Source organism: Nostoc sp. EspVER01, from assembly GCF_034530635.1.
In the GTDB taxonomy this organism is placed as follows: Bacteria; Cyanobacteriota; Cyanobacteriia; order Cyanobacteriales; family Nostocaceae; genus Nostoc.
In genome coordinates this window covers 1-57,671 of sequence record NZ_JAVRCS010000015.1, presented here as the reverse complement: position 1 = coordinate 57,671, position 57,671 = coordinate 1, and the positions used below count along the sequence as shown (strand labels likewise).

The window sequence follows — 57,671 nt, the reverse complement described above, 5'->3', positions numbered from 1 at the left end:
AAAACTGCTTATGTTCATCTTCTGTAAAATTTTCCCAACCAGGCTTACTCTTATCTTGTGGCAAAACATGTTCTATTGTGTCATTGAGATTTGACTTCCATATCTCATTCCAAATAACTTGATCAAGTTGAGTCCCATTTGTTTGTGCTAAATATTCTTCATACCTAAAAAAGAAATATCGTAATTCTTTTTGCCAGTCACTATAAAAGTCGTGCTTTTTCAATTCTTCAACAGCTGTCTCAATAGTGAAATCGCTACCTATTTCTGCTATGGAACACAGTAAATCGGCAACACTTGCACCAGAATCTCTTCTGATTTTCTTTGCTACACGTATATAATCACCAACTTTTGTACGTGAATCCTTTCTAAAAAGACCATAAATTTTAAAGGAAGTACGTTCCCATTGTTCCAGAAGTTTATTTCTATCTTCCTCCCTTAAATCTTTTCTTAGCATAATTGCCACTGCTAACAACCTTGCTTGTGTAATATCAGTAACAGCATTTCTTCTCTTATCAGCATATAATTTAGACAAACAAGATGTAATTTCCTTAAACCAAACTGTATTTTCAATAATCTTGTTTATTATTAGATCATTGCTTGATGCTTTTATACAATCAGATTTAAAAAACTCAATTGCATCTTCTGCACTAAGAGGTCTTCCTGCGTCACTTTCCGTTTTTAAAGTTGCTGCAAATCTTATTATTTCGTGTCCTGGAATATTTTGAAGCCCGATTTCTCTATATATTTCAGACCAATAACTGTGAAGCTCATTTAAATGTTGACTAAAAAGAGTATCATCTCCAGGAGTACTTGCGTATTCATACAGTAATCCCATTAGTAAACTTTTACATTTGTCCAGCCAGTCTACATCAAGACCACGACTGTTTAGAACTTCAAAAATTGTATACACTGCACCTTTATCTTCCAATGAGTGAAAAATGAAATAAAGATAATTCTTTACTAGAGCAAGTAGATTTACTGTACTTGTATAAGAATTTACAGTTTTTTCGCAATCTTTAATTGCTTGTAATAAATTGTTATCAGCGACAGTTTTTATATCAATATCTTCTGGCTTTTGACCATCCTTTAAATAATTTCTTAAAATAAAACGATTATCATGATTGTTTTGAAGAATAATAAGTCTTCCATCATCTTTAACTAATATTTTATCTAAATCATTTGCTTCACCATGCTGCTTGTCATCACTCAGTTTTAAACTAATAGCTTTTAACAAAATTACTAAAGTTGTTAAACGTTGTTGTCCATCGACAACATCATAAATATAGAAAGTATTGGAACCAACTTGCTGCCTATCTTTTGTTTTTAGGCAAACAACGGTTGCCATAAAATGGATTCTTTCTTCATACTTTTCCCTTGATTCTTTAAGCTTTTTTATATCTTCAAACAATTCATTTCTTTGCTTTGTTTGCCAGCTATAATGACGTTGGTATTCAGGAATTCTGAAAAGTTTGTTTGTTAATATTTCAATTAAAGGCTTGAATTCAGGTTGAATCATACTGTTTAGCTATCCATTAATCTGTAGTTTTACGATCTAGCACCATCATATCCAGCACTATTCCAAAACTATATGGTAATTATACTTAAGGTTTGGCATTAATATATACTTTTAAATATTAAATTCCTATTACAGCTTGATTTGACGGGATGATGAACAAAGACAATATTACGTTTCGGATAGATAGCGATCGCAAAGCTGCACTTGATGCGATCGCAATAGTTGGGCTGTCTGCTCAATCCACAAATTAAAATCTGCTTTATAAGTTGCGCTCATAGCCGTTCTCGATCTTACGGAAGCCAAAATATCCTTATTTTCCAATACGCTCAAGTTCTTCTCGCAACACTCGTCGTAATGTATCTTCTAACGGTTCACGGCGCTGCTGAATGTACTCACGCAAGGCATCGTTAATCAAAGTTTGGTAATTTCCTCCACCTGCTGCGTGAACTTGGTCACGAAACCATGCTAGTACTTCATCATCTAGGCGAATTGTAATTCGAGTTTTGCCTGTTGGTGTTGATTCAATAGCTCCCCGCTTGCCTTGGCTAAAATCATACTCAGCTTCCATCACTTATCCCTCTTCATACTGCTTTAGTTCATAGCGCGTAGCTTTGCGGGCAGAAATCAATCGAATCTCATCATTGCGCCATGTATACACAACTACTAAAACTCGACTGAAAGCATCTATCCCAATAGTGATAAATCTCTCTTCATCAAAACGTTCATCTGTGATGGTAATTGCTAAATCGTCAGAAAACACGGTTACTGCATCAGCAAAATCAACGCCATGTTTGCGAAGATTGGCTGCTGCCTTATCCCTATCCCACTGATACGCCATCTAAATCTATTGTATGCACATTCGTGCATATTAGCAGATGAAGAGTACTTAACTGGCTTACTTCTGTGTGTTTTTTCAAACCTCAAAAATCTTCATCATCAACAAAAAATTCGGCATCGTCTTCCAGTCGAGAATTACCCTGCCCAAAACCAGCAAGTCCCCACAGAGGTTGCAGCAGTGCCATGCCAATTAACCCGATAACGGCACTAAAAGCTAACACCAAACCCATTGGTATCTGAATCGATTGGAATGTTAAGAATTTTAACGATACGGGTGTGGCATTTTGGACTGAAATAATTGCGATCGCAATTACCCAAACCGCTACAACTAGAGATGTCAAAAAAGGCGCGAGAGTTTTCATACTTTGATCGAAGTGAGGAGAGACGCGATTGAGAAGTTAGGAGTTATTAATTTAGAACTCATAACTGTTTAAAAGGAGTTAGAGGTTAAGAATTGTTAATTTACAACTCTTAACTCCTAACTCCTAACTCCTAATTCTTGATTCTTATGCCTCTAGTTTAGCAATGGCACTCTCTAACTCTTGGGCGATTTGGGTGAGTTTTTCGGGAGTGTTGGTTTCGAGGTAGACGCGCACCAGTGGTTCTGTGCCGGAAGGACGCAGTAAAACCCAGCTACCTTCTTCTAAATACAGCTTAATGCCGTCTTTACGCCCCACTTCCTTGACTTTAATTCCTGCTACCTCTGTAGGTGGATTTTTAGTAAAGGAGTCGATGACGGCGGTTTTGTGCGCCTCTGTGAGGTGCAAGTCTAGGCGGTTGTTGTAAAGTGGGCCATCGGCTTCAGCGATCGCCTCTTTGACAAGTTGACTTAGGGGTTTGCCTTCATAAGCGATCGCTTCTGCCACCAGCATATCGGCTAACACCCCGTCTTTTTCGGGAATATGCCCAATAATACTCAAACCACCTGATTCTTCTCCACCAATTAATACAGCAGTTTCCCGCATTTTTTCACCGATGTATTTAAAACCAACTGCTGTTTCGTAAATTTGCAGCCCATTTTTAGCAGCGAAATTATCCAGCAGGTGGGTTGTAGCGACAGTGCGGACTATCGCGCCAGTTTTACCTTTGTTTTTGATTAAATGACGGGCTAAAAGTAGCAGTACAGTATTCGGAGTGAGGACGTTTCCTTGTTCATCAACGATACCAAAGCGATCGCTATCTCCATCTGTCGCCAAGCCCAAATCAGCTTGATCACGGACTACAGCTTCCACTAACTCAACTAATTGTTCTCCTTTGGGTTCTGGCATTCCACCGCCAAATAGAACATCCCTCCAATCGTGGAAACTTTCTAACTGAACACCACTATGCTGCAAAACTTCATCTAAATAGCCACGGGAGGTAGAATACAAAGCATCGTACTTTACCTTTAAATTAGCCCTTTTGATCTTTTCTATATCAAGTAGAGTGTAGATAAATTGCAGGTAATCAGGTTTCGGATCGAAAATTGAAATTGAACCTGATGGGTTACTTCCAGGTAACTCATCCGATGCACTTTCTATATTTGCCACAATAGTATCAGTAATCTCTGGAGTGGCAGGCCCAGCATAATCGGGTATATATTTAATTCCACAGTAAGGTGCTGGATTATGACTAGCAGTAAACATTAACGCCCCTGCGGAATTTAGGTGACGGGCGTTGTAGGCAATTACTGGTGTGGGGCAATCCCGATCAGTAATTTTCACAGTCCAACCTAAGTCTGCTAGGATTTGGGACGCTGTTTGGGCAAACTGGTCAGCTAAAAAACGAGTATCGTAGGCAATAAGTACTGGTCTATCTTTTGTGTAGGCTCTTTCTAAGTAAGTGGCGATTGCCCTTGTTACTTTCCGCACATTTGGAAAAGTAAAGTCATCGGCAATAATCCCTCGCCATCCATCGGTACCAAATTTTATCTTGCTGGAATTGCTACTAGCGCTCATTTTTGCCACTTGCTCCCGTACATTATCAGTACTATAAAAGCTTCCTGCAAAGCGTGTGTAGCAGCAACTATCCTCCGAAGTTCTTTTCTAAGTAAGCCTTAGTTTAAACTTCGCCCCACCGTATTTTCTCTCACTGTTTCTGAGCGATGTCAACCCCCGATCGACCTTTTGCCAGTTATCACCTTTGGTCTCTAGTTGCCCCAGCGACTGGGCAAGAACGCTGGCATTGCCAGATGAGACGGGGGTTTATCAAAGCACGGCAACACGAACCACAAGTCAAAGCGCTTTTAACGCAAGCCACCGCGCCCCAGCGGATTGGCATACTTGCTCAAAAAGGCGTTTATGAATTTCATCATCACAGGCATCTGTTGAAGCAAGCAGATGGTGTAGAAAGAGTTGCACAGCTATTAAAATTAGGCAACTCAAGCGTTCAAGTCCAGCAACGCGTGCTGCAAATTTTGCAAAAATATCACGATTCGCCCTTGCTTTTGGATAAAGATATTATCCAATTAACACCGGGTGATGAAGGCTTTCCCAAACCGATAGTAGTTGAGCAAGAAGATTATTGCTTTCGCTTATACGCGGCTATGGACTGCGTTTTTATTGAGTCTGATAGCACTTTACATATTTTGGATTTCAAAACTGGTAAGTCCGCTTTTGATAAACGACAGGCATTAGTTTACTTATTAGCTGCTCGTTATCTTTATCCAGGACGCGAAGCTGTTGCATCATTTTATAATTTAGAAATATGTAAAAAGTCAGATTTAATTAGTATTAATAGTAGTGAATTAGAATCATTAAAATTTGAATTAGCGAATATTGCTCATAAACATCAGCACGATTTGCAAAAATATCAGGAAGAAACTACTAATTTTAGTAAAATATTTCCTCCTAATCCTGGCTCTCACTGCCGCTTTTGCCCATTTAACTCCATCTGTGAGTTTGCCGATTTTAAGCAGCATCAATCATATCCACTACCCAGTTTAAGAGTTAATAGCTAATTAGTTTATTTATTTATCTTGGTTCAATTTTCAAAACAATCTACTAAATACTCGTATTTTTACTGACCTGATTTTCTTCTCCTATCAGACAACCTAGATGTCAGATACATCGATTTTTATCTTTGGTTGTAAGGAGTTAATACTAGTGCGATTAACCACAAATAAATCTGTATGTAGATTACTAGAAATTTCGACGTTCCTTTTACTTCTAATATTCCAGGGAATTTTACCTCAACCTGCTGATGCATTGCTGTTGTCTACAGACGCTTGTGCTGTTCAGCCTAAATGTGCCACTGCTATAGGCTTAGAATTGACTCCTACTGCCGAAGCTGCCGGAATGACAGCAATTAGCAAAGCTCAAAATGAGCAGGTTCCAAATAAAGCTAAGGAGAGATATTGTTCTTTCTATCCACTTAATTTAGTTTGTGGGCCACAAGGTCAATCTTCAGTTCTTTATAATTACAAATTTCACCAAACGGTACATTACAGGAGGTCTGGTTCTCCTGACAAATTTGTAACTCATCACTTTCGGAGTTGGCGACCTGCGCCAGGGGCAATTAGAAGTTTAGCTCAACCTCCAGGTATTGAATTTGGTGGTGGTTATCCTCCATCTGGTGATTATGTAACGTGGATTCGTTTAAATGATGGAGATGGTAATAATCAAACTCGTGGAGTCGTTTATGAATACTCAACTGGCGACACCATGACATGGGATGATTATGCAAATTATTCTAACAATAATATTGAGGGAGAATGGATTAGCGATGTGGTTCGTGCTGATATACCGCCAAATAATTCATCTCGTTATAATAGGAAAGATTGATTTCAATAAAAGCGTGATGTGGCTGTTCAATTAATAAATTTTATCAAATTAGAGGTTACTGGCATGAATAATCTTACTACACTTCTCCAAAAGATTAAAGAAAATCCAGTTATGTACATAGACAAGCCATCAATTACTTGTCTTCATTCATTCTTAATTGGGTATATAGATGGTCTAATCACACTCGGATTTACTACAATAAACTCTTGTGGAATGGAAGGGTTTCAAGAGTGGATACAAGAAAGAGCAAAAACTAATACGACTCAATCTTGGGCTGGGATAATTCTCTCTTACTCTGGAAGCGAACGAGCTGCTTTTAATAAGTTTTTTGAAGAATTTGAACAGTTCTTAAAGCAGAAAGATGATTCAAAAACTCAAAAGAGTGAAGATATTTCAAAGCTTAGTGAGAATATGAGTTTTCCTCGGTTTGATATTTACAAAGAGATTCCAAGTAATATAAAGAAAAGACCAGGAATGTTTTTAGGAGCTAATTCAATTACTAGACTTGATATGCTTCTGCGAGGATATAGTCTGGCTCGAAGAGAAGTTGGTGTACCCCCAACTGAGCCAGAAAGGGAATTTGCAGGTTTTCAATCATGGGTTGAAGAAAAATACGGAATTAACTCAGGTCAGTCATGGTCTAAGATAATTCTTTTCTATTCTGTAGATGAGCCTGAAGCACTACAGAAATTTTTTGAATTGTTTGAAGAATACTTAAATAGGAACAAGAGTTTAGAAGTAGACGAAAATAGTGGTTAAGCAGAGAGTATTAAGGTGCGTTAGCCTACGGCATAACACACCCTACTCCCTAGAATACCTCTAAGCTAAAACCTCTGTTTGTAGTAGCGCTTTACGTAATGCAGTTACAGCTTCTTCTGTTTCTATCAACCTATTGAGAGCAAGCGCAACATCATCTTCAACCTTCAGCAGTTTAGCTGCTTTTTTTACAGCTTTTTGTTCTTCAATTGAGTAATCATTATCGGCACGGGACATTTGAATTGCATGATACAACAATGACCTTGATTTCGACCAAGTAGAAACATCAACTGTAATCTTCCTCAGCAGGTTTTCTAAGTCAGCATTTTTGTATTCAAAAGTTTTGTATTTTTCTATTAATTCTTCAGGAGCACCAACTAGACGCTGATGATTTAGTAACCAATTAAGTTCGGCTTCTGAAACCTCTCCATCAGCTCCAGCAATAGCAAGCAGTGCATATCCGTAGTTAAGGTACGCTTCAGTAGGAGCTTCTGAAATACCTAAATTCTTTTTCATAAATTCTGAAGCAGGTATTGCTTCTTTAAGATTGCTCATGAATTACCTCTTTGATTGTTTTGAAAATTTACTATTTGGCAAATGCTATCTATAAAATTTAAGAATTATTATCAAGGAATTTAATTAGTGTTTACCAATTAAATTCCTTGATAAAATTGTTGATATTTTACTATTTTTATAGATGCCTTTAGATAGATATTCTCACCATCAAAATAAAAATGCAAGGACAGTTAAGACAGTTAAGACAGTTAAGAAAATTAGTTAAGTAATTTTCTTGCAAGCAGCTAAAAAAATAGCCGTGGCAAGCTTAAAATAGTGCAATTAAACGTAGATGTAGGTTGGGTGGAGCAGAGCGCAACCCAACCTACATTTTTTTGCAACATTTTAGCCTTGCCACGTCACTACTGGCTTTCTCAGCGCCTTTACAGAATGCCAATACCCTAATTCAAAAGTCCGGTAATTCTTTAATAATTGTGAACCGAATATGATTAATCGCCAAATCACCGATAGGAATATCTTCTTTGGTTAGCCGCGCACCTTGACTTGTTACGGTTTCAAAGGTAATGCCTTTACCAATTTCAATGTGATACCAGCATAAGCCCATAAAAAAGCGCGTTGGATAAGGGCCACCTTCACCGATATCATCAGGATTTGATTCCATTGGCAACCAGCCAAAATTCGGGACGTAAAATTCCAGCCAAACATGATTAAAGTCGGGTTGTAGCGGTACTCCTATGAAGTCACTATGGGGAGGACATTTGTACCTGCCTACCGTGCGGCAGGGGATGCCATTTAAACGGGATAAAGCAAGTAAAACGCCGACATATTCGCCACAGGAACCAACACCCCGTTCTAAAACCGTATCTGGGGTGTCAATGTAAGGTTTAATACCGTAGGATAACTCATCATAAACGTAGTTGCGGATGCTGTGCATTTTCCGCAGCACATTCGTTTCAGAACCAATCGCTTCTCTGGCGGCACGGCGAACAATGGTGGTATCCATTGCTAAATCGTCGTCATCTACTAAGTAACGTGTTTGTAATTCTGGGGAAAGTTCAGGAACGTCTTCTACATCTCTGGGTGTGATCCGATATTTTATTCCTCGAACTTCCAAAAGTGCTTTCCAGCCAAATATATGCCGTTCGCCTGGGGCAAGAGAATCAAATTTAAAGACTGCTACACGTTGCCCCTCTATCACTTCTTCGGTGAAGGGTATACCAATGGGTTCAACGTGTTTCACTTTTTGACGCTCAGTTTCCGATGGTAGGGCGATGCGCCATTCGACATCGGGTAAATAAACCTCGTCTAGGGGTGCAATTTCCTCAGCATAAGACATTTCAATCAGATAGCCATTAGAGAGGGCGTAACGCTTATCTGGCTGGTAATGATAATACAGAGGATGAATAAAAGTGCGATCGCGGAATGTTAGTTCATGACTAGGATCGGCATTCGGGTTATCCCGGATATAAGGCTCCTCGGAGGCGTAGGCGACGTAAATATTTTCTTTGCCTGTTTCGGCATTTTTATTGATTGCTATGCCTGTAGGACATTCAAATGGTGTTAGGACACTAAATTGCAGTTCTCCTGTGGCTCTGTCCATCGCGTAAACTGATTGTTCGGTGCGATCGCAAATCCATAGCATTTCCTGGGTTACAGCTAAATTCTCTATGCCAACTCCAGGCGCATAAAATCTGGTAATTTCTTTTCGCGTTTCGCGGTCAAAAACCAGAATGTAGCCCAGCCTTTGGCAACTAACATAAACTGTTGTTTCCCAAACAGCAACGCCATCAGCGGCATAAGGCAATGTTACAAAATGTTCCAGACCTAAAGCATTGAGCTTGCACAAATAAACACTATTTTCTCGGCTCACCCACAGGGTATCATCCCACGCCGCTAAACCAGTGACATCGGTAAATTCTTCAACTTGATGGGAATTGAGAATTTTGCTGTTGTCAGAGGTGGGATCGATCTCCAGTAGATGCCCTTTGATACTATCAATAGCAATCAGTCTATCTTTGATGAAAGTAATGCCACACAGGGCAGCAGCAGTAAGCGGTCGAATTGTTTTTTGCCCAAACATCTGGCTAACGGTCAAAGTGGGGAGTGCAAAACTCATAAAACCTTGTGGTAAGTGTAAAAAACCCTCACCTTTAGGTAGGGGAGGAAACATGACTCAAGCGGTTTTACCGCCGTCACACCAATTGCTGGATATGGAAAATCCTAGTCGAGCAATGGCTCCCGTGATTGGGGTAGATGAAGAGTGGTGAGTTAAAAGACTGCCCACAATGGGCGTTGCTCTTACCAAGTACATCTAGTGGTTCTCGATCGCCACGTTTACAGCGGGGTACTAATAATTATCGGTACAATGTGTTCCGATAAACTCTTTCGTGAGAAATAATACTATGTCAAAACGGGAGGAATTTACAAATGTTAAGAATTACATATACACTCATACAACTAGGCGATCGCCTTAATGTAACTTTAGGAGATGGAATTCCTGCCATCACTAAATTATGATCGAATTTTGTAACCATTTGCTGTGACCTACACGATGTCTGCTAATTCTCTGCCTGAAGGTGCCGCCGTTTGGCATAGTTTAGAAGTTGATAAAGCGCTAGACCTGCTTGATAGTAATGCAGACAGTGGCTTAACACCCCAAGAAATTCAACAGAGATTACAAAAATACGGCCCCAACGAACTTGAAGAAATTGCTGGCCGTAGTGCTTGGGAAATTCTGTTGGATCAGTTCAAGAACATTATGTTGTTGATGCTGATTGGTGTGGCTCTGATTTCTGGGTTTTTAGACCTGATGGCTTTGCAATCGGGCAGCTTGAAGCCCGGTGAAGTGCCATTTAAAGATACAATCGCGATTTTAGCAATTGTCATCCTCAATGGCATACTCGGCTACGTCCAAGAAAGCCGCGCCGAAAAAGCCTTGGCAGCCTTGAAAAAAATGACTTCTCCCTTAGTGCGCGTCATCCGCGACGCCAGACTGGTGGAGATAGCAGCCAAAGAACTAGTTCCAGGGGATGTCATGCTGCTAGAAGCGGGGATGCAGATAGCCGCAGATGGACGCTTGCTCGAACAGTCTAATTTACAAGTGCGTGAGTCGGCATTAACTGGTGAAGCCGAAGCGGTGAATAAACAGGCATCACTAAAATTACCGGAGGACACATCATTAGGCGATCGCCTCAATGTGGTGTATCAAGGGACTGAAGTAGTCCAAGGACGCGCCAAGGTTCTGGTGACAAACACCGGTATGACTACAGAACTAGGCAAAATCGCCACCATGTTGCAGGCGGTGGAAAGTGAACCTACGCCTTTACAACAACGGATGACTCAACTGGGTAATGTCCTAGTTACGGGTTCTTTGATTCTCGTGGCGATCGTTGTCGTCGGCGGTGTGATCCAGGCAAGAGGCTTTAGCAACATCCAAGAACTCTTGGAAGTTTCCTTAAGTATGGCGGTTGCTGTAGTGCCAGAAGGTTTACCTGCTGTAATTACCGTCACCTTGGCACTGGGAACCCAGCGAATGGTGCGCCAAAATGCCTTGATTCGCAAATTGCCAGCAGTGGAAACGTTGGGTTCTGTAACGACTATCTGTTCTGACAAAACCGGCACCCTGACTCAAAATAAAATGGTGGTGCAATCGGTTTTCACCAATAACAAAACTTTTCGCGTCATCGGCGAAGGTTATGCTCCCACAGGAGACTTTCAGTTAAATGGTCAAAAAATTTCCCTAGAGGAGTCTCCAGAAATTTCCGCCTTATCAGTAGCCTGTGCAGTTTGTAATGATTCAGTATTGCAAAAAGAACAAGGTGAATGGGCAATTTTAGGAGATCCCACAGAGGGAGCATTGTTAACACTGGCGGGAAAAGCCGGAATCGAAAAAGACCAGTGGAACAGTAAGTTACCTCGCGTTGCGGAGTTCCCTTTTTCTTCGGAACGGAAGCGGATGAGCGTGATTTCTCAGGTGGAGGGAGTCGCCACAGGTGAAGCATCTTCGAGAGGCGTTGACCCGGCGATCGCCGGTTTTCTCCAATCAGAACCTTACTTAATGTTTACCAAAGGTTCTCCAGAGTTAACCTTGGCACGTTGCACTCAGATTCATTTGGGCAATCACTCAGACCCATTGACCGACGCACAACGCCAGAAAGTTTTGGCAGAAAATGACCTGATGGCGAGTAAAGGTCTACGGGTGCTAGGTTTTGCCTACAAACCCCTCGCAGAAATTCCCCCGGAAAGTTCAGATGAAACATCTGAGCAAGATTTAGTCTGGCTGGGATTGGTGGGAATGCTAGATGCACCACGCCCAGAAGTAAGAGCAGCTGTGCAAGAATGCCGAGAAGCAGGTATTCGCCCAGTGATGATTACTGGCGACCACCAATTAACAGCACGAGCGATCGCTACAGATTTGGGAATTGCTCAAGAAGGCGACCGTGTTCTCACAGGTCAAGAATTGCAACGGATGACTGACCAAGAATTAGAGCAAAACGTTGACCTGGTGAGCATCTATGCCAGAGTTTCCCCAGAACACAAACTGCGAATTGTCCAAGCACTGCAACGCCGGGGTCGATTTGTGGCGATGACAGGCGATGGCGTCAACGATGCCCCAGCCCTCAAACAAGCGGACATCGGTATTGCGATGGGCATTACTGGCACTGATGTCAGTAAAGAAGCCAGCGACATGGTGTTACTTGATGACAACTTCGCCACCATTGTCAGCGCCACCAAGGAAGGTAGGGTTGTTTATACCAACATCCGCCGCTTTATTAAATACATCCTCGGCAGTAACATTGGTGAAGTTCTGACAATTGCCGCCGCACCCTTAATTGGTTTGGGAGGCGTTCCCCTGACTCCTTTACAAATTTTGTGGATGAACTTGGTTACAGACGGTTTACCAGCCTTAGCATTAGCTGTGGAACCTCCAGAACCGGATGTGATGCAACGTCCGCCTTTTAGTCCCCGCGAAAGTATCTTCGCTAGGGGATTGGGTTCTTATATGATTCGCATTGGGATAATCTTTGCCATTATCACCATTGCCTTAATGTGGTGGGCTTATCAACATACCCATGCTGCCGGGTATCAGGGAAATCCCGATACTTGGAAAACAATGGTATTTACTACCTTGTGTATCGCCCAAATGGGTCATGCGATCGCTATTCGCTCCAACAACAGACTGACCATCGAGATGAATCCCTTCTCGAATATCTTTGTACTAGCGGCTGTTGTCGTCACCACGATTTTGCAGCTGATGCTAGTTTACGTCCCACCCCTGCGAGATTTCTTTGGTACTCATTACCTGACTCTAGAGGAATTGGGAGTTTGTATTGGTTTCAGTGCCTTAATGTTCATCTGGATTGAAGGGGAGAAGATATTTTTGCGGATTATGGGCAAGAAGGCTGTTTGAAAAAGTGAGGAGTTGGGAGTTAGGAGTTAGGAGTTATGAGTTATGAGTTGAAGAACGTTTTGCATTCACAACTCAAAACTTAAAATTCCTCACTCCTCACTCATAATTTCTAACTCTTAACTCCTCACTCCTAACTTTTCGTTATGTACCTAAGAACTCTAAACCTCCGACAATTTCGCAATTATCAAGACCAAAAGGTTGAGTTTACTGCTGCCAAAACAATTTTGGTAGGTAATAATGCTCAGGGAAAGTCAAATTTGTTGGAGGCGGTGGAGTTGCTGGCGACATTGCGATCGCACCGCATGGCCCGCGATCGCGATTTAGTTCAAGAAGGGGAAGCCATAGCCCAAATTGATGCCACCCTTGAACGACAAACAGGTGTTAGTGACCTGACCTTAACCCTACGCCGCAATGGTCGCCGTAGTGTTGCTCTCAATGGCGAATCTATCCGCCGTCAAATGGATTTTCTCGGCGTTCTCAATGCAGTCCAATTTTCCAGCTTAGATTTAGAACTAGTACGCGGCGGCCCGGAAGGTCGCCGCAACTGGTTAGATACACTATTAATTCAACTGGAACCAGTTTATGCTCACATTTTGCAGCAGTATAACCATGTGTTACGCCAGCGCAATGCCTTTTTAAAAAAAACTCAAGACTCAGCACTGGATACAGAGCAATCAGAACTAGCGGTGTGGGACGCACAGTTAGCGACCACAGGAACTAGAGTAATTAGACGACGCGATCGCGCCATTCAAAGATTAGCTCCCATTGCTACCACCTGGCACGGCAGTATCAGCGGCAGTACAGAAGTTCTGCAAATCAAGTACATGCCGAATATTCCTTTAGAAGATAACCATCCAGAAGAAGTACAGCAAGCTTTTTTAGCAAAAATTCAGCAGCGAGCGGTTGCTGAAATGCACCAAGGCACGACTCTTGTCGGCCCGCATCGAGACGAAATAGAATTAACTATTAACCAGACACCCGCTCGCCAATATGGTTCTCAAGGTCAACAACGAACGCTGGTTCTAGCTTTAAAATTAGCCGAATTACAATTAATTGAAGAAGTCGTCAAAGAGCCACCATTACTATTACTTGATGATGTTCTTGCTGAACTAGATTTATCCCGCCAAAATCAATTGCTTGATGCCATTCAAGACCGCTTTCAAACCCTGATTACTACCACTCACTTGGGTTCCTTTGATTCCCAATGGTTGAAGTCATCCCAAATTATTTTGGTGAAAGCAGGAGAGTTAACAATTAAAAATTAAAAATTTATTTAAAGACATTTTCATCCGGGGATTTATAGCGTCCATCTGTATGCCTCTACTCTGATTTTTTGTGATGTTTTTCTAACCTTTTAAAAACGTTGAGAACCAAGAAAGTCAGCATAGCACTGATTAATCCTAACTGCCATAAACCACAGCCAGCAGCAATTCCCAATGCAGACGAAACCCAAATAGCTGCTGCTGAGGTGAGTCCGTGAATTTCAAGTTGCTGTGACTCTTGGGAAGATTGGCGCACAATTTCTCCAGCGCCGAGAAATCCTACACCAGCTGCAATCCCCTGAATCACTCGGCTAAGTGCATCAGGACTAGCTTGTAGTCCCTCTGTTTGCATGATTATCAAGGTAAATAAGGCTGAACCTAAACTCACCAGCATGTGAGTTCTTAAACCGGCTGGTTTGCGCCTAATTTGACGTTCTAAGCCGATGATTGCTCCAATCAGCAATGCAATACATAGCCGGAAGCTGATATTCAGCCAATCATTAGTTGCAAGGTAGTAAGTGTTTGACAATGTTTAGTCTGATATGGAGAATTCTATATACTAGGTTAAATCGTAATATTTTTATGAAAAAAGTACAAAACTATTCTAATGTTTTATTAATGGGTGTAGTGCAGTAGCCTATCTCAATATTTGGAATCTATCAATTCAGGAATGCTTTTGAAACGGAGAATTAATATTTTCCATTATTAGGATTATTTTTCAACAAGATAATATTATTCTGGTAAATAAATGGAGATTTGCATTGTTAAATTGTGGCAACGATCGCCATTTGGGCAAACTACATGAATTTTAAGTTTGCTAAATAGTTGTTTGACTATTTAAAATGAATGAGCTACAAAATTATACCTTAAATTGTTAGATTTAACCTATATACTCAACAATGAAATATGATCCGACCATGTATAAGTAGAGCAAATCAGCTATACAGCGTATTTCAAGTTACTGAAGTACACAACGATTCGTCTCAAAGCCAGCTATCAAGCCTGTTTTACTTCTGATTTTTGACTCCTGTTAGCGCAGCGGGGCGTAGCCCATTCGGAATTTTCCTCTATCCTGCTTCAAAACCCGTAACTTTATAATTCATCCAAAAGAAAACTGCTGTAAGTCCTGAGTACTTTTTATTCAGAAGTCAGTGGATTAACCTGATAACATACCAAAAAGAAATGGCTGTGGCTACAAATAGACAACTAACAAATTGAGTGAATAAACTCTACTGGCTAGATCAAATTAAACTACAAGACCGCGCCAAAGTAGGTGATAAAGCCTTTTACTTGAGCAAAATTATCCAGCGTGGCTATCCGGTGATGCCTGGTTTTGTAGTTTCGGCAGAAATTTTGCGGCAATTTCTCGAAAATCTCAATAGTTCAGAATCATTAGTAGCTGACTTACCCCATTCTTCGCTACACCTTGATGTCACTAATTGGCGTCAACTTCAGCAGGTGGCTAGCCGCTTGCGCCAAGAAATTCTGACTGCGACTGTAACTCAGGAGTGGGTGAGTACAATTTTTCAAGCCGCTAGAGAATGGCAAACTAGCTGTTTGATTCTTCGACCTTCTTTAACAGTATCAACTGCTACTCCAGGTATAAACAACAATATATCGGGTTTACTGGAATCGGTATTTTGCCAGTGCGAACCGGAAGCGATCGCTTTGGCTCTAAAACGTACCTGGAGTCAAATATTTCGGGCCCGGAGTCTATTATATTGGCAGCACTTAGGAATTAATCTGCAACAAATTAATCTCGCAGTTTTGGTGCAACCTGTTGAAAATGCGATCGCCAGTGGCTCGCTCACAACCAATGCCTCTGGGTGGGAAATTGAAGCTACTTTGGGATTAGGAATTGCGATCGCTCTTGGCGAAGTCCAGCCAGATGTTTACTACATTCAACCGGAAACTGGGGTTGTGCTTGAGCAACAACTGGGCAATAAAATGCTGGCTTATGGCGTTGATGATGCAGCGCCTAAAGTTTTTTCGCAACCCGTGCCGAACTCAGCGTTAACAACAGATCGCACCTGTCTGATTACCTATCTACTTCCAGAAGCGCAACAAAAACAGTACTCTTTACAAGAAGAATACTTACAACAAATAATTGCTCTGGGAACTCAACTGGTAAGTGAACTAGGTAAAACCTTTACCATTAAATGGACTATCGCCGAGCAAACTACATCTGGAAAGCTCTACATCACACAAGTTAGTCCTTCACAATCTGTAATTCCCCACTTACACTTCATTCGGGGACTAGGAGCAGCCGGGGGACGGGTTGCAGCCACTGCCCTGGTAATTATTAATCCGCAACAGAAACCCGAACAACTACCGAAGGGAGTCATTTTAGTAATACCAACCATTACACCTGATTGGTTGCCATTATTACAACAAGTTGGTGGTATTATCACAGAACAAGGGGGATTAACCAGTCACGCGGCAATTCTAGCTAGAGAATTAAGTATTACAGCAGTAGTAAATGCAACATCTGCCACAACTTTAATCCAAACTGGTGAACGATTGCTGCTTGATGGCGACAGAGGAGAAGTTTATCGCATCAAAGGAGACTCAAAGGAGGAGATGGAGAGAGGGAGAGAAGAAAATCTTCTTTCCTCCCATCACCCCAATCCGAAAGTGCCTCATCCTGCTGTTACGTCTCATCTACCTATGATTGCTACCCAACTGCTGGTTAACTTGAGTCAATTCACTTTAATAGAACAAGTGCAAAACCTGCCTGTGGATGGAGTGGGATTGTTGCGTTCCGAATTGATGGTACTAAATATATTGAACGGGCAACATCCCAATAGTTGGATTTTAAGCGGGCGTCAGGCAGAATTGTTAGAGCTATGGTCTGAGCAGATTATGCAATTTGCTCGTGCCTTTGCACCAAGACCAGTTTTTTATCGTTCTTTAGATTGGCGATCGCAAGATTTACCATCATTGCGTGATAGTTTAGAATCTTCCCCCCAATCGATGTTAGGTGAACGCGGCACTTTTAGCTATTTACGAAATCCCGCAGTATTTGAGTTGGAACTGAAAGCTTTGGCAAGCGTACAGCGAGCTGGTTACACCAATGTCAACCTACTGTTGCCTTTTGTGCGGACTGTAGAAGAATTTATTTTTTGCCGTCGCAAAGTTGAGCAAGCTTTTTTAACCGAAGTGGCACAGTTTCAATTGTGGATGATGGCAGAAGTACCAAGTGTCTTGTTTTTATTACCAGAATATGTGAAAGCAGGTGTAGCCGGAATTTCTATTGGTACAAATGACCTGACCCAATTATTGCTAGGAGTGGATCGAGAACAAGGGCAGCTAGCCAAAGTATTTAATGAACGTCATCCAGCCGTTATGAGTGCGATCGCTCAACTGATCCAAATGGCTAAAAGTGCCGATATACCTTGTTCAATCTGCGGTCAAGCACCAGCCCTCTATCCAGAAATTATTGATAAATTAGTGGAATGGGGTATTACTTCCATTTCTGTTGAACCGGAAGCAGTCGAACGAACATATCAAGCGATCGCTCGTGCTGAACAACGTCTGATTTTAGCAGCAGCACGACGAAAACTTCAGTAGTTAGAAGTAATAACTACCCCTTGCTTATGAGTTTATTTCACCTCAAGGAGGGTTGAGTTGCATCTTTCTTTTGATAGGCAATATTCATCAAGGGAATTACTAATTAAAAGCCCAAATTTAAAAGCCTAAATCGCCACGTTCATCAAATGTTCGGCGTGTTAGAGTTTGCGCGTTCTGAATTGACGCCGATTCTACTATCTCGTTGGCTAAGACCTAAAGTTACTCGTTTCATAATCCAGTACAAACCTGCAAGTACCACAAAGGTGATAGCAATAATCACCAAGGGCTGTTTTCCCAAAATTTCTTCTACCCCTTTAGTTAGTAAGGCATCGGGTTGAGTAATAAAATCCCAACTGTTGAAACGCAAAAATCGCCCCCAATAAACACCAACAGCACAAAGAAAATGTGTAATCGTCTCAACGCGCCAAATCCATTGGCTCTTGCCGATGCGATGTAAATAATGACCCCAATTAATTAACGATATTACATAAGCTTCAAATCCACCTAAAATTACTAGCAAATATACAGGAATAAGTACCAAAGTAATCATCCATACCGATTGAATGGTGCGGATATCATCTATTAAGTGAATTACATCGGTCAACAAATATGGTGCATTTGGTAAAAAAGCATAGAAAACTAAGAATCCTAGCCACCAAAGCCAAGTGCCGCCACGCCTCATGCGAAATAGCCAGACACTCAAAGCCAAAGGTATAAAAGCCAGAAATAAATTCCAAGTCATCCACTTCATATTAATTTGCAAGACCTGCACAACTCTGGCTATCAATTCTTCTTTCATAGGTGCTTACTTGGAAGATGTTTGATTGATATAGACTCACTTTGTAGTGTTAGTATTAACCTTAGTGATTGATCGAGTTTTTGTAGCCTCCAAGAAAATTAATTTACTCCAACATCAGACAATATTTTTGTGTCAATTAGAAGTAAATGCATACTGATATATGTCCAAAATTTAGAGTTTTTGTGTATTTTATGCTGGAGGATGAAATTTCTCAATCAATCGGCTTAAGTCACTAGTATAGCCATAAAATCATTAGGGTAAAAGATACCACCGAAAGGTAGTCTGAGCAACAAAAACGCTGCTAATAAGTGATGGTAGACTTTTTTAATTGCAATGTATGCCCCTGTGCTAACTATTATATTGATTTCATTTTGCCCTGCTATGCTTCCAGAAGCACCTAAAGTTTTTGTCAAGTCAGCCTTTGCTTAAGGGCGGGCGAGACGCCATTGGTGTCAAGCTAACGTGAAACCCACTTGGTGACAACGCTTTGCCCTCACCCCCAGCCCCTCTCCCTTGGCGAGAGTGGAGTTAGACATTCAATTCCCCTTCTCCCTTGGGAGAAGGGGGTTAAGGGATGAGGGCGGGAGGAATTTGCAAACCGCCTGTCTGATATAGTTTTCGGCTTAAGTTGACACCTATGGCAAGACGCCCACCCTACAAGAAGTAGTTGGATATTTTTTATTTAAAAGTCCCTAACTAACGTAGTAGCACTCGACTACGAGGACCGATCGCTTGTTTGCGTGAAGTTATTGCACAACTCTTAGCAGAATCCTGTGAACAAGCAGCTTGAGCAAGGGTTGCAGGGTTTATCTCCAGAGAATTACCGCTACTGAATTCCATATTAGGTGTAGTAGAGAGCGATGGAGAATTAGATTCAGATGTATAGGTTGTAGGTGTCGAGGAAGCGATCGCACTACTATCACCAACTACAGGTGTAGGAGCGATCGCACTACCATCACCAACTACAGGTGCAGGAGCGATCGCACTACCACCACCAACTACAGGTGCAGGAGCGATCGCACTACCACCACCAACTACAGGTGTAGGAGCGATCGCACTACCATCAATTACTGATGGAGGAATGGGTGTACTACCACCGCTAATTACTGGCGGGGGAGTCGGTGTACTACCACCGCTACTTACTGGTGGGGGAGTGGTTGTACTACCACTACCAGTAGTTGGTGGGGGAGTTATGAGAGTTGCAGTTGCAGGTACTTTGATTTGTATTCTTGCTAGGGGTGAGTTAGTCATTTCCAAAGATGTCACCTTTGGCGAACCTGGGAGATCGGATTTGAAATCAAAGACTGTGGGGGTGGCGCTACCATTGCGATCGCTATATCGCACTCCATATCCACTCACTTCAAAAGTGCCTTGATACTGGTTTCCAGTGTTTGGATCAGTGACAGTACCAGTGTATAAGGCTTTTGTGAGATTAAATTCATCCTGAACTACTCCTTGAAATGTGGTTCCTGCCAATTGTCCCTGGTATTTATAGGGTGTTAACTCACCGCCAGAGAGAATCGGCGAAGTGAGAACGCCATTAAAGGAGACAATCGGAATGCCTTTAAAGTCAACAAAATAATGCAGACTACCATCAGAGCGTGTTTGTACCTGCACATAGTCTGACTTGTATATAGGAACATAATTAGGATTGTTCTTAGTACCTAAGTTCCGCGAGTAAGTCCCCGTGTCATCTGTATCAATGCGAGTAGTGCTTTGATTGAAATTGGGATTATTTCTGGGGAGTTGGATAGTACCCGATAATGTACCAGTGCTTTGAATTGTGATTTGAGCAGAAGCACTTGTTCCACTTAAACCGATGAAGACTGCGGCTAAACTGCTGCTGCTAACAAGAACACAACCCAACTGAACTGATGAATTTAATTTCATGAAAAATTTGCTCCTTTAATCACATACAAAAAAAATACGCGTATGTTTACGCATGACTTTTCCTTGCTCCTAATGGATCGTGAAAGCATCTAATACTGAACTAGTCAGTATTTAAATAGCGTATTTTATTACGTTTACATCAGTACAAAATTAAAACCGGAAACTTGCTCTTAATGTCCCAACGATTAGTGCATCGTTAGCAGCATTGTGATCGGGATTGAAAATAACGAATAAGCCTGGAGTCAAGGCGATATTGTCGCTTAGTTGGGCGCGGTAAAAAACTTCGACGTGAATTGATGTGTCACTACGTCCACCTGCTGTCCCCCCATCAGAAAAGTTGGGAAAATTGAAGCCGTCGGGTAAAGTACTGGAAGTAATTTTGGGCGGTTGTCCAACGAGAACGCCCCCTAAATTCCCAGGACGCAACAAATTAGGAAAAGCCGCGAACACCATCCAGTTAGTAGTTTCTACACTTCCAGAAAGGTTAGATGGCTTGGAAGAAGTAAAGCCACCCCAACCGCCCAAATGCAAGTTAGGGTTAATTCGCCAAGCAACGGTAGCGCCAATAGCTTGGGTATCGAAAGCTGTAGGATCTGCAAAAGGTGAAATCAGTTGAGAATCACCAATACCACCTCCCAATAAGCCATCTGGGGAGTGGGAATAGAGATAATGTACGCCGACATCGACGTTATTTGTGGGTGCTAAACTTAACTGAGCGCCAGCAGTATATCTACCACCAAATAGTCCGCCCTGCTTGGTGTCGCCAGGAAAACTGGGTATTTCGGCACTATAAACGCCTTGTAAACTGATGCGATCGCTAATCTGCCAGTCAAAGCCTATACCACCACTGCCGTTACCAATACTTAAAATCGGGTTGCGCTGACCAAATAGAGAAATTGCACCATCGCTAGAACCTTCTAAAGGGCTAATACCGCGAAAGGTGTTAATCGGGTTGACTCCGGCCGTACCGACGACAATTCCTAAGTTATTCGAGGCGAGAAATCGATAAGATAAGTCACTAATAACTAGATTGTTGTTTGTATTTGACTCGAAACCCAACCGCCCCATATTGGTAGATAACAACGATGCATTAGAACCCAAATTACCCGCAGACAACCCTGTTAATAGCAAATCTCGTCCTGTAAATGACGTTGCTAAGGTTAGTTGGGCGCTACTTGTAAAAGTCACATTGGTTTTTCCCTGGCGTTCAGGTACTCCATCTCTCGGAAACAAATCCACGTCGGGGCTATTGGTTCCCTGCACGCTAAAAATCGCTTGACCAAATAATCTGGTTGTTGTGGAAAACCGATTTCCTTGTAATTCACTAGTCTGCTTTTCCACAGCTTCAACACGCTGCTGTAATTGCTGCAACTCTGCTTTGAACTCGCCCTGTAATCTTTGCAGCAAGATTAAATCTTCCTTATTAACATTATTAATTTTATTGTTAGTGTAGGCGTAGCCCGCACTTCGGCTGCGCTCTTCTCTACGAGAGGCTGCACTTCGACTACGCTCTGTTACCACGCCAACGGCTACGCTCAGGACAGGCTCAGTGACCACCGCAGGCATCGCATCGTTAATCTTCTCTAAGCAAGCATTTAAACCAGCCGCAAATTCATCACGGCTGATACTACGATTCCCCAGATAAGTCCCATCAGCGTATCCCTCAATGCAGCCATAGCGTTCTACTAAAGACTGCAAAGCACCAAAAGACCAGTCGGAGGGTTGCACGTCTTGGAGTTGCGATACTGAGGTGACTTGAGACATTGGGTTGTCTGAGTCTGGAGGATGAGGAGATTGGGAAAATTCTTCTGTACTTTCCTGGTTCTGTACAACTTCTGTTACAGGTTGAGTATCTTTTAATTCAGGTAAGTTAGGGGAATTGATGAATTGAATTTTTTCTCTACTTTTTCTAAGTATATTCTCGTACTTATTTTTTATCGCTGACGAGGTAGTTATATCTGGTTGCACGAATTCAGGTGGTGTAATTTCAGCAGGTGAGACAACTTGAGATAAATTATCCTGTGTTGACTGCTGCACCGGGTTTTCTGACAGAATTACGGACTGTTCTGGTAAATTTAGCGCAGATATTGGCGCTGTTGCCAGCACACTCGCTATCAGTAGACTCATATCACTCCTGGTATTTCATTTGACTTGCACCAATACTTCTTTTGACAGATAAAGTTGGTGTATATCAGGAAATTTTTTGAAAAAAAAGTGATAAAAGTTACTGTCTTTCTGAGATATCTCGCTGTATCAGTGAGAGAATGAAATGACAGAGGAGAAGTTGCAGTAAGTTTTCCCCTCTGCCCCTCTGCTCCTCGGTAACAGAGCGTAGCCGTACCACTTCGGGGAAGCAAGCTACGCGCAGCGTCTCGTAGAGAAGTGCTGCCCCTCTGCCCAATGCCCCAGATAGATTATTCTGGCTCGCTACAATACTTATTCATCTGATTCACTAATGTATCTGACTGTTTGCCAAGAGTTGTAGCTGTCGTCAGTGCTGAATCAATTTCGGCTCTAGCCTTCTGGATTTTTGCTCTCCCAGATTCCGAGGCTTGTGCTGTCTTGGTTGCACCAAGCGCTTTACCTGCTTTGGCGATCGCTTGACTAAGATTTTGAAAAATCTTCACAAAACCGCTTTGAAATTCTTTCAGCTTCGGATCTTTTAGCTTCAGCTCTCCAATGGATTTAGTCACAAAGTCTAAATCTTTAGATAACTGTATGCTAGTTATCACTTGTGTTCCTTTATTTTTATCAATTAGAGAAGTTCCAGCATTGACAACTCGAATCAGTCGCTGGCACTGGGAAACTTTATTGTCACTGCAACTAGTAACTAATAAAGCAATGCTTAGGCTAACAGGAGCAAGAACAGTATATTTACGTAAAACAGACATTAACACCCCAAAGGCAATTCAACCCACAATATAGTATCCAATATTACGGGTAAATGAGGGGATTGGGCAGAGGGGCAGGGGGAGCAGGGGAAGCAGGGGAAAAGGTTAAAGGTTAAAGGGAAAAGGAATAAATTTAATCTTTCCCCTTTTCCCCTTACCCTTTTCCCCTTTCCCTTGCCCAATGCCCAATGCCCAAATCACCAATCTATCGGCAAACCCAACTGGTCTAAAGTAGCACCATCTTGCAACAGTGGTTGAATATCGCTGTCTATTTGAATACGACCACCAGACAGTACTAAAGCGCGTTGAGTAACTCTGCCTAGCCAATGGAGATCGTGGGAGGCAATTAAGATCGCTTGCACAGGTAACTTTAATAATACTTGCGCCAAATGACGCCGCCATGCTGGATCGAGACCGTTAGTTGGCTCATCCAAAATTAGAATTGTTGGTTCTAGGGCTAAAATCGAGGCTAGGGCGGCTAGGCGTCTTTGTCCACCAGAAAGTTCGTGGGCGGAACGATTGGCGTAAGCTTCTAGACCAAAATCAGCTAATAACTGGTAGGCGCGATCGCTTGCTTCTGCTGGTGATATCCCATAGTTACGTGGCCCAAAGGTAATATCTTCCAAGATAGTCGGCATAAATAGTTGGTCGTTGGCATCTTGGAAGCTAAAGCCAATTTGACGACGTACTTGGGCTAAAGTTTGTGGTTCTACGGGAATACCATTAATCGTTATTTTCCCAGATTGCGGTTGTTTTAAGCCGATTAGGTTCTCCAACAAGGTACTTTTTCCCGAACCAGTTGCTCCCATCAATGCGACGCGATCGCCTTTGTTCAAGGTAAAAGATATTTCCTGTAATACTGGCTCCTGGTGGGAATATGCATACACCAGGTTCTCAACCTCGACTACAGCTGCATGGGGATTATCGGTTGATAATTGGGGATTAGAAGTCAATGATTTCAAAATTTACAAACTTAATATGTAAGGGAATGGAGACGCAATTAATCGCGTCTCTACTGGGGAGTGGGTTAAATTTTGTAAGAAGTTAGGGTTACGCTAGCAGCGATCGCCCAAGCTAGTAATAGGGCAAAACGTTCTTTTGGTCTGAGGGTAGAATCTATGGGTAATTGTCCGTTGTAACCACGAGCTACCATTGCCGCATAGACTCGCTCTGCTCGATCTAGACTACGGAGATATAAAGCTCCAATCATGGCAGCACTGGCATAGCGCAACCATCCCGTAGTTCCATTCAGACCGCGTAGTTGAGCGCTGCGCCGCATTCGCGTTACTTCTGAAAGCAAAATTTCCATATATTGCCCAGCTAACAACAAGTTTTCCTTTAAAGGTGCTGGTACTGGTAACGTTTTAAGGGCAATGCCGAAACTGTGGGGGGGTAAGGTTAACAAAAAACTATTCATCGTCACCAGACAAACTAGCGAACGAACTAGCAAAAAAGTGGCTCGTTCCCATCCCTGGGGCAATGCTAACAATGACAAAAAAATCAATTCTGTGCCGAGTAATCCTCCCAATTGGCGAATTGGTACGCGCAAGAAGCAAGCCCATAAAATTGCGATCGCGCCATATACACTTAGTCCATACCAGGCAGAATGCTTTAATAAAGCTGCCCCCACCACAATCACTAGAGACAGTTGCAAGCGTAGCGGTAAGGAAAGTTTAAGCATTCTTCGGTTTCACTACCTTGGCAATTCCAAAGGCAACAGCAAAGCAAACCGCAGCTCCCACCAGCCCAGCGATACTAGTGCCAATTGCCCCCAAGCCCTCAATTCCATAGTCAGCCAAGGGAGTCGGCACAATTATCCGTACTTTCTGGGCTAAGTCGATAAAGCCCGTATTTTCGGCAACTTTCTCCAAACCATCAGGCCATGCTGAGGCAAAGAGTGAGAGTACTCCCGCAATTAAGAAAATAGTGACAATAGGCACTGACCAGCCGCGAAACTCCTGCTGTTCCCCTGGCAATAAATCTGGTCGAGCGGTGGCCAGATAAGTCAGCACACCCCCGGTAATCAGCCCTTCGCCAATACCGATCAAAATATGCACACCAGTCATAGCTGGTAAAACTATCGCTACCGGTGCAGTTCCAGAGAGGGCTAATTCAATGGCACAAGCGATCGCAGCTACCACTACACTTACACCCCCTGCTATACCAGCAGCCAAAGGTAAGCGCCCTTTAGATCCGCCAAACAACCGTTGCAAGGTTTCGGTTAAAACCCAGCCTACCCAAACACCAATCACTCCCATATTCAAAATATTTGCTCCCAAGGCAGTAATACCACCATCAGCAAATAACACAGCTTGAATAATTAAAACTGTGGCGATACACAACGTTCCTGCCCAAGGACTGCCTAAAACGATCGCAGCTAAGGTTCCCCCTAACAAGTGACCACTAGTACCTCCTGCTACTGGAAAATTGATCATCTGGGCAGCAAAAATGAAGGCGGTGGTGAGTCCCAATATCGGGGCACGACGAATCCCAAAAGCCTCTTGCGATCGCCCGAAAGCAACAAACAACGCTGCCGCACTCGCTAAACCAGTAGCCCCTGCCACCGGAATAGAAACAAATCCATCAGGAATATGCATGATCTACCCTGTATTCTTAGTGGTTCATTTACTCAGAACAAGCAATAAAACTACGCCATCTAATTTAATAACAAACAAAATTTTTCTGTTTTTTGCAATGCCCTATCGGGGGATTTTATAGTGTTACTTTTGACATATTTTCAATCTAGTGTCTACTAAACAGTATACTTATTTAGTAACATATTAATTTTTGTTAAGCTTATTTTTGATATTGCGAAACGTTGACAAATCTTCCAAAACGAGACTGTACATATCTAGTCTCGTTTGGTTAATCAAATTACTTCTAAAAACTGGTAAGAACGAAACATTAACTGCCTTTTACCTTGATGGAGTAGTTCGTTTTTTCAAAAATCAAATAGGAATTTATAACTGCTTTTATGGTTAACAAATAGCTATAACTATTTATCAAAGAAAAATTTTGATTTTTCTTTGTTTTGTAGTGTTTAATTAATTGAATATTTATTGCATCAACAAATAAGTTTTTACGGGTGTAACAAGCTTATGTAATCAGCATTTGCACTTTCTTCTTACCTTGCTGTAAAAACAATAATGTATAAGCATATTACCAAGATTTACGATACTCCATACTAAAATAATATTCCCCGTAGTATCATTAAAAAATTATAAAGATATGCTGAATAAAATGTATATTTGCTGACCGAGTTTACTTAAAATTACACGATATTTTACTAAAAAATACGTAATTTTTCATATATTATCATAAAAACAAGGGGTAAAATGTAAAATTTAGATTAATTTAGGAAAATACTGGGATCGAAGTGCGGGAATTACTAAACTTTCAGGGCAACTAACTGTAACAAAAGGATTCCTCAACTTTTGAGCAACTAGGTTTAGTCAATAAAGTCAGCAGATGTTTGATTCTATTTTCCACGGACTTTACACACCCTCGTTTTGCAATTTGGAATATGAAAACAAACTCATCCAACTCGCTGTTACCAGTATCAACTGGCCCACTAAAGATTTCAGAGTTGCCCCCCAACCCCGTGGGTATAGATGATGATAATTCTATTCATCTTTCTCTAGTGATTCCTACTTATAAAGAGCGTGACAACATCAAGAATGTAGTCAGTATATTGAGTCAATTACTGGATGAATCTATTGCAGGAAACTATGAACTAATAGTAGTAGATGATGATAGCCCAGACCGAACCTGGGAGATAGCGCAATCTTTGACGACAGAATACCTCCAGTTGCGAGTGATGCGACGCCAACAAGAACGGGGTCTGTCCTCAGCGGTGATTCGTGGGTGGCAAGCAGCTACGGGGAGTGTACTGGGGGTGATTGATGGAGATTTACAGCATCCACCAGAGGTATTAATACAACTGTTGCATAATATTGATCAGGGAGCAGATTTGGCAGTAGCTAGCCGTCATGTAGAAGGAGGCGGTGTTAGTAGTTGGAGTGTTGTTAGGCGTTTCTTGTCTCGTGGCGCTCAGTTGTTAGGCTTGGTAATCTTACCGGGGGTAGTGGGCAGAGTTTCTGACCCGATGAGTGGTTATTTTATGGTGCGCCGGAGTGCGATCGCAGGTGCGACACTCAATCCAGTTGGATATAAAATTCTTCTAGAAGTAATTGGCCGGGGAAAAGTAGACCAAGTTGCCGAGGTTGGGTATGTATTTTGCGAACGCAAAGAGGGCGAGAGTAAGGTGACATGGAAGCAATATATAGATTACATCCACCACTTAGTGCGATTGCGGCTTTCCACAGGGAAAGTAGGACGATTGAGTAGAAAAGTCAATTTCCCCGTCGGTCGATTTGTCCGTTTTGGGTTTGTTGGCTTTAGTGGTGTGTTTGTGGATTTAACGGTGTTTCACTTACTGCGTACTGTAATTCATTTAGGTTTAACTCGCAGTACGATTCTTTCGGCCGGAGTGGCAATCGTAAATAATTTCCTATGGAATGACGTATGGACTTTTAGTGATATTTCTCAAAGGCAACGTGCTTTGCATCAACGTTTCAAGCGATTTTTGAAGTTCAGCGCGGTCTGTTTGGCAGGAGTTATATTACAAGCTCTAATAATTAATTTTCTCTATAATATCTTGGAAATAAATCAGTATTTAGCTAAGTTGATCGCGATCGCAGTTGCTACCATCTGGAATTTCTGGGTTAATTTGAAACTTAGCTGGCGCGTCACAGACGTGAAATAATCACAACGAGGGATTTGAGCTTTAGATTTTTGTTTTTAGATTTTAGAACGAACTTAAATCTCAAACGTCAAATCTACAAATCCATGACTGTGAGGCCCAGCAATGAGAGTTCTTTTCCAAGGTGCATTTTATTTTTACAAAAAAATTATCTCGTTGCTACCTGCATCTGCTATACATTTCCTGCCTCTGGCAGATAAAAACTCTGGCTCACAACGCAAGCATTGGCATAATTGGCATCGCCTTCCTCCTTTTTGGGTTAATCTCTTGCTGATCTTAATCTGGTTGATCGTCGGCATCAGCTTGCGCCTCACCAACTTGACTGCAAAGCCTCCTTGGACTGACGAGTTTGCCACCTTGGTGTTTAGCTTGGGGAATACTTTTTTATCAGTTCCCCTCGATCAAGCGATCGCACCTGATATTCTATTACAACCACTGCAACCAAACCCAGCGGCTAGTATTGGTGATGTCATTCATAACTTAGCCACACAAGATAGTCATCCACCACTGTATTTTGTGCTGGCTTATCTGTGGATGAAATTATTTCCCAGCGACGGAGGATTAGTATCGCTGTTTGGGGCGCGATTGCTACCAGCTATATTCGGCGCTGCCTCCATTCCGTGTGTTTATGTATTAGGTAGAGTAGCATTTCGTTCGTCATTGGTAGGACACTTGACTGCTGCCATGATGGCAATATCACCTTATGGCGTATTTTTAGCACAAGAAGCGCGTCATTACACTTTGGCAATCTTATGGGTAATTGGTTCCCTCACCTGCTTAGTAATTGCCACACGTCATATTCAAAACCGCACACCTTTACCTATATGGGTAGCACTTTTCTGGATAGGAATTAATGCTTTAGGTATTGCTACTCATTATTTTTTCACCCTTACCCTTTGCACAGAAGTCGTAGTTTTGATTTTTCTGGCTTGGCTTCAATTGCAAACTAGCAGTTCGCCAAGTGAACTTGGCAGGGTAAAGGGTAAGGGGGAAGGGGGAAAGGTTTTAAATCCTTTACCCTTTACCCTTTCCCCTTTCCCCAGCCCTCACCCAGCATTTTTGGGTTGGCAGACTACTAGCAGCAAATTTTCTCTGCTCTTTTCTCCTCCCTGGCGGCGCATCTATGCCGTTGCAATAGGTACTTGTGTAGCAGGTTTAATTTGGATACCAACCTTGTTAGAGAATGAAAATCGTGGTGCTTTGACCGAGTGGATTCGAGGTTCGCGCGTTGGACTAGAGTGGTTAAGCCCAATTTTTCAAGCTTTAGGAACATTGATTGCCATGATTTCCCTATTACCAGTTGAATCTTCTCAAGCTTTGGTTGTGATTCCTTCTGGGGTAGTGATGCTGACTTTCTTTATTTGGGCAGTACCAATTTTGCTGCGTGGGATAAAAATTCAACTACAGCACCCAGAAAACCGGATGATGATTCAGGTAATTGCTGGAGTAGTTATCAGTGCGATCGCAATATTCTTTATCTTTACGTACTTTTTGGGTATTGACCTTACCAGGGGTGCTAGATATAACTTTGTTTACTTTCCCGCGATCGTGGTTTTACTAGGTGCAAGTCTCGCAGTTTGTTGGCATCCTCCCCAGGAATGGATGGAAACAGAGCCAGGGAAAAATCGGATAACAAGCATAGGTAAATGGGGAATAAACGGAAAAAAAGCCGTAATGTTAATTTGGTTAATGGGATTTTTCAGTGCAGTTACAGTAATCTGCAATCTCGGCTATCAAAAATATTATCGTCCTGACCTGTTTGTGCAACTAATTCAACAAACATCCCCAACACCAGTACTGATTGCCACCACCCACAAGACTTATGTACACACTGGGGAAATGATGGGAGTTGCGAGGGAAATTAAACGTGCAAATTCACTCCAAAATCCTCTGTTTCTCCTGGCTCATCAAGATCGAGATCCGAATGCTTCCACCATTGCTCTGGAAAATACTTTAAAACAATTACCACGACCTTTTGACTTGTGGCTGGTAAACTTTCACGCACCGGTAGCAGAAACCGTGAAAACATGTGTTACGTCTGATACTCAATCTTTGCCACCCGTAGACGGCTACGAATATGAACTTTATCATTGCCAATAAGGTGGGGACTGGGGACTGGGGAAAAGGTTAAAGGGTAAAGGGTAAAGGGTAAAGGGTAAAGGGTAAAGGGTAAAGGGATAAATTTAACCTTTCCCCCTTACCCCTTTCCCTTTGCCCATTCCCAATGCCCAATCCCCAATCTATATGCATCTTGTGGAAGTTCCTCAAATATCAATATCCATAGGAGACTAGAGAAAGAATAACAAAGTCTATCTGATACGTTTTCAAGCAGCAAAGGCTGTAACTAGTTAAGGAGGATTTATGCGTGCAGTACTGATGGCAGGGGGTTCGGGAACGCGGCTTCGCCCGTTAACTTGCGATTTGCCGAAACCGATGGTGCCGATTCTAAATCGACCAATTGCCGAACATATTATTAATCTCCTCAAACGACATCAAATTACAGAAGTTATTGCAACATTGCATTATTTACCTGATGTCTTGCGAGACTATTTTCAAGATGGCAGCGATTTTGGCGTGCAGATGACTTATGCTGTCGAAGAAGATCAGCCTTTAGGTACAGCTGGCTGTGTGAAAAACATTGCCGAACTTCTTGATGAAACTTTTTTAGTCATTAGCGGTGATAGCATAACAGATTTTGACCTGACGGCTGCGATCGCATTTCACAAACAAAATAAGTCAAAAGCTACTTTGATTTTAACCAGGGTTCCCAACCCGATTGAATTTGGAGTGGTGATTACCGATGAGGAAGGACGGATTCGGCGATTTTTAGAAAAACCCTCTAGTAGTGAAATTTTTTCTGATACCGTTAACACTGGTACTTACATTCTCGAACCAGAAGTTTTGGAATATCTGCCAGCAAATGTTGAATGTGACTTTTCCAAAGACTTATTCCCCTTACTACTAGCAAAAGATGAGCCAATGTATGGTTACATTGCTCAAGGTTACTGGTGTGATGTCGGTCACTTAGATGCCTATCGTGAGGCTCAGTATGACGCCTTAGACCGGAAAGTAAATCTCGATTTTGCCTACAAAGAGGTTTCTCATGAGTTATGGGTAGGCCAAAATACTTATATTGACCAGACGGCTGTGATTGAAACCCCAGCAGTGATTGGTGACAATTGCCGCATCGGGGCAAGAGTCCAAATTGAGGCAGGAACCGTAATTGGGGATAATGTCACTATTGGTGCTGATGCTAATCTCAAACGTCCCATCGTGTGGAATGGGGCATTCATTGGCGATGAAGCACATCTTTCTGCCTGTGTAATTTCCCGTGGCACTCGTGTAGATCGCCGCGCCCATGTATTAGAAGCTGCTGTGGTGGGTTCGCTTTCCACAGTGGGAGAAGAAGCCCAAATTAGCCCTGGTGTGCGCGTTTGGCCCAGTAAAAAGATTGAATCAGGGGCAGTTTTAAACATTAACTTGATTTGGGGAAACACCGCCCAACGGAATTTATTTGGGCAACGTGGTGTCCAAGGATTAGCGAATATCGACATCACCCCAGAATTCGCTGTGAAATTGGGATCTGCTTACGGTTCAACTTTGAAACCTGGTTCTAAAGTAACGGTTTCCCGCGACCAGCGTAATGTTTCTCGGATGGTGACGCGATCGCTGATTGCTGGTTTAATGTCTGTAGGTATTGATATTCAAAATCTCGATGCTACAGCTATCCCCATTGCCCGCACAGTTATACCCACAATGTCGGTAGCTGGTGGTATCCACGTCCGGGTACATCCCGATCGCCCTGATTACATTCTGATTGAATTCATGGATGCAAAGGGCATTAATATCACCAAAGCCCTGGAAAAGAAAATCGAAGGGGCTTACTTTAAGGAGGATATGCGGCGGGCGCTAATTCATGAAATTGGCGATGTGTCTTATCCTAGCCAAGTCATGGAGCGGTACTGCACTGCTTTTGAAAAACTTTTGCATGTGCATACACTCCGCAATAGCCGCGCCAAAGTGGTGATTGATTATGTTTATGCGGTATCAGGGGCAGTTTTACCCCAAATGTTGGATAAATTTGGCGCTGATGCCGTGGTATTGAATGCCAGTGTCAATAAAAGTGCGATGTCAATCACCGATCGCGAAGGATTGCTGACTCAGTTAGGTCATGTAGTGGAGGCATTGAAAGCTAACTTTGGGGTGCAAGTATCCGCTAATGGAGAACAGCTAATTTTAGTTGATGAATCAGGCTACCCAATTCGTGGGGAAATTTTAACAGCACTGATGGTAGACATGATATTAACCGCTAACCCCAGAGGGACAGTAGTTGTACCAGTTCATGCTTCCAGTGCGATTGAACAAGTCGCCCGTCGCCATGATGGCAGAGTGATTCGCACTAAAGCCAACCCGACAGCTTTAATGGAAGCTTGCCAGAAAAACCCGAATGTGGTGCTAGGAGGTAGTGGAGAAACTGGTTTTATTTTCCCGCAACTGCATCCGGGATTTGATTCCATGTTCTGCATTGCGAAGATCATTGAGATGTTGACTATCCAAGAGCGATCGCTTGCTGCGGCGCGGTCAGAATTGCCCCGTGTAATTCACAAAACTTATACAGTCCGTTGCCCGTGGACAGCTAAGGGTGCTTTGATGCGTTACTTGGTAGAAACTCACCCAGCCCAAAATCTAGAATTAATTGATGGAGTAAAAATTTGTCAACCCTACGATGACAGTTGGCTGTTAGTTTTACCAGATGCCAGCGAACCACTGGTGCATTTGTATGCAAATAGCAACGATCGCGAATGGGTAGATGAGACTGTGAGAAACTACCGCACCCGTGTTCAGTCGTTTGTAGAAAGACAACAAGAATATCAACCAACCGAAGTGTAATTCGTAATTAACCGCCTATAGCCAGAGGCGGGCAAGATGCCCGCCCCACAAGATTGGATAATTTATTTATTGGAAGTCCCTAAGTGCATTTAGCCATTTTTAGGTTAGTGATTTCTAGTCTGTTAGAGGATGTCTGAAAAGTTTTTTTGTATACATCTAACCCTTGGAGATCCCCCTAAATCCACGCCACTTGCTCATGGGGGAGACCCCCAAGACCGCAGTGGCTCCCCTTAAAAATGGGGACTTTAAGACTCTTATTCCCCCCTTTTTTAAGGGGGGTTAGGGGGGATCAAGAAATATTTGATACTTCTCAGACATCTTCTTAGCACCGTGGGATTTTTGCTTTTAAAACTCTCCAGCTAAGGCTGCAACGCATCGTTCGCAAATTAGGGGATGTTCTGCTGATTCTCCCACATGAGTAGAGTAGTTCCAACAGCGATCGCATTTTTGCCCATCTGCTTTGTAAACCTGAATATATATGCCAGCATCATCTCCTTCCTCAAAAATGGGTTCAGATGGCACTTCTACTTGAGAAGCTAAAAATAGATAACGTAACTCATCTACACCATTACTTTTTTCAACTGAACCGTGAGTATTAGGATTGAGAGCTTGTAAACGTTGACGCAATCTCTCATCAAAGATATGCACCACAACTTTTGCTTCTAAAGAAGATCCGATTGTTTTTTGCAATCGATATTTTTCTAGATTTTTGTTGACCTGATCGCGAATTTTCCGTAACTCTGTCCAAAATTCTGCTAATTCTGGATTACGCCATTTTTCCTCAACCTGTACCCAACCAGCTTCAAACACTGATTTGTAAGGTGTTTTGTAAGGGAGATATTGCCAGATATCTTCAGCAGTGTGAGATAACACTGGTGCGATCGCTCGTGCTAAATTATCTAAAGCTATTTTCAGCACCGTTTGACAACTGCGACGGCGGAAAGCATCTTTTGCACTGATGTACAGCCTGTCTTTGGCAACATCTAAATAAAAGTTGGATAAATCCACCACGCAGAAATTCTGCACTGTTTGGAAAAAGCGGAAGAATTGGAAACTCTCAAAAGCTTGAGTGACTTCTTCAAATACTTCGGTGATGCGGTGCAGCATATAACGGTCAAGTTCGGGCAATTCCTCGAAGGGAACTGCATCTTTTTCCGGGTCAAAATCATCCAAGCTACCCAACAAGAACCGCGCCGTATTGCGAATCTTACCCCTAACATCATTCATCTGCTTAATGATGTTTTTGCCAATGCGGACATCGCCGGAGTAGTCAACCGATGATACCCACAATCGCAATACATCTGCACCGTAAGGCGGTTCTACTTTTTGATTTTTGCCGCCTTCAATGATTGTATTTGGATCGACCACATTTCCTTCTGACTTGCTCATTTTTCGCCCTTGTTCGTCCAAAGCGAAGCCGTGAGTTAGCACAGTTTTGTAAGGTGCAATGTCATTTACCGCTACACTGGTGAGCAAACTTGACTGAAACCAACCGCGATGTTGGTCGGAACCTTCCAAATATATATCAGCAGGGTAGCGTAACTCTGGACGCTGTTGAACTACAGCTGCCCAAGATGAGCCAGAATCAAACCATACATCCATTGTGTCTGTACCCCGGCGGTACGACTTGCCATTATTACGATAAGATTCTGGTAATAATTCCTCAACTGAAAGTTCCCACCAAGCATCGGAACCTTTTTCAGCGATGATTCCTTGGACGTGGTTGATAATTTCTTCATTCAGCAGTGGTTCTCCCGTGGCTTCGTCGTAGAAAACGGGAATGGGTACACCCCAAGCGCGTTGACGAGAGATACACCAATCGGAACGTTCCGCCACCATTGGCGTGATCCGATTTTCACCTTGGGCTGGAATCCATTTTACCGTGGCGATCGCCTTCAATGCTTCTTCTCTAAATCCTTCCACAGAAGCAAACCATTGTTCAGTGGCGCGGAAAATTGTTGGCTTCTTCGTCCGCCAATCATAAGGATATTTGTGGGGATATGGTTCTTCCTTCAACAAAGAACCAGCCGCAGCCAGTGCATCAATCACCGCTTGATTCCCATCACCCAGCACATTCAACCCCGCAAATTGTCCCGCTTCTTCGGTAAAATTGCCATTGTCATCCACTGGTGCAAGGATGGGTAAACCGTAGCGTTGACCAACAATGTAGTCTTCTTGACCATGACCCGGTGCAGTATGTACCAACCCAGTACCCGATTCAGTAGTGATGTAATCACCGCCGACAACAATCGGACTTTCGCGGTTATATAGAGGATGACGATAAGTAGTATGTTCTAAATCATTCCCTTTGAATGTGGCTTTTACAGTTAACTCAACTCCCAACGTTGAAGATAAACGTTCCACTAAATCAGCAGCAACAATGAGATAGCGGAACCTCACCCCCTCAGTCCCCCTCTCCGTTAAGAGAGAGGCGGAAGCTACTTCCTCACTCCCCCTCCCTGCTTGCGGGGAGGGGGTTGGGGGGTGGGGTTCTACTTCCACCACTGCATAATTCAAATCTGCATTTACCGCCACAGCCAAATTCCCTGGAATTGTCCAAGGTGTAGTCGTCCAGATAGCCACGCCTAAATCTGACTGATATTCCGCCAACAGTGGTTTTACGGCTTCTGCCAAACTTGTGATTGCAAAAGCTGCATAGATACTACGAGAAACGTGACCTTCAGGATATTCCAACTCAGCTTCAGCCAAAGCAGTTTTAGAACTGGGACTCCAGTGAACCGGCTTCAAACCGCGATAGATGTAGCCTTTTAAGAACATCTGACCAAACACGCCAATTTGAGCCGCTTCATATTCCGGCTTCAAAGTTAGATAAGGGTTTTCCCAATCACCCCAAATACCGTAGCGTTTAAAATTTTGGCGCTGGTTATCTACCGTCGCTAGTCCAAATTCTTTCGCTTTCTGCCGCAGTTGTAAAGACGTTAAATTTTGCCGTTCTGCTGACTTCATGTTCTGCAAAACTTTTAACTCAATTGGCAATCCGTGACAATCCCAACCAGGGACGTAGCGAACTTTACGCCCTTGTAACATTTGGTAGCGGTTAATAATATCTTTGAGAATTTTATTTAAGGCATGACCAATATGGAGTGAGCCATTAGCGTAGGGAGGCCCATCGTGCAGTATAAATAATTCGCCGGGGTTATTTTCAAAGAGGCGATCGTAAATTTTATTTTCTTCCCAAAATTTTTGGATTTCCGGCTCGCGCTTGATGGCGTTTGCCCGCATATCAAAATTAGTCTTGGGTAGGTTTACAGTATCTTTGTAACTTCCTGATTCGGTCACAGTCTCATGCCTAGAATTAGGTGTGCAGGTTTTACTAATTATAGAAGATGGCGTCAAGAACTCTATCAGGCTTCACGGCTGAGGATGGAGCTTTCAATAATTAATTTTTGCGTATTAGACAAGCCCACTGAGCCTAATCTTGGTACACACACCTGCACACTTTCCCAGTGCCGATTAACTGTAAGCCTTTTATATTAAAAGGTACCATGTCTGCAATAATCGGCAAAATTAGCAGTTAGATGGATGGTGTTACTTTCTCTAGCTGTGCAGTTTCAGTTTTACTTGTACTAAGAGGATGCTGTACAGTCAAGACTGAACAAGAGGCATGGTGAAGGACATAATTGCTGACACTACCTAAAAACAACTCAGACAGACCAGAGCGACCCCTACGCCCGATTACAATTAAGTCAAATTTGCCATTACGGGCAAATTCACAGATAATGCGTCCAGGGCTACCTGGTTTTTGATAAAATTCAGTACTAATACCAGTACTAATTGCTTCATCTGCAAGCGATCGCAACATCTCTAGTCCCTGATTAAGGAACTTTTTCCACTGCTTTTGCTGCATCTCCAAAATTTCGGTACTCATTCCTAGCCCCACATAATATTCAGAGCTAGCCAGTAAAGAAATATCTGGGCTTCCTTCTTCTTCTGGTGATAGTACGTGCAACAACGTCAAGTTAGCTTGTAAAACCTCCGCTAAGGCAAGTGCTTTCTCAAACACACTCCTATTGCTAGTCGATGTATCTAATGCAACCAATATTTTTTGAAACATATTAGTTTATCTCCAAACTATTTTCCTCAAGCTTTTAGCTACTGATGACCGGAAGGTTTACTAATTCGCGATCGCTTTCACTTATCTTTTACTTATATTTATAAGAAAACAATTTGAGGAACTTGTGAAGGTATGGGGCAAAACGTGACATCCTCACCGACCTAAAGGCGCTCTTAAGAAGGAGTAATGAGTAATAAGTAATAAGTAATGAGTAAATACCCATTTTTCATCCACTCATTACTCCTTACTTTAAAGCATTGCGTGAAGCCTTATGATTCAGACCCAAATATGTGGTGACAAAGGTGGAAAACCCTAACGAGATTTAATTTTGAGGCATAAACAAGCCTCAAACCCATGTAGGGCAAAGAAAATGCACCAAATGATCCAAAATGCTTGAAACGCATATATATCAATAAACTAAGCAAAACGATGTCAAAGTCTTTCTGTATATAGATTTGATGGTTTTTTCTAGCTACTTTTTGTCTAAGTTGCATTAAAAAACCACTGTTGCGAGAAAATTTAAAGCCAGAGCCGATATTAGAGACAACGTGTAAATCAAGGGAACAGAAAGTAGTATACTTTTCTGGGTTCGCCTAAAGCTATCAAAAAGTTTCGTCTAAAAACCAAGAATTTTGGGGTTGCTCTAATGCTAAGTCCTGTAATCACAGTCAGTATATTTCAAAAACAACCCGACCCTAAAGCATTTTCAGCAGGCCAAGTCATCTTTGAAGAAGGACAGTCTGGTGATGAAATGTATGGAATTATCGAAGGAGAGGTAGATATATTAGTCAATGGCAAAGTTGTAGAAACCATTGAAACAGGCGAAATTTTTGGTGCAGGGGTACTTGTAGGAGTCAAAAGTAGAACTTACGCAGCTATTGCCAAGGTGGATACCAAGCTGGGTTTTCTTGATGAGCAAGGGTTTCTCTTTGCTGTTCAGGAAACACCCGTGTTTGCTCTACAGGTGATGAAAAGTTACTCAGAGCGTCTGAGTCGCTTGCAACGTATGGTGTAAGGCAGAGGGCAGAAGGATGCAGTAAGTTGCAAGGTTTTTTTCCAAGTAGCTTCTCTAACTTCTGCCTTTTTTAGTGTCAAAATGCAAGATTTACCGGAGTTAGCAATGGCGCGTAAACGCTTGATTATCGAGATGGGGATGGGAATAGATCAGCATGGACAAGAACCAACAGTAGCAGCATCTAGGGCAGTACGTAATGCGATCGCTCACAATGCTTTACCTGGTGTTTGGGAAGTCGCAGGTTTAAGTCATCCCAATGAAATGATTATAGAGGTTCAGGTGGCAGTGCCATATCCAGAACAAGTTAGAGAAGAAGAAGTACTCGCTGTATTACCATTTGGGCGAAAAACCCTCACGGTAGAATCTGGAGGGATGATCGTTCAAGGGCGGGCGATTCCCGAACTCAATGATAAAAATGACGAAATGTTAATTGCGATCGCTGCTGTTACAGTTATAATTGAAAATTGAGTAGCTAAAGTCAATAGTCTTCCCTAATTTACGATAATTGACATAGAGCAAAGCTAGATGATGCACACCTTTTTGTGTATGATCGCAAAAATTTATCCTATTTCCAAAAATCTTTGTAACAAATGAATCGGTTGTAGGGGCCTACCCTTGTAAATAGTGCAAAGTTAAGCTTTGAGCTACTTTTTAAGTATATTCTGTATCTTCCAAGTTTTCCCAAATAGAGCGACTTTAAGAAGAATGACATTTTGCTTATATCCAAAATAGTCAATATCTAACAGAACTTTAAAGTAGGAGGAAAAATGTACACTATATCAAACAATAAAATTGATACAGGAAGATATTGTGAAATTAATGTAGTGCATCATTGTAATTTATCATGCCGTGCTTGTACTCATTTATCCCCAGGTGTTGCCAAATATATTGCTGATCCACAAAAGATATACAGTGATCTTTCTATTTTATCCAAATTCTATATTCCACGAGGAGTTAAATTAGTTGGGGGAGAACCTTTACTACATCCGAATATAATTCAAATAATTGAAGCAGTTCGGGCATCAGGCATAACTAAGTTTGTTAAAATGGTAACGAACGGTCATTTACTTTCAAAAGTACCGGATCTGTTTTGGGAAAAAATTGATGCTATAGAAATTTCACTTTATCCAAGTAAAACCATAAATCCTGAAACTTTAAAAACATTCAAACAAAAAGCTAAAGACTCTAAAACAATTTTAGAATCTTATTATTGGGATGACTTCCGCGAATCTTATTCTGAATTAGGCACGGAAAATACAGAATTAGTCCAAAAAATTTATTCAACTTGCGCTGTAGCTCATATTTGGCGCTCTCATACTGTTTCAGAAGGATATTTGTATAAATGCCCCCAAGCGGTGTTTATTCCGAAAGTTATTAAAAAACAAAATCTCCAAAATGACGGAATTAAAATTACTGACTCTGGAGATTTTTTTGGAAAATTATTAGCTTACTTAAAGTCGGAAGAACCTTTAAAATCTTGTTCTCATTGCTTAGGTTGTGTAGGAAAAAGATTTACCCATGAGCAAGTGAATCCTAAGCTATGGCGCTCTCCGCAACAATTGACATCTGAAGAACTTGTTGATTTAGATTATTTAAGCTTTTTAGAAAAACAACCATCTCAAGCAAAAGCCTGCCATAGGAAAGTTTCTTTATTGGAAAAAATTACTAAAATAAAAACTAGGCTATTCAATATAAATTATCGCAGGTAATTGTCGCTCTTTAGCTTTGCTTATAGCGGTTCCCACTCAAATGCGGTACAAAATTATATCGCAAGGTGTAGGGGCAATTCATGAATTGCCCCTACGAGTGTACCTCACGTGAACGAGAACCGCTGTACAACAATTCTTTTCCCGTGGTAATGAATCTGAACTTCTGACGGTAATATCATGTCCGCTTGATTGCTTATTAAACTCGAAGAACCCCACCCCCGCCAAAGCTACGCTTTGTCTCCCCTCCCGAAGAGCGGGGAGGGGATTAAGGGGCTTTCAAGGGCAGGTTTTTAGGCTTTCGATAAATAGTTGAGAATGTTCTCAATTATTGAACGTAGTTTTAAGTTCTCAGACAATGATTTTGATTTTAAAATCCCAAAAATTTGTCTAATCAAAAAAACCTGCCCCAGAAAGGGATTAAGGGGTGGGGTGCAATGACTGTGGTTAGCATAACTAATTATGCGGACATGATATAAGTCTTCAAACCGCGAAACAGCATTACTTTTTCCCCAGGCTAATTTTGAAGAAACGTGAGTTAAGGGATTTCCAAGCTTCACCCTAGAAATATTCTATCTTTGGGATTAAGTAATATCTGCATAATAAAAAGAGATAAAATTATATAAACCTGGAGAACAATATGTCATTAGAAACAGAAACACTACAGGCGACACCACCAACTTCTACTTTTGAGAAACTAGAGGAAAAGCAAGAATTTAACTGGAGGCAATGCTGGTATCCCGTCACCTTTGTACAAGACTTGCCTGCCAACCGCCCTCATAGCTTTTCCTTGTACGATGAACCTTTGGTTTTGTTCAAAAACAAAGATGGACAATTTATCTGTTTAGCAGATCGTTGTCCTCACCGTACAGCGAAACTTTCTGAAGGACAAATTATTGACGGCAAAATTGAGTGCTTATATCACGGTTGGCAGTTTGGCAGTGATGGCCAATGTCTGCACATTCCCCAATTAGCAACAGATGCAAAAATTCCAGTCAATGCTTGCGTGCCATCCTTTAAAGTTGTGGAACGCCAAGGTATGATTTGGGTATGGGCTGGCGAAAAAGAAACTGCTGTTGATGAAATTATTCCAACTTTGCCAGATTTAGATAAGTCAGGATTTGTGTGTGCAGACTTTACATTGGATCTGCCTTATGACCAAACATATCTAGTAGAAAATGTTATCGATCCAGCTCATGTTGCTATTAGCCATAATAGCACTAGAGGGGGTGGTAATCGTAAAAATGCTCAACCGCTAGAAATGGAAGTGCTAGAGAATTCGGCTCAGGGGATTAAAGGCAGGTGGCGGGGAGCTAACAAATCAAATGAAGCCTGGAAGTATGTTGATTTTGTTGCTCCAAGTCTTGTGCTAAACACTGCTTATATTGAAAAAAAAGATTGGACATTTGGACTAGCTTTGTATTCAATTCCTTTAGGTAAAGGGCGATGCCGTCTTTTAGCTAGAGGTTATCGTAATTTCATGACTTGGGGAGTTAAGCTGAGGCCGCGCTGGCTGGATCACTTGAATACGAACAAAATATTGGAGCAGGATTTGCCTCTAATTGCGGGACAACAAGCAGAAATTGAGCGCTTAGGAAGAAGTCTCAAAGAATTATATTTGCCGCTGAAAACATCTGACACATTAGTGATTGAGTACCGCAAGTGGCTAGATAAATTTGGGTCATCTTTGCCTTTTTATCATGGCTATTCTACATTTAAAAATGTTGAGAATGACGAGTTGAATTCAAAGCCAATTTTGCTAGACAGATTTTCACGACACACACTTATTTGTAGTTCTTGCAATCGAGCTTATCAAGTTACAAATAGGGTTAAACAAGGTTGTATAGGAGTAGCGATCGCTCTAGCGGCTATAGCAATACTTGCAGATGATTTTAGAATCAAAATCGCAGCAATATCGGTTTCCATAGCAGCAATTGTCATCTCTGTTATGGCTCATACACTCAAAACTCACTTTGAGCATTCCTACACTCGTCACTAAAATAGGTGCTGGGAACAGTTCGTAGTAAGGACTTTAGTCCTTATTTTCTAAGCACTAAAGTTCTTACTACAAACTTTTCATTACTAGCTTAGATATTGTACTGATAGATGTGTGGTAAATTTGCTCACCTCAAACGATTTGCTCAAACCCCAAGTCTTGTTAAGTCACGATCGAGTTAGTGGGTCTGCGCTAAAGTAAAAATATTGGGATAAAAATCTCTGGCAGTAAGTTCAATAGACCACTAATCTTTACCACTGCGGCGATCATGTCTCAAGAGCATAACGAATCACTCCAAATTCAGGAAATCACCAAACTCAAACCGAAACACTTTGCTGATTTAGTCAGATCGGCACAACTGGTTTTCGACCCTACAGCCGGAGTTTCGGGAAGACATATAACAGTTGACTGGGAACAATTCGGAATTCCCCGTGATGTTGCAGATAATCTCAAATCACTTGGTCAGCAATACCAGTATGCATCTCCTCACATCCCTGTTGAAGACATTTGGAGTAAATTAACTCCAGAAACTCGTATTTGGTTTGTTGAAAATAAAGATCGGTTGTGGCAGCTTGAAGAAGCTTTCCCAGCCCTTGACGAAGATTGAAGAGGATATGAGGTAGAAGGTTGTCACCTTCTGCCTCTCTACAAGGATAAGCAAGCAAAAACTGCGATGGCGTAACCGCCCGCTGGAAGCGATCGCAAGCAAATAGCAAATAGTTAAGCCTACAACCCTCATGTAGAGACGCGATTTATCGCGTCTTAGAAAGACCAATTATCTACACCAATAACCCTTAACCAAGCGTATTAATCTAAAATCGGGTTTCATACTCAACTTGGAGTTGATTTTCATCCCCCAAATCAGTTGAGCCTCGCATCAGAATTTCGTCATTGACTCGATAAAGCACATTGTAACGAAAAGAGTCATTGCTAGAAAGAGCGCGTGATAAAGAGGCAGAGAAATTTTTATTGATGTCAAACACACCTTCTGCTGATAAATTCAGAATTGAAGCTCTCGATGCTTCATTGGTAGATGGAGTCGGAAATATCCGAAATTCACTAAAACCAACAGCCTGTCCGATCGCAGTGATAGTTCCTTGTAAACTACCTAAAATGGTAGAACTAGCGAAATTAGTCAGCCCTTGGCCTGCATCTGCTTGACCAAAAGAACCCAGAATTGAGCCACCCAGCAGAGCAACTATTTCTCCCTTACTACGGCTAGGTTCGCTCGTCAGTTCTAGATTCTCACCCAATTTACTAGCTGGCCCGTTCACCCTAGCTTGAACGCGAACGCTACGTAAAGTCCCAAAGTTATTGACAGAAACATCGCTGACTTCAGAAGACAAGGGTGATTCCAAAGTTTGAGTGTTCCTTGCTGATGCTTCCGGTACAATTGCCGTCAATCGAACATCCAAAGTCGGGTCAAGTCCTTGACTTGGAGTAAACCGCGCAGTTTGTTCATAGCCCCGCGCCAAGGTAAACTCAGTGGAAAATAAGCTCAGTCGTCCTCCTGTCAAACGAATGACTCCTTGAGGAAGTGGTTTGGCTAATGTACCATTAATGGTCAAGCCGCCTTTAGCGTCAAAGCTCAATAAAGGCTGACTCAATGCCTCTCCTCCTGGTACAAAGCTTAAGAAGGACTGAGTTGTAACCCGAATATCTTTGTCTAAAATCAACTTTAAATCTGCAAACTCTACAGGTAAATTGGGTGGAGTTGCAGGAAGAGTGCTTGCGTCTGCTGTCGCCACTAGCTTAGTACTTCCATCTACTGTAGCCACTGGCTTAGTGTTATTCTCTGCTGTCGGTGTGACGTTAGAGTTAGCCTCTTGTCTATCTAGATTTATGACCTTAGTATTAGCCTCAGTTGTAGCTGCTGATTTTTTAGCGGTAGTAGTCGAATTGCCAATAATTACCTTACCATCACTCAGTTTAATCTCTCCGCCAATTACAGGTTTTAAGGCTGTGCCGCGAATCACGACATCGCCACCAACACCACCTTCATACAATCCTGCAAGCTTAAAATTGAGTTTGTCTGCGATTGATACTGTGAGGGGATTCGCTGCGGCTTGTTGAGCATCAAAAATTGGCAAGATACCTGATGCAGTTACTTGCCCTTGATTGTAATTACCTTGGATATTTTCAACGCTTACCGTACTACCATTAAATAGTGCTGTTCCTGTGACATTCGTGAGAGGATCGGATAAAGCTTGAGCGCTAAAAGTAGCATTATTAAATGTGGCGTTGCCGTTAATAATTGGTTCGTTTAAAGTACCTTTAACGTTTAAATCTACTTTTCCTTGACCGTCTACCCAAGCGACTTGATTGTTGGTCAACAGATTTAACAGTGCCAATCCTTCATTTTGCACATTGGCGTTGATGCTGATTTGATTGCTATCAGGTTGCACTTCGGCAAAAGGTAACGGTGCAGGTACGCTACCTGTAATGGCGACTGGCTGCGTTCCTGTCACGAGTAAGGTACTATCAAAATTCAAGCGAGCTTTGTTGTAATCAAAATTCACCTCTCCTGTTTGCACAGGTTGTTTGTTAAGAGTCGCATTCGCTAGCGCCACTTTCCCTTGAACTCTGGGGTCTTGCAAACTACCTGCTAAAGTGGCATCAGCATTTACATTACCAGTGATATCTACGGGGTATTTTTCGATAAAAGGCTCTAAAAGTGATAGAGGTAGACTGGCTACATTCAATTTTCCAGATACTTGGTCAGTTCCTAACTGTCCTGAAAAGGCCACTAGTCCTTGATTAATCCCCACACTCAAGGGCGAAAGGGTGACGATACCATCGGCAAAAGTGCCTTGAGCAACAACTTGATTAATGGAATAATTACCCCATTGCCAGTTAGCACCTTGAAAATTAAAGCCGACATTCAACCCAGATTTTAACGAGCCATTGGCTGTAATTGCTCCGTTTAAAGCACCTGTTAATTCTGCAAGGCTAGGCAAAGATGGGGTTTGTTTTGTTTCTACTTGCTGTTGTTTTGCAATTCCTGCTGTAATATTCGAGAAATATGCTAACTGTGTTTTCAAATCTGCATCGGGCAAACTGATAGATTCAGTTTCAAGTGCTTCTGCACCAGCTAACGTCGGAGGCTGCAACCCCGTACTCAGGTCTTGAAAGTCGAAGATATTAAACGCTTGTAAAAGTCTCTGGATTTTGGCTTGGGCAAAATTAGCTTGGAATTGAAATTGCGGATCATTCCCTGCTTGCACATTACCACTGAGAGCGATGTTGCTATCGCCAATCCGCAATTGACCATTAGCCAAGCTAGCCGTACCATCAGCATAATTGATGCTGCCGCGAAATTCATCGGCTGCAACTCTGGCAACACGAGGCCCTGCGATCGCCACATCTCCCGCAATGGCATAATTATTCAGATTGACAACTAAATTACCCGATAGTTGCCCGCCCAATGGTTTCAATTGATTGTTAGGTAAAAAGCCGCCAACCAGAGCGATGGGAAACTGTTGGGCGTTGATTATCAAGTTATCTCCCTCAGTTCTACCTGTAGTAACTGCCTCATCGCGTTTAACTAAAAATGAGGTGGGACGATAATCTGCACCTAAGTTAAGCGCAATCCGATCTTGTTTCCCAGCTAATCGTAGACTTCCCCCTTGTCCCCCTTGAAAATTCACATTTCCGGTTAAAAGTGGGTCAAATGCCAAGTTACTGACATTGAAATTCCGCAGTCGGATATTCCCATTAGCTTGGGGGACATCTGGAGTACCTGTAACTTTTCCATTAAAATCAAGTCGTCCTGCTATTGCTACGTCCCCAGGAACTTTAAAACCAGTATTTTGTAAGTTGAAATTCTGCGCCAGTACATTTAAATCAAATCCGGTAATTTGGGGTGCGCCAGTTGGGGGAGACTGAATAGCGATCGCACCATTAGCATTAAATCCTGCGGTACTTGCGTTTTCAACGATAATCTGCTGTCCATTCCACTGAAATCTTGCAGTCAGCGGTTTTGCCAGCTGCGCTACTCCTTGGGGAAGGCTGATTTGTCCGGCGGCGCGAATATCCGCAAGCTGGAAGGATTGGGTTGTGCCAGCTACCTGTATATTGCTATTCAGCCGTCCTCGCAGTTGTGGTGAAAAACGGCTGAGTTGAATTTGAGAAGTTTTGACAGATCCTTGCCAGCGTTGTTGTGCAAGTTGACCTTGAGCTGTGATTGTCCCACCAGCGACGTTCACAACCGCATCGGGAAAGACGATATTCTCTCCTTGTTTGGTAACAACAACTCGTCCGCTAGTAGGATAGGTGGCACTTGGCGCTTGCACCCGCGCGACTGTTTGCAGATTGCTCAGAGTGCCGGAAATATCGGCATTTGCCGAGACATTCCCAATGGTGATGGAGGGTGAGGAATTGTAGGCTTTGGCGATCGCATCCCCTGGTATATTTTTTGCTTGCACATTCAACGCTACCCTACCTTGGGGTGCAAGCTGAACTCGTCCGCTAGCTGTGACTTGCCCTCCCACATCTGGATTGGCTTGAACGCGAGAAACGTTGACGTTTAACGGTGTACCCAGAGAACCAGTAATTTTTGCGTTCGCAGATATACCACCAACATTAATGGGAGTTGAAATTCCATAACCTTGAGCGATCGCATTTCCTGGAATACCTTGAGCTTGAATATCTACGCCTACCTGTCCTTGAGGAGCAAGTTGAATTTGACCATTGGCGGTGATTTGTCCTCCGGCTGGCGGCGTTACCTGAACATTGGAAACATCAAGTTTTAAAGGCTGTTTACGAAGTGAGCCAGAAATTTGAGCTTTTGCGGAAACATTTCCCACTGCGATCGGGAGAGTAACGCCATAGCTGCGTGCTAGTATATCTCCTGATATCCCATCAGCTTGCGCATTAAATATTACCCCATCTTTTGTTCCTAGATTAGCTTGACCACCGCCGATAATTTGACCACCTGCTGCGGGGACTATTTTTAGATTGGAGACAGTTAGTTGAGATGCAGTTTGAGATGCATTCAAGCGAAAATCAGTGTTGATGGTTTTAAATTGAACGCGATCGACTTGAATCGGTTTGGTGTTACTTACCGTACCACTGACGACTGGTTGCTGAAGTGCGCCTAGTATTTTAATATTTGCTTGAATTTCGCCACTAGCCGGGACTGACGAATTCACTTTCAGGGTATCTAAGATATTTTTCGCAGTAACAGGTTTTATCTGAGCAGAAACATTAAAACCTGTTTGACTATTAATTGTTCCATTAGCCAGAATGGGAACTTTGCCAAAGTTTGTACTCAGATTATCTAAAGTAACTGTCTGACCCTGAAATAAAAATTTCCCATTAAAATTAGAAACCGGCTGAGGAAGATTTTGAATTTTAGCGGTGACTTGATTGGCTGTAGCTGTTCCCGTAATTGCGATGTCTGAAAGTTTGGGTGGAATCTGCACCCCTAAGTCAGCATTTAAATACCCTGCTTGCAGCGCGATGGGTAACTGAATTAATCGAGTGATATCAGATGCTTGTAAATTTTGTGTTGAAAGCTGGAGGTTAGTTTGTTGAGCTTTGAGTTGGGTTTCGCCAACAATTTTAACAGCCCCTCCCCTAGTGAGTTGAGTATTGAAGTCATAACCGATTCTTTGATTTTGATCGGAAAATCGGGCAATCCCACCAACTCGATCTAATATTACTGAGCCTTTGGGTTTAGTTGGTGCAGCGAATGGCATCAATTCTATATTGCCATCTTGAATTTGAAGTGACTGCAACTCAGTTTGAATAAAGCTTTGTCCCTCCCCAGCCTTAACTTGGGCTGTCACCCAACGCCCATCTTTATCCTGTTGAACGTAGACGTTGGGTTGAATTAAGGTGACATTTAATGCCAGTTTTCGGGTAAGAAGAAGTTGCAGCGGCGAGAACTGCACCTCCAAAGCTTTTGCTACCACCCGATCTTGATCGCTGGGAGTTGCTGGTATCGATAGAGAGCTAAATCTCAGACTAGAAAGCGAAAAACGTTCAACGTTCCCAACTTTTACCGGACGCCCCAGTAATTGCTCAAGATTTTGCTGTACTAACGGTGCTAAATCTTTGTATACATAGTTTCTAGCCCACCAAGCACCAACTATAATTCCAACTAGTAAAACCCCACCCAGAGCCAAACTGGTACGTCCTAAAAGCAGGAGCCACAGACGACGATTAGATGGTTCCTGATTGTTTTCTGAATTTGGCGATCGCGTCATGATTGTTAGTACTACCAGTAATTTTTCTGGAGTGAGGCTAGAGACAAATTAGTTAGTTGTATCCGCAAGTTACAATTTATGGTTTCACAATATCAGGACTTACGCAAGAACTTTGTGGCAAGCTGCTGGTATTTTTTAGGAGAGGCTGTGTCAATAAGACGCATTTACGGTGTGTTTATGTTATTTCATAATTTCGCGTAATTCCTGAATTGATTTCGATTAATAATTTATTACCAGACATTAGTTTTGTTGGTTTTTAAACTTGGAAACTTTGCTGGTATTAGGAAGATTATTTATAATTTTATGTGCGTCTTCAACAGAATTGGTGTGGATATTATCTTTCAGAAATTAGGTAACATTTTATGATTAAATTACTTTGCGATCGCACCTGTATATACGACTCTGGTTATAAAATTTCATCTTTATAAAATCTAACTTAGTATAGATGACGATGGTAATTAATCTTAGATTTGCAAGTAATGTAGAGTAGAAAGTCACTTCTTGAAGCTGGATTTAGATCCTCGAATAACGCGATGCGAATGTCTACGACACACTAGTTGAATGCACTTACAAAATATTTGTGAAGAAAACTTAGCCTTACGTCAAGTTCTCAAAGAATTTTATTCGGTAATTCATCAAGTCAAATTTGAGACTATGACTGTGCTATTAAACATCAATACGCCAGAAATATATCAAGAAAAACTAAATACCAAAATTCCCGACTTTTTAGAGAAGTCGGGAATCTGAGCTTTTCGATTCCTCTTTCGCAAACCCAATTAATCATCAGTTGGATCGTCAATCATTTCTGGTACTAAAGCTGGGTTACTTTTACGTTCTTCTGGTGATTGCTCCCGAATAACATCGTCTATTCTCGCAGGGTGTTTGATTTTGTCCAGTACCTCTGGACTTAATTGTGGCGCATCACCTTCTGGATTAGACTTTTCAGCCTGACTAGGAACTGTTTCCTTATTCATAATTATTTCCCTAAACCCTAAACCTATACGCCAAGCTTAAGTTCTTCGATGGTCGGGTACACACTATCTTGGGACTTAATTTCACATAACGGTGGGAAGAAAGGCATCGCTAAAGTAACGATTAACTAAGTTTGCCCCACGTTTTGGTTTGCGATCGATATTGGCCAACTAGGAATTTAGTGGTGGGTTCAATGCCTAATCCCTTTGAATCCTACTCCTTTCTTTGTGGATTGTGATTTTTGGCTAACCAAAAGCGCAATGTCATGAAAGATTGATATTGTTGCTATTGCTCAACGTGTAAACCACCAAAAATGTTATGAAAACATGACAATTAGATCCCAGAAGGGCTGATAAATTCGTGAAACAGCTAAAAAACCTACTTCTTACCCCTTGATCCCTAGATATGCTTAGTGGTTAATATTGACTTAACAAATAAAAATCCTCCGATCCCAAAGAAATGCTAATTTTGGCACAATAAGGAATTGAAAGGGTGTTAGCTCAATTTAAAAACAGATTAAAAAACTTAAAAACTGGGCAAAACCAGGAGTCAGGATAAAAAATTCATCTGGAATGGATGAGATTTTACATAGCATTCTTTAACCAGGGGAAATCATTTACCGCTTAAACTACTGGAGGCCAAATTAATGGCAAAAGAACGCCCGCCACTAGAGGAGATGACTTTACGCCAACTACGCAAAGTTGCTAGCGAATATAGCATCTCTCGCTATAGCCGAATGCGTAAATCACAACTACTGGCATCAATACAAGAAGTCCAGCGTAGCAGAACCTTACTCAGTCCATCTCGTTCATTGGAGGCACAAGAAACCGTGGAAGCTGCAAAGTTTGAATTAGGTCAGGAAGATCGTACTGGCGGATCTTTAGCTGATGTTGATGAAGGACTGGCAGATTTGCCCTCTGGCTATGGTGAAAGCCGGATTGTACTCTTACCGCGCGATCCTCAGTGGGCTTACACTTACTGGGATGTTCCCAATGAACACAAAGAGGAACTGCGTCGGCAAGGCGGACAACAACTAGCACTACGGATTTATGATGTCACCGACATCGATATCGAATACCAAAGCCCACATAGTATTCAAGAATATCCCGCTGATGAACTAGCTAGAGAATGGTATATACCAGTTCCAGTTAGCGATCGCGATTATACAATCGATATTGGCTATCGTGCTGCTGATGGTCGTTGGTTAGTACTAGCTCGTTCTAGTAGAGTACACATTCCTCCTGTCTATCCTTCTGACTGGATTGAGGATGTCTTCATCACTGTAAATTTTGAAGAAGATTTACGTGGCAAAACTCAGTACGAACTAGTTCCTCCTGCCAAGAAGATTGCAGCTACCGCCAACGGCAATGTTGGTAATGCTGTGAATGGCAACCCCATCTACGACGAAATATTTGGTTTAGCAGAATCTGCCGAAGCACTACGGGTTGCTGGTTCTATCTTCGGCTCCCAACAAGGTGCAGCGCGTCCTGAACAAGCCATTAGCTCCTACATTTTCCCATCTGGTGTGGGTATGTGGGCAACTCCTACCGTATCTGGCTTAACCGCTTCCGGTGCAGGAATGTCAGGTGTTGGCTTCTCAGCTTCTGCCGTACCAGTGCGTCCGCGCAAGTTCTGGTTAATTGCCGATGCTGAGTTGATAGTCTACGGTGCAACCGAACCCGATGCGACTGTAACCATTGGTGGCCGTCCAATTAAGCTAAATCCAGATGGAACATTCCGCTTCCAGATGTCCTTCCAGGATGGTTTAATTGACTACCCAATTATGGCTGTAGCTGCTGATGGTGAGCAAACCCGCTCAATTCAGATGAAATTTAATCGTGAGACACCATCTCGGAATACTAACACCAAAGAAGAAGCTGTTTTAGAATGGTTCTCTTAAGTTTTGGCTCTGAGATTGACTCCAGACTGAAATTTTAAATTATTCCCCGCTATAGTAATTCTGTAGCGGTTTTTTTTGTATTATTATGTCTACAAAAAAATTATTTTTGTTATTTATCTTGATAATCAGTGCAAGCTTATTATCAGGTTGTCAAAAAATTGAAGCAAATTTAGTCCCAAAAGCGTCTAAAAGTTGCCCTGGCAAAGATGCCAAGTTCAGTATTGATTTTTTTAAAACCAATAATCAAGGTAAAAAAAATCCTAAAGGTATTAATAATGTAATTATTTTTAATCCCAAATCAGCTGAATTAGATTTCAAAGTTAATGTTGGTCTATCTCATAAACTTTATGCCAAAGATAGTAGAGGTAAACTGCGTAAAGAATATGTAGCAAAACAGTTTCGTGAACTCATTGCTGATGAGAATGCCAAGTTAAACGGACAGCTACCCATTGCTGCAATTAATGCGGACTATATAGATACTGAAGATAAACCCCAAGGCTTAAATATTTCTCGTGGCGTAGAGTATTCAGGAGCATTTAAAAATAAACGTTCTTCCTTTGGGGTATCAGGAGGTACACCCCGGCAGCGACAGGCTACTATTCAAGCTGGCAGAAGAACAAATGATATTCTCAATTACAATTTAGTGGGCGGGAATGGCAGATTCTATCGTCAGGGGAAGTTTAAAGATATTTGTCAAGATTTGGGAGAATTTGCTTGTAAAAATGCAACTAATCGCTCTCTAGCAGCTATCACTAATCAAGGCTATGTAATCTTATTAGTTAATGACTTGAAAGCTAATTCCGAGATTGAATTATCTCAACTTAATCAAGAGTTACTGCCAGATATGTTTGATAATGTCCTAGAAGGTATTGCTAGCAATAACTGTTTAGGTAAGATTCAAGAAGGGATTTTATTTGATGGAGGTATGTCTCCAGGATTGTATTACAACCAGAAAACTTATGTAGAAAACCTTGGGCCGATTGGTTCAGTTTTTTTGATTTACAAAAAATAAAATAGTTATAATTCCTAAAATTATTGTGCCCTTCCCCGATGCTTTGTCCTACGGTGTACACACAAGTTCTAAAAACCTAGCTTTATAAGACTTTCCTCGTTTTCTCTCGTTCCCAGTCGGAGACTGGGAACGAGATAGAATGCTTATTTACGACTTTGTGGTTCATCTTGATTTTTAGTTTTTTGATGAGAAAAGCGAATTCCTACAAAGATATCGTAAATAAACTCTAAAAAGTCTTTCTTTTGTAGTAACCCTGAAGTTTGATAACAGCCTTTTTCATCTAATAAAGGCTTCATCAGATAGTATGTAGACTGATACTTGTACCAGGGAATACAAGTCCATAAATGATGAATTAAATGGTAGTTCTGGCCTAAAATTAGGATATTAAGAATTGGGCTAGGGTATACACGAGCATTTTTCCAGCGATCGCGTTCAACAAAGGGACGATGGGGCAAATAATCAAAAAACAAGCCCAGTATTAATCCTACGATACCAGAAGGTACAACCCAAAAATTGAGAACGTACATTAAAAAATGATACTGAACTGAGATATAAACAATTGCAACAACAATTGAGCGGCTAATTAACCATTCCCATAGCTCATATTTGCGCCACAGTCGCCGTCGAAAGAAAAACACCTCGTGGGACAAGAATCGAAATGCAATCATCCACAGCGGGCCACCTGTAGAAACAAAATGATCTGGGTCATCTTTGGGATCGTTGACATGAGCATGATGCTGCAAATGTACTCGTGTAAACACTGGGAAAACAAACCCTAGCATCAGGGCGCTACCATGCCCTAATATGGCATTAATGATTCGATTGCGGTGGGCAGATTGGTGACAAGCATCATGAATTACTGTTCCAGCACAATGCAAAGCAATAATATTAAAACTAAAACACAGCCAGTCTGGCCATTGCCAAAGCCAGTAACCACAATGAGATGACACCAGTACTGTCACAGATGCAAAAAACAGTAGTAATGTAGGATTGAAATCACCAGGAGGCGCTAACAATTCCTTCGGTGGAGCTTTCAGCAGTTTTTCTGCTTTTGAAGTTACCGTTCTTACTTCTGTATCTACTACGTCTTTAAATATGACTTCCAAGTTGTTGCCATTTAGCTTTTTATAGTCATCAACGGCTGGGTCGATGATGATTAGGCTTTTGTCCGGGATGTCAAAAAAATTAGGATCTAAAGAGGTCATAATTTTCCTGGTCTTGATTCGTTGATAAAATGGGTTTGAAATCCCAAACTCAGCCAGCACAGAATAGATTTCTTGCCCCGATTAGAGAGATGAAAAGATTGAAAATTTAGCCAATACTCTTCTCTATTCAAATTAGGTATGGACTGTAAGAGATAGGGAATAGAAAAAATTTTTAATTCCTTGTTACACTACACACATAAACAAAAGATTTGATTTTTCATTTCGGGAGTTGCTCCTGTTACTCATAATGCCAGCGACAACAGCATACATAGATTTTGGTTTGATATCGACATTTATCGATTTGCCTAGTCAATGTTTTTTGCGATGTGCTGAAATTGTGCTTTGTTATTGATTGTGTGAAAAACAATTTTCAACAATATAAAGAATACAGTTATTTTAACGATCAATGCAAGAGTTTTATCGGAATTTGGCTGTATAATAAAAATATTTTAGACACAGATATCATACTTCAAACAAAAATATATATTTTATTTGCTTAAATAAAAATCTCATCCCTTTTCGGGATGATGCAATAAGTATATATACTAGCGATCGCTTATCCCTTTTCGATTTCATGCAGTTGCCGTGTTCTTCTTTTAACCAAAACTCCATCGCTGGAGTGTACTGGTAGCCAGAATGAACCATGACACCTCTTTGTGGAGCATACCACTTCCTACTCTGATTCTGAGTTCGAGGCTACCAAAAATATCAAATTTCTATACTTAACAACAAAGATTTTGCTATGCGTCAATTATTACTAGTTTTTTCCAGTATACTAACCCTCAGCAGTTTAAATACTCCTGCGATGACAATAGCAGGTACAACGCCTGATTTATCTGAGATGCGCTTAGTTCAAAAGTTAAACTGCAATAATCCTCAAACTCAAGCAGCAATTAATGAATGTACGAAGTTATCTTATCAGAATGCAGATAGAAAACTGAATCAAGTTTATCAACAATTGATATCTACACTAGAAAGACCTAGAAAACAGAAATTGATTGCTGCACAACTTGCATGGATCAAGTTTCGAGATACCAATTGTGAGTTTGAAAGAAGCAGATATGAGGGCGGAAGTATTGCCTCTAGCATTTATTCTGGTTGTTTGGAAGATACCACAAAACTGCGTACCCAACAATTACAAGAATATCTGAAAACTGACCCTTAAGCTGAAGCTGAAGCTGAAAGTCAGTCTATAAGAAGCTTTTAGAGATTAGACTTGTTGCATGAATCTAAAGCCCTCACCCTAAATCCCTCTCCCACGCTTGGGAGAGGGAATTTGAAGTTTGCATTTGTGCAAGAGGTTTATTGAGTCCGAGACTCAATGAATGCATTCTCAGGCAGCAGCCTGGGAACGAGGAAAAGCTAGGTTTTTATTAACTACTAGTTGTCATTAGGAACTAGAGTAATTATCTTTTTCTGAGATTAACGGAAACCTAAAATTTCGGAAATCGCCCTTACAATATCCAAATAAAAGTTGCCTTTCACTGCCCGAAACAACTCAAATTTAGAGTCAGGCGCACCAAAAAACGGCCTGAGAAACCATCCTAACTGCATACCAACAAAGGCATAAAGCAATAACCAGGATCTTAAAATAGTGGTGCGGGTTTTTTTACCAACTTCATCTTGTTGAGAAAGTAATTGCATTCCTTCATATAGAAACTTCACGCCAAATACGCCTGTAATACCAAAAATAAATACATTCAGCAGTTTAAAAAATTGATAAGAATCGGGTGTAGTGATTAGAAAAAATAGCGTAACTGGTGCCAAGCTAAATAAAAGTACGCTAATCACTGATACAGATGTGAGTAATACAACGAAATGCTGTAAAATACTGCTCCGAGAACCAAACAAAACATTAAAAAAGAACAACGTTGGGAAACAAATAATCAGTGTGATTAAATAGAAAACCGGAAGCTTAATAGCGCCCGATAATGCCTGTCCCCAACTATGGGATGCACCGATAATTGCTCCATAAAGGGCAAAAAATATAGAACTAGTTACGAACAGAGAACTGATTTTATTTTGTAATCGTACTCCCTGACGAATTTCTTCTAAAAATGACTGGCGATCGCGCAGTAAATTAACTAAAACACCAAATTGTTGAATTCCGCGATTTTGCTTTTTCAGCATGATTTTATAGTTTGTATATTTTGTGGAATTACTAATGACTAATTAACGGAATCCAAAGAGATAGCTAAGAGATTTAATGACGCTTAAATAGAAATTACCTTCTCTTTCGCGGAATAGTTCAAACACAGAACCAGGTGTGCCAAAAAACGGTCTGAGAGTCCATCCTAACTGACTGCCTACGAAAGCGTAAAGAAATAGCCAAAATTGTAAAATTTTCTGGCGGGTTTTACTACTTTCATCATCTTGTTCTAAAACTAAACTTGTGGCTTGATATAAAGACGAAATACCAATAAATCCAGTCATGGCAAAGATAAAGACATTTAACAAAATTAGAAATTGGTAATTATTGGTGGTAATTAAGAAAAACAGCGTGATTGGAGCAAAGCTAAATAAAAGTACGCTGGTGACTGAAACCGCAGTTAAGACTAATGCTAAATGCTGGGCAAAACTCCGTTTGGAACCAAAAATGATGTTCGCAAAAAACAACGTCGGGATACAAATCAAAAGTGTGATTAAATAAAGCGCTGGGAGTTTAATGGCGGAAGATAAAGCTTGCATCCAGCTATGGTATGCACCAATAATTCCGCCATAAGCAGCGATGAATAAGGAACTGCAAACCAGCAGCGAAATGATTTTATTTGGTAATCTCGTACCTTGGCGAATTTCCTCTAGAAAACCTTGGCGATCGCGCAGGAATCCAATCAGTACTGCAAAGTATTTGATTCCTGATGATTTCCGTTCCATCATGTTATCCTCACACCGATATTATTCTAAGTTTCATCTGAGTAATCACCGCCAGAACCATACTTCCAAGCATCAATAAAACGATGCCAATAATATTGTTGTTCTTTTGGTTGATTCTTAATCCATGTTTCTAGCATTGGACTTAGCGAAAATAAGGCAGTGTAAACACCTAAATTACTGTAATGTAACATCCAATCTAGCAAACTTGCCAAACCTACTTGCGGAATTATCTTGGCAACTATTCCAGGATGATATAAACCAGTTTTTAACAGTGTTTGCGTTAGTGCCGAAAACTGCACTATATCTTGTAAAAAGGGTTTTAGCACTGGTGTACCTAACTGTTGCATTTCTTGAAATACTGCCGAGAGTAATTGGTTAATTTGATCTGGGGCAATTTTCTGATTTACACCAACACTCATTGCCCTTTGAAATAACCAGGTAACAGTCAAACTCGGCTGGTAGGGTTGCAGCAGTGTTAACGCTTTTGCAGATAATTGTTCTGTTTCTAGCGCTTCGTCAATGCCATAAGTTAAACGCTTGAGGTGACGCACCATCGCCCCAAAACCACCAAAACTCAAGGGAGATTGACTACCACTGCTATCTCCGGCTGGTAGAATACGATTCCAAGGGGTTTTTAGCGGACTTTGGCGATAGGTGGGAAAGAAACCAAATAATGCCCGTTGAAATTTCAGGTTGCTCAACTCCACTCCCTGATATTCTGGTAAAAGACGCAGATATTCCTCAAATAGAGCTTCTAAACTCAAACGTTCAGGATGTGCATCCATGTAGGTAAATAAGTAAGTTGTTCTGCCATCCCTAGCTGGAAAAGCTTCCCAGAAGTATTGGCATTGATTTTGCAACTCAGTGAATGATAATAATAAATCGCCTGAGTTATTTTCTGGAAAACCTTGAGCGCAACTTCCTACAACCAAGCACAGCGCATCTGGTTTTTTGCCTTGGCGTGCTTGTTGGGTGATTGGTGAAAAATGCCCCATCGCGTCGATTAATAACCGAGTTTTGAATTGGTTATTTATCATCACCCCATCGGGATGAACTACTGCTTCGGTAAAGGGTGTGTTTTCTAACAACTTTCCCCCAGCAGCGAGAAATCGGGTTTTCAAAGTAGCTAGTAGATAAACCGGATCTACGCCGATATTCAAGACATCCTCTACCCAAACTTCTGTACCGCCAGCAAAACTAACTCGCGCTGGGTTATATTGAGTTGCGATCGCACTCTCCAATTCTTTCTCAGTCAGCAAGTTTAATTCCACAAACACATCTAATTCTTTGCGAGAAATATTCCACTCTTGTTCCCTCCCCCGCAAAATACCCCGTTCCAGCAATGCTACCCGCAATCCCTTCACCGCCAAGGCGCAACCAATTAAAATGCCCAAAGTGCCACCGCAGATTAGCACATCGAAGTCCGTATCGCCTAAAAGCTGTTGATTTTCTTTAACTAACGTTGGTACTGGTGCGGAGTTTTCGCGCACAGATGTTAAGATGCGATCGCCTTGGCGCAATCCTCCTAAAACATCGCCGGGTAATTGGGAAAGAATTTCTTCAGTTAAAGACATTTTGGAAAAATTTAACTCTACATTCCAAAACTACCTGAGAATGAAGAAAGTAGATACGATGATGAGGAGTCGGAAGATATTTAAGTTACTTGTAGCCTCAATGTTAGTCAACAGGCTAACCCATACAGCACTTCCGGCAGCTATGAGGTACATCCTCAAAGCTGAAAGCTATGATAGAAAAGGGCAAAAAGAAAAACTGTACTGTATTGCATAATAGCTGTCATATCATGTCCGCCAAATTACCCATAATAAAATAACCCCACCCCCAACCCC

The 57,671-nt window shown here is 41.7% G+C and carries 42 protein-coding genes (1 of these 42 running past the window's edge); 18 read left to right on the top strand and 24 right to left on the bottom strand.

Translation table 11 applies throughout. The features are described 5' to 3' along the window. From RMX69_RS15110 to RMX69_RS15085, 6 genes are all read right to left on the bottom strand, one after another. Positions 1 to 1,516: the 5' portion of a DUF262 domain-containing HNH endonuclease family protein gene (locus RMX69_RS15110; RefSeq protein WP_322637927.1), read on the bottom strand. It extends 227 nt beyond the left edge of the window; the window shows 1,516 of its 1,743 coding nt (coding positions 1-1,516); its start codon is at positions 1,514 to 1,516; the stop codon falls past the left edge of the window. A 168-nt stretch (positions 1,517 to 1,684) separates the two neighbouring features. Then, complete coding sequence (locus RMX69_RS15105) at positions 1,685 to 1,792, bottom strand: DUF29 family protein (protein WP_322637926.1); 108 nt, start codon at positions 1,790 to 1,792, stop codon at positions 1,685 to 1,687. A gap of 34 nt (positions 1,793 to 1,826) precedes the next feature. Further along, positions 1,827 to 2,084, bottom strand: a complete 258-nt coding sequence (locus tag RMX69_RS15100; protein WP_109007450.1) for a BrnA antitoxin family protein — start codon at positions 2,082 to 2,084, stop codon at positions 1,827 to 1,829. A gap of 3 nt (positions 2,085 to 2,087) precedes the next feature. After that, complete coding sequence (locus tag RMX69_RS15095; RefSeq protein ID WP_322637925.1) at positions 2,088 to 2,354, bottom strand: BrnT family toxin; 267 nt, start codon at positions 2,352 to 2,354, stop codon at positions 2,088 to 2,090. A gap of 82 nt (positions 2,355 to 2,436) precedes the next feature. Next, a complete protein-coding gene (locus RMX69_RS15090) occupies positions 2,437 to 2,715 on the bottom strand; it encodes a LapA family protein (RefSeq protein ID WP_322637924.1) in 279 nt (92 codons plus the stop codon). Between the two features lie 144 nt (positions 2,716 to 2,859). Then, complete coding sequence (locus tag RMX69_RS15085; protein WP_322637923.1) at positions 2,860 to 4,290, bottom strand: phosphoglucomutase/phosphomannomutase family protein; 1,431 nt, start codon at positions 4,288 to 4,290, stop codon at positions 2,860 to 2,862. Positions 4,291 to 4,436: 146 nt separating this feature from the next. Between RMX69_RS15085 and RMX69_RS15080 the strand changes: the two genes are divergently transcribed. The 3 genes from RMX69_RS15080 (at position 4,437) to RMX69_RS15070 (ending at position 6,873) form a co-directional block, all read left to right on the top strand. After that, positions 4,437 to 5,291 carry a PD-(D/E)XK nuclease family protein gene (locus RMX69_RS15080; RefSeq protein ID WP_322637922.1) on the top strand — a complete coding sequence of 285 codons (855 nt, stop codon included), beginning with the start codon at positions 4,437 to 4,439 and terminating at the stop codon, positions 5,289 to 5,291. Between the two features lie 145 nt (positions 5,292 to 5,436). Then, positions 5,437 to 6,114, top strand: coding sequence for a hypothetical protein (locus RMX69_RS15075; RefSeq protein ID WP_322637921.1), 678 nt, complete (start codon positions 5,437 to 5,439; stop codon positions 6,112 to 6,114). A gap of 18 nt (positions 6,115 to 6,132) precedes the next feature. After that, positions 6,133 to 6,873: a hypothetical protein gene (locus RMX69_RS15070; protein WP_289797181.1), complete on the top strand. Its 741-nt coding sequence runs from the start codon at positions 6,133 to 6,135 to the stop codon at positions 6,871 to 6,873. A gap of 60 nt (positions 6,874 to 6,933) precedes the next feature. Here RMX69_RS15070 and RMX69_RS15065 read toward each other — a convergent pair whose 3' ends face one another. Both RMX69_RS15065 and RMX69_RS15060 read right to left on the bottom strand, forming a co-directional pair. Then, positions 6,934 to 7,425 (bottom strand): TerB family tellurite resistance protein, encoded by a 492-nt coding sequence (locus RMX69_RS15065; RefSeq protein ID WP_289797180.1) that lies wholly within the window; start codon positions 7,423 to 7,425, stop codon positions 6,934 to 6,936. Between the two features lie 406 nt (positions 7,426 to 7,831). Beyond that, on the bottom strand, positions 7,832 to 9,502 hold the full coding sequence (locus tag RMX69_RS15060; RefSeq protein ID WP_322637920.1) for a transglutaminase family protein: 1,671 nt from the start codon (positions 9,500 to 9,502) through the stop codon (positions 7,832 to 7,834). Between the two features lie 435 nt (positions 9,503 to 9,937). On the opposite strand from RMX69_RS15060, the gene RMX69_RS15055 reads away from it, so the two are divergent. Together RMX69_RS15055 and recF are read left to right on the top strand one after the other, a co-directional pair. Next, the gene (locus RMX69_RS15055; RefSeq protein WP_322637919.1) at positions 9,938 to 12,796 is read left to right on the top strand and encodes a cation-translocating P-type ATPase; all 2,859 of its coding nucleotides are present in this window, start codon (positions 9,938 to 9,940) and stop codon (positions 12,794 to 12,796) included. A gap of 143 nt (positions 12,797 to 12,939) precedes the next feature. Then, the gene (gene recF, locus RMX69_RS15050) at positions 12,940 to 14,061 is read left to right on the top strand and encodes a DNA replication/repair protein RecF (protein ID WP_289797177.1); all 1,122 of its coding nucleotides are present in this window, start codon (positions 12,940 to 12,942) and stop codon (positions 14,059 to 14,061) included. A gap of 55 nt (positions 14,062 to 14,116) precedes the next feature. Here recF and RMX69_RS15045 read toward each other — a convergent pair whose 3' ends face one another. Beyond that, positions 14,117 to 14,587 carry an MgtC/SapB family protein gene (locus RMX69_RS15045; protein WP_322637918.1) on the bottom strand — a complete coding sequence of 157 codons (471 nt, stop codon included), beginning with the start codon at positions 14,585 to 14,587 and terminating at the stop codon, positions 14,117 to 14,119. 689 nt (positions 14,588 to 15,276) lie between these two features. Between RMX69_RS15045 and RMX69_RS15040 the strand changes: the two genes are divergently transcribed. Then, positions 15,277 to 17,628, top strand: coding sequence for a putative PEP-binding protein (locus RMX69_RS15040; protein WP_289797176.1), 2,352 nt, complete (start codon positions 15,277 to 15,279; stop codon positions 17,626 to 17,628). 142 nt (positions 17,629 to 17,770) lie between these two features. Here the strand turns inward: RMX69_RS15040 and RMX69_RS15035 are convergent, their stop codons facing one another. The 7 genes from RMX69_RS15035 to RMX69_RS15005 form a co-directional block, all read right to left on the bottom strand. Continuing rightward, positions 17,771 to 18,427, bottom strand: coding sequence for a DUF1361 domain-containing protein (locus tag RMX69_RS15035; RefSeq protein WP_289797175.1), 657 nt, complete (start codon positions 18,425 to 18,427; stop codon positions 17,771 to 17,773). 696 nt (positions 18,428 to 19,123) lie between these two features. After that, positions 19,124 to 20,317, bottom strand: coding sequence for a hypothetical protein (locus tag RMX69_RS15030; RefSeq protein ID WP_322637917.1), 1,194 nt, complete (start codon positions 20,315 to 20,317; stop codon positions 19,124 to 19,126). 150 nt (positions 20,318 to 20,467) lie between these two features. Then, positions 20,468 to 22,444 carry an iron uptake porin gene (locus RMX69_RS15025; protein WP_322637916.1) on the bottom strand — a complete coding sequence of 659 codons (1,977 nt, stop codon included), beginning with the start codon at positions 22,442 to 22,444 and terminating at the stop codon, positions 20,468 to 20,470. Between the two features lie 287 nt (positions 22,445 to 22,731). Then, entirely contained in the window at positions 22,732 to 23,208 is a 477-nt protein-coding gene (locus tag RMX69_RS15020; RefSeq protein ID WP_322637915.1) for a hypothetical protein, read from the bottom strand. Between the two features lie 197 nt (positions 23,209 to 23,405). After that, complete coding sequence (locus RMX69_RS15015; RefSeq protein WP_289797170.1) at positions 23,406 to 24,170, bottom strand: energy-coupling factor ABC transporter ATP-binding protein; 765 nt, start codon at positions 24,168 to 24,170, stop codon at positions 23,406 to 23,408. A 65-nt stretch (positions 24,171 to 24,235) separates the two neighbouring features. Next, positions 24,236 to 24,889, bottom strand: a complete 654-nt coding sequence (locus tag RMX69_RS15010) for an energy-coupling factor transporter transmembrane protein EcfT (RefSeq protein WP_322637914.1) — start codon at positions 24,887 to 24,889, stop codon at positions 24,236 to 24,238. Then, entirely contained in the window at positions 24,882 to 25,805 is a 924-nt protein-coding gene (locus RMX69_RS15005; protein ID WP_289797169.1) for an energy-coupling factor ABC transporter permease, read from the bottom strand. The genes RMX69_RS15010 and RMX69_RS15005 overlap by 8 nt, the downstream gene beginning before the upstream one ends. A 926-nt stretch (positions 25,806 to 26,731) precedes the next feature. Here RMX69_RS15005 and RMX69_RS15000 point away from each other — a divergent pair. From RMX69_RS15000 to RMX69_RS14990, 3 genes are all read left to right on the top strand, one after another. Then, positions 26,732 to 27,973 carry a glycosyltransferase gene (locus RMX69_RS15000; RefSeq protein ID WP_289797168.1) on the top strand — a complete coding sequence of 414 codons (1,242 nt, stop codon included), beginning with the start codon at positions 26,732 to 26,734 and terminating at the stop codon, positions 27,971 to 27,973. Positions 27,974 to 28,075: 102 nt separating this feature from the next. Beyond that, entirely contained in the window at positions 28,076 to 30,070 is a 1,995-nt protein-coding gene (locus tag RMX69_RS14995) for a glycosyltransferase family 39 protein (protein WP_322637913.1), read from the top strand. 261 nt (positions 30,071 to 30,331) lie between these two features. After that, entirely contained in the window at positions 30,332 to 32,860 is a 2,529-nt protein-coding gene (locus tag RMX69_RS14990; protein ID WP_289797166.1) for a mannose-1-phosphate guanyltransferase, read from the top strand. 345 nt (positions 32,861 to 33,205) lie between these two features. On the opposite strand, the gene ileS is transcribed toward RMX69_RS14990, so the two are convergent. Next, the gene (gene ileS, locus RMX69_RS14985) at positions 33,206 to 36,160 is read right to left on the bottom strand and encodes an isoleucine--tRNA ligase (RefSeq protein ID WP_322637912.1); all 2,955 of its coding nucleotides are present in this window, start codon (positions 36,158 to 36,160) and stop codon (positions 33,206 to 33,208) included. Between the two features lie 235 nt (positions 36,161 to 36,395). Then, a complete protein-coding gene (locus RMX69_RS14980) occupies positions 36,396 to 36,935 on the bottom strand; it encodes a universal stress protein (RefSeq protein ID WP_289797164.1) in 540 nt (179 codons plus the stop codon). A gap of 646 nt (positions 36,936 to 37,581) precedes the next feature. Between RMX69_RS14980 and RMX69_RS14975 the strand changes: the two genes are divergently transcribed. The 5 genes from RMX69_RS14975 to RMX69_RS14955 all read left to right on the top strand — a co-directional run bounded on the left by RMX69_RS14975 (position 37,582) and on the right by RMX69_RS14955 (position 42,259). After that, positions 37,582 to 37,950, top strand: coding sequence for a Crp/Fnr family transcriptional regulator (locus RMX69_RS14975; RefSeq protein ID WP_289797163.1), 369 nt, complete (start codon positions 37,582 to 37,584; stop codon positions 37,948 to 37,950). Between the two features lie 105 nt (positions 37,951 to 38,055). Next, the gene (locus RMX69_RS14970) at positions 38,056 to 38,418 is read left to right on the top strand and encodes a Lin0512 family protein (protein ID WP_289799992.1); all 363 of its coding nucleotides are present in this window, start codon (positions 38,056 to 38,058) and stop codon (positions 38,416 to 38,418) included. Between the two features lie 299 nt (positions 38,419 to 38,717). Continuing rightward, positions 38,718 to 39,659 carry a radical SAM protein gene (locus tag RMX69_RS14965; RefSeq protein WP_289797162.1) on the top strand — a complete coding sequence of 314 codons (942 nt, stop codon included), beginning with the start codon at positions 38,718 to 38,720 and terminating at the stop codon, positions 39,657 to 39,659. Positions 39,660 to 40,296: 637 nt separating this feature from the next. Further along, complete coding sequence (locus RMX69_RS14960; RefSeq protein ID WP_289797161.1) at positions 40,297 to 41,655, top strand: Rieske 2Fe-2S domain-containing protein; 1,359 nt, start codon at positions 40,297 to 40,299, stop codon at positions 41,653 to 41,655. Positions 41,656 to 41,920: 265 nt separating this feature from the next. Continuing rightward, positions 41,921 to 42,259: a hypothetical protein gene (locus RMX69_RS14955; protein ID WP_289797160.1), complete on the top strand. Its 339-nt coding sequence runs from the start codon at positions 41,921 to 41,923 to the stop codon at positions 42,257 to 42,259. Positions 42,260 to 42,464: 205 nt separating this feature from the next. Here RMX69_RS14955 and RMX69_RS14950 read toward each other — a convergent pair whose 3' ends face one another. Further along, entirely contained in the window at positions 42,465 to 47,861 is a 5,397-nt protein-coding gene (locus tag RMX69_RS14950; RefSeq protein ID WP_322637911.1) for a translocation/assembly module TamB domain-containing protein, read from the bottom strand. 561 nt (positions 47,862 to 48,422) lie between these two features. Between RMX69_RS14950 and RMX69_RS14945 the strand changes: the two genes are divergently transcribed. Then, positions 48,423 to 48,608 (top strand): hypothetical protein, encoded by a 186-nt coding sequence (locus tag RMX69_RS14945; RefSeq protein WP_289797158.1) that lies wholly within the window; start codon positions 48,423 to 48,425, stop codon positions 48,606 to 48,608. Positions 48,609 to 48,637: 29 nt separating this feature from the next. On the opposite strand, the gene RMX69_RS14940 is transcribed toward RMX69_RS14945, so the two are convergent. Continuing rightward, positions 48,638 to 48,835 (bottom strand): hypothetical protein, encoded by a 198-nt coding sequence (locus tag RMX69_RS14940; protein ID WP_289797157.1) that lies wholly within the window; start codon positions 48,833 to 48,835, stop codon positions 48,638 to 48,640. Positions 48,836 to 49,479: 644 nt separating this feature from the next. Here RMX69_RS14940 and RMX69_RS14935 point away from each other — a divergent pair. Both RMX69_RS14935 and RMX69_RS14930 read left to right on the top strand, forming a co-directional pair. Next, positions 49,480 to 50,733, top strand: coding sequence for a DUF4912 domain-containing protein (locus RMX69_RS14935; RefSeq protein ID WP_289797156.1), 1,254 nt, complete (start codon positions 49,480 to 49,482; stop codon positions 50,731 to 50,733). A gap of 85 nt (positions 50,734 to 50,818) precedes the next feature. After that, the gene (locus RMX69_RS14930; protein ID WP_289797155.1) at positions 50,819 to 51,745 is read left to right on the top strand and encodes a phosphodiester glycosidase family protein; all 927 of its coding nucleotides are present in this window, start codon (positions 50,819 to 50,821) and stop codon (positions 51,743 to 51,745) included. Positions 51,746 to 51,888: 143 nt separating this feature from the next. Here RMX69_RS14930 and crtR read toward each other — a convergent pair whose 3' ends face one another. Further along, a complete protein-coding gene (gene crtR, locus RMX69_RS14925; RefSeq protein WP_322637910.1) occupies positions 51,889 to 52,950 on the bottom strand; it encodes a beta-carotene hydroxylase in 1,062 nt (353 codons plus the stop codon). 742 nt (positions 52,951 to 53,692) lie between these two features. On the opposite strand from crtR, the gene RMX69_RS14920 reads away from it, so the two are divergent. Continuing rightward, entirely contained in the window at positions 53,693 to 54,115 is a 423-nt protein-coding gene (locus RMX69_RS14920; RefSeq protein WP_322637909.1) for a lysozyme inhibitor LprI family protein, read from the top strand. 257 nt (positions 54,116 to 54,372) lie between these two features. Here RMX69_RS14920 and RMX69_RS14915 read toward each other — a convergent pair whose 3' ends face one another. From RMX69_RS14915 to RMX69_RS14905, 3 genes are read right to left on the bottom strand one after another with little or no spacing between them, the layout of a single operon-like run. Beyond that, positions 54,373 to 55,080 (bottom strand): actin-binding WH2 domain-containing protein, encoded by a 708-nt coding sequence (locus RMX69_RS14915; RefSeq protein ID WP_289797152.1) that lies wholly within the window; start codon positions 55,078 to 55,080, stop codon positions 54,373 to 54,375. Positions 55,081 to 55,122: 42 nt separating this feature from the next. Next, positions 55,123 to 55,827, bottom strand: a complete 705-nt coding sequence (locus RMX69_RS14910) for an actin-binding WH2 domain-containing protein (RefSeq protein ID WP_322637908.1) — start codon at positions 55,825 to 55,827, stop codon at positions 55,123 to 55,125. Positions 55,828 to 55,850: 23 nt separating this feature from the next. Next, positions 55,851 to 57,398 carry an FAD-dependent oxidoreductase gene (locus RMX69_RS14905; RefSeq protein ID WP_322637907.1) on the bottom strand — a complete coding sequence of 516 codons (1,548 nt, stop codon included), beginning with the start codon at positions 57,396 to 57,398 and terminating at the stop codon, positions 55,851 to 55,853. Positions 57,399 to 57,671: the final 273 nt, after the last annotated feature.

Excerpts from the sequence above, each read along its gene's own strand:
- RMX69_RS14960 (WP_289797161.1), top strand. The coding sequence starts at position 40,297 with ATGTCATTAGAAACAGAAACACTACAGGCGACACCACCAACTTCTACT.
- RMX69_RS15090 (WP_322637924.1), bottom strand. The coding sequence starts at position 2,715 with ATGAAAACTCTCGCGCCTTTTTTGACATCTCTAGTTGTAGCGGTTTGG.
- RMX69_RS15095 (WP_322637925.1), bottom strand. The coding sequence starts at position 2,354 with ATGGCGTATCAGTGGGATAGGGATAAGGCAGCAGCCAATCTTCGCAAA.
- RMX69_RS15105 (WP_322637926.1), bottom strand. The coding sequence starts at position 1,792 with ATGAGCGCAACTTATAAAGCAGATTTTAATTTGTGGATTGAGCAGACA.
- RMX69_RS15060 (WP_322637920.1), bottom strand. The coding sequence starts at position 9,502 with ATGAGTTTTGCACTCCCCACTTTGACCGTTAGCCAGATGTTTGGGCAA.
- RMX69_RS14945 (WP_289797158.1), top strand. The coding sequence starts at position 48,423 with ATGCACTTACAAAATATTTGTGAAGAAAACTTAGCCTTACGTCAAGTT.
- RMX69_RS14915 (WP_289797152.1), bottom strand. The coding sequence starts at position 55,080 with ATGCTGAAAAAGCAAAATCGCGGAATTCAACAATTTGGTGTTTTAGTT.
- RMX69_RS14990 (WP_289797166.1), top strand. The coding sequence starts at position 30,332 with ATGCGTGCAGTACTGATGGCAGGGGGTTCGGGAACGCGGCTTCGCCCG.
- RMX69_RS14995 (WP_322637913.1), top strand. The coding sequence starts at position 28,076 with ATGAGAGTTCTTTTCCAAGGTGCATTTTATTTTTACAAAAAAATTATC.
- RMX69_RS15000 (WP_289797168.1), top strand. The coding sequence starts at position 26,732 with ATGAAAACAAACTCATCCAACTCGCTGTTACCAGTATCAACTGGCCCA.
- RMX69_RS14970 (WP_289799992.1), top strand. The coding sequence starts at position 38,056 with ATGGCGCGTAAACGCTTGATTATCGAGATGGGGATGGGAATAGATCAG.
- RMX69_RS14975 (WP_289797163.1), top strand. The coding sequence starts at position 37,582 with ATGCTAAGTCCTGTAATCACAGTCAGTATATTTCAAAAACAACCCGAC.
- RMX69_RS15020 (WP_322637915.1), bottom strand. The coding sequence starts at position 23,208 with ATGTCTGTTTTACGTAAATATACTGTTCTTGCTCCTGTTAGCCTAAGC.
- RMX69_RS14940 (WP_289797157.1), bottom strand. The coding sequence starts at position 48,835 with ATGAATAAGGAAACAGTTCCTAGTCAGGCTGAAAAGTCTAATCCAGAA.
- RMX69_RS15085 (WP_322637923.1), bottom strand. The coding sequence starts at position 4,290 with ATGAGCGCTAGTAGCAATTCCAGCAAGATAAAATTTGGTACCGATGGA.
- RMX69_RS14980 (WP_289797164.1), bottom strand. The coding sequence starts at position 36,935 with ATGTTTCAAAAAATATTGGTTGCATTAGATACATCGACTAGCAATAGG.
- RMX69_RS15065 (WP_289797180.1), bottom strand. The coding sequence starts at position 7,425 with ATGAGCAATCTTAAAGAAGCAATACCTGCTTCAGAATTTATGAAAAAG.
- RMX69_RS14905 (WP_322637907.1), bottom strand. The coding sequence starts at position 57,398 with ATGTCTTTAACTGAAGAAATTCTTTCCCAATTACCCGGCGATGTTTTA.
- crtR (WP_322637910.1), bottom strand. The coding sequence starts at position 52,950 with ATGACCTCTTTAGATCCTAATTTTTTTGACATCCCGGACAAAAGCCTA.
- RMX69_RS14965 (WP_289797162.1), top strand. The coding sequence starts at position 38,718 with ATGTACACTATATCAAACAATAAAATTGATACAGGAAGATATTGTGAA.
- RMX69_RS15035 (WP_289797175.1), bottom strand. The coding sequence starts at position 18,427 with ATGAAAGAAGAATTGATAGCCAGAGTTGTGCAGGTCTTGCAAATTAAT.
- RMX69_RS14935 (WP_289797156.1), top strand. The coding sequence starts at position 49,480 with ATGGCAAAAGAACGCCCGCCACTAGAGGAGATGACTTTACGCCAACTA.
- RMX69_RS15005 (WP_289797169.1), bottom strand. The coding sequence starts at position 25,805 with ATGCATATTCCTGATGGATTTGTTTCTATTCCGGTGGCAGGGGCTACT.
- RMX69_RS15100 (WP_109007450.1), bottom strand. The coding sequence starts at position 2,084 with ATGGAAGCTGAGTATGATTTTAGCCAAGGCAAGCGGGGAGCTATTGAA.
- RMX69_RS15010 (WP_322637914.1), bottom strand. The coding sequence starts at position 24,889 with ATGCTTAAACTTTCCTTACCGCTACGCTTGCAACTGTCTCTAGTGATT.
- recF (WP_289797177.1), top strand. The coding sequence starts at position 12,940 with ATGTACCTAAGAACTCTAAACCTCCGACAATTTCGCAATTATCAAGAC.
- RMX69_RS14950 (WP_322637911.1), bottom strand. The coding sequence starts at position 47,861 with ATGACGCGATCGCCAAATTCAGAAAACAATCAGGAACCATCTAATCGT.
- RMX69_RS15025 (WP_322637916.1), bottom strand. The coding sequence starts at position 22,444 with ATGAGTCTACTGATAGCGAGTGTGCTGGCAACAGCGCCAATATCTGCG.
- RMX69_RS15055 (WP_322637919.1), top strand. The coding sequence starts at position 9,938 with ATGTCTGCTAATTCTCTGCCTGAAGGTGCCGCCGTTTGGCATAGTTTA.
- RMX69_RS14930 (WP_289797155.1), top strand. The coding sequence starts at position 50,819 with ATGTCTACAAAAAAATTATTTTTGTTATTTATCTTGATAATCAGTGCA.
- RMX69_RS14920 (WP_322637909.1), top strand. The coding sequence starts at position 53,693 with ATGCGTCAATTATTACTAGTTTTTTCCAGTATACTAACCCTCAGCAGT.
- RMX69_RS15030 (WP_322637917.1), bottom strand. The coding sequence starts at position 20,317 with ATGAAATTAAATTCATCAGTTCAGTTGGGTTGTGTTCTTGTTAGCAGC.
- RMX69_RS15080 (WP_322637922.1), top strand. The coding sequence starts at position 4,437 with ATGTCAACCCCCGATCGACCTTTTGCCAGTTATCACCTTTGGTCTCTA.
- RMX69_RS14955 (WP_289797160.1), top strand. The coding sequence starts at position 41,921 with ATGTCTCAAGAGCATAACGAATCACTCCAAATTCAGGAAATCACCAAA.
- RMX69_RS14910 (WP_322637908.1), bottom strand. The coding sequence starts at position 55,827 with ATGATGGAACGGAAATCATCAGGAATCAAATACTTTGCAGTACTGATT.